The sequence below is a fragment of the Cupriavidus cauae genome (assembly GCF_008632125.1).
Classification (GTDB): Bacteria; Pseudomonadota; Gammaproteobacteria; order Burkholderiales; family Burkholderiaceae; genus Cupriavidus; species Cupriavidus cauae.
On the sequence record NZ_VWRN01000050.1, the window covers coordinates 1 to 52608 of the forward strand.

The 52608-nt window shown below is 64.9% G+C and carries 43 protein-coding genes and 1 pseudogene; 26 read left to right on the forward strand and 18 right to left on the reverse strand.

The features are described 5' to 3' along the window. A pseudogene (locus F1599_RS25955) lies at nucleotides 1–916 on the forward strand (hypothetical protein); the annotation flags it as partial. Nucleotides 917–1155: 239 nt separating this feature from the next. On the opposite strand, the gene F1599_RS18700 reads toward F1599_RS25955, so the two are convergent. Continuing rightward, nucleotides 1156–1407: a hypothetical protein gene (locus F1599_RS18700; RefSeq protein ID WP_150084112.1), complete on the reverse strand. Its 252-nt coding sequence runs from the start codon at nucleotides 1405–1407 to the stop codon at nucleotides 1156–1158. 639 nt (nucleotides 1408–2046) lie between these two features. Further along, nucleotides 2047–3624, reverse strand: a complete 1578-nt coding sequence (locus tag F1599_RS18710; RefSeq protein ID WP_223819759.1) for a sensor domain-containing diguanylate cyclase — start codon at nucleotides 3622–3624, stop codon at nucleotides 2047–2049. A gap of 346 nt (nucleotides 3625–3970) precedes the next feature. Between F1599_RS18710 and F1599_RS18715 the strand changes: the two genes are divergently transcribed. The 9 genes from F1599_RS18715 (at nucleotide 3971) to F1599_RS18755 (ending at nucleotide 13236) form a co-directional block, all read left to right on the forward strand. Then, a complete protein-coding gene (locus tag F1599_RS18715; RefSeq protein WP_149320281.1) occupies nucleotides 3971–4228 on the forward strand; it encodes a hypothetical protein in 258 nt (85 codons plus the stop codon). A 284-nt stretch (nucleotides 4229–4512) separates the two neighbouring features. Further along, complete coding sequence (locus F1599_RS18720; protein WP_149320280.1) at nucleotides 4513–4797, forward strand: hypothetical protein; 285 nt, start codon at nucleotides 4513–4515, stop codon at nucleotides 4795–4797. Nucleotides 4798–4957: 160 nt separating this feature from the next. Continuing rightward, the gene (locus F1599_RS18725) at nucleotides 4958–5197 is read left to right on the forward strand and encodes an AbrB/MazE/SpoVT family DNA-binding domain-containing protein (RefSeq protein ID WP_149320289.1); all 240 of its coding nucleotides are present in this window, start codon (nucleotides 4958–4960) and stop codon (nucleotides 5195–5197) included. 872 nt (nucleotides 5198–6069) lie between these two features. Continuing rightward, nucleotides 6070–6345: a hypothetical protein gene (locus tag F1599_RS18730; RefSeq protein ID WP_149320271.1), complete on the forward strand. Its 276-nt coding sequence runs from the start codon at nucleotides 6070–6072 to the stop codon at nucleotides 6343–6345. A gap of 93 nt (nucleotides 6346–6438) precedes the next feature. Beyond that, entirely contained in the window at nucleotides 6439–6951 is a 513-nt protein-coding gene (locus F1599_RS18735; RefSeq protein WP_149320270.1) for a Csu type fimbrial protein, read from the forward strand. A gap of 80 nt (nucleotides 6952–7031) precedes the next feature. Further along, the gene (locus F1599_RS18740; protein ID WP_149320269.1) at nucleotides 7032–7736 is read left to right on the forward strand and encodes a fimbrial biogenesis chaperone; all 705 of its coding nucleotides are present in this window, start codon (nucleotides 7032–7034) and stop codon (nucleotides 7734–7736) included. Between the two features lie 50 nt (nucleotides 7737–7786). After that, nucleotides 7787–10159 carry a fimbria/pilus outer membrane usher protein gene (locus F1599_RS18745; RefSeq protein WP_149320268.1) on the forward strand — a complete coding sequence of 791 codons (2373 nt, stop codon included), beginning with the start codon at nucleotides 7787–7789 and terminating at the stop codon, nucleotides 10157–10159. Continuing rightward, the gene (locus tag F1599_RS18750) at nucleotides 10156–11127 is read left to right on the forward strand and encodes a Csu type fimbrial protein (RefSeq protein ID WP_170265944.1); all 972 of its coding nucleotides are present in this window, start codon (nucleotides 10156–10158) and stop codon (nucleotides 11125–11127) included. Before F1599_RS18745 ends, F1599_RS18750 begins: the two co-directional genes overlap by 4 nt. Nucleotides 11128–11505: 378 nt before the next feature. Then, nucleotides 11506–13236: a phage integrase family protein gene (locus F1599_RS18755; RefSeq protein ID WP_149320008.1), complete on the forward strand. Its 1731-nt coding sequence runs from the start codon at nucleotides 11506–11508 to the stop codon at nucleotides 13234–13236. 580 nt (nucleotides 13237–13816) lie between these two features. On the opposite strand, the gene F1599_RS18760 is transcribed toward F1599_RS18755, so the two are convergent. From F1599_RS18760 to F1599_RS18770, 3 genes are all read right to left on the reverse strand, one after another. Continuing rightward, nucleotides 13817–14371, reverse strand: coding sequence for a hypothetical protein (locus F1599_RS18760; RefSeq protein WP_147309056.1), 555 nt, complete (start codon nucleotides 14369–14371; stop codon nucleotides 13817–13819). A gap of 489 nt (nucleotides 14372–14860) precedes the next feature. Continuing rightward, a complete protein-coding gene (locus F1599_RS18765; RefSeq protein ID WP_053821809.1) occupies nucleotides 14861–15343 on the reverse strand; it encodes a hypothetical protein in 483 nt (160 codons plus the stop codon). Between the two features lie 246 nt (nucleotides 15344–15589). Further along, nucleotides 15590–16648: a DMT family transporter gene (locus tag F1599_RS18770; protein ID WP_053821810.1), complete on the reverse strand. Its 1059-nt coding sequence runs from the start codon at nucleotides 16646–16648 to the stop codon at nucleotides 15590–15592. 134 nt (nucleotides 16649–16782) lie between these two features. On the opposite strand from F1599_RS18770, the gene F1599_RS18775 reads away from it, so the two are divergent. The 7 genes from F1599_RS18775 (at nucleotide 16783) to F1599_RS18805 (ending at nucleotide 23933) form a co-directional block, all read left to right on the forward strand. Next, on the forward strand, nucleotides 16783–17136 hold the full coding sequence (locus tag F1599_RS18775) for a hypothetical protein (RefSeq protein WP_053821811.1): 354 nt from the start codon (nucleotides 16783–16785) through the stop codon (nucleotides 17134–17136). 98 nt (nucleotides 17137–17234) lie between these two features. Continuing rightward, entirely contained in the window at nucleotides 17235–18455 is a 1221-nt protein-coding gene (locus F1599_RS18780) for a TolC family protein (RefSeq protein ID WP_061959896.1), read from the forward strand. Then, on the forward strand, nucleotides 18452–19006 hold the full coding sequence (locus tag F1599_RS18785; RefSeq protein ID WP_053821813.1) for a hypothetical protein: 555 nt from the start codon (nucleotides 18452–18454) through the stop codon (nucleotides 19004–19006). Before F1599_RS18780 ends, F1599_RS18785 begins: the two co-directional genes overlap by 4 nt. 11 nt (nucleotides 19007–19017) lie before the next feature. Next, a complete protein-coding gene (locus F1599_RS18790) occupies nucleotides 19018–20151 on the forward strand; it encodes an efflux RND transporter periplasmic adaptor subunit (RefSeq protein ID WP_053821814.1) in 1134 nt (377 codons plus the stop codon). 8 nt (nucleotides 20152–20159) lie between these two features. Further along, nucleotides 20160–23264, forward strand: coding sequence for an efflux RND transporter permease subunit (locus tag F1599_RS18795; protein WP_053821815.1), 3105 nt, complete (start codon nucleotides 20160–20162; stop codon nucleotides 23262–23264). A 51-nt stretch (nucleotides 23265–23315) separates the two neighbouring features. Further along, nucleotides 23316–23693, forward strand: a complete 378-nt coding sequence (locus F1599_RS18800) for a hypothetical protein (RefSeq protein WP_053821816.1) — start codon at nucleotides 23316–23318, stop codon at nucleotides 23691–23693. A gap of 105 nt (nucleotides 23694–23798) precedes the next feature. Then, a complete protein-coding gene (locus F1599_RS18805; protein WP_099047658.1) occupies nucleotides 23799–23933 on the forward strand; it encodes a YHYH domain-containing protein in 135 nt (44 codons plus the stop codon). Between the two features lie 28 nt (nucleotides 23934–23961). Here the strand turns inward: F1599_RS18805 and F1599_RS18810 are convergent, their stop codons facing one another. Genes F1599_RS18810 through F1599_RS18820 form a run of 3 tightly spaced genes read right to left on the reverse strand, consistent with a single transcriptional unit; the run spans nucleotide 23962 to nucleotide 26640 of the window. Next, nucleotides 23962–24420, reverse strand: coding sequence for a chromate resistance protein ChrB domain-containing protein (locus F1599_RS18810; RefSeq protein ID WP_053821817.1), 459 nt, complete (start codon nucleotides 24418–24420; stop codon nucleotides 23962–23964). Between the two features lie 47 nt (nucleotides 24421–24467). Beyond that, the gene (locus F1599_RS18815) at nucleotides 24468–25658 is read right to left on the reverse strand and encodes a chromate transporter (RefSeq protein ID WP_053821818.1); all 1191 of its coding nucleotides are present in this window, start codon (nucleotides 25656–25658) and stop codon (nucleotides 24468–24470) included. A gap of 22 nt (nucleotides 25659–25680) precedes the next feature. Beyond that, nucleotides 25681–26640 (reverse strand): chromate resistance protein ChrB domain-containing protein, encoded by a 960-nt coding sequence (locus tag F1599_RS18820; RefSeq protein WP_053821819.1) that lies wholly within the window; start codon nucleotides 26638–26640, stop codon nucleotides 25681–25683. A gap of 239 nt (nucleotides 26641–26879) precedes the next feature. Here F1599_RS18820 and F1599_RS18825 point away from each other — a divergent pair, with 239 nt between their 5' ends. The 3 genes from F1599_RS18825 (at nucleotide 26880) to F1599_RS18835 (ending at nucleotide 33369) form a co-directional block, all read left to right on the forward strand. Further along, the gene (locus F1599_RS18825; RefSeq protein ID WP_081311600.1) at nucleotides 26880–28613 is read left to right on the forward strand and encodes a phage integrase family protein; all 1734 of its coding nucleotides are present in this window, start codon (nucleotides 26880–26882) and stop codon (nucleotides 28611–28613) included. Nucleotides 28614–29591: 978 nt separating this feature from the next. Beyond that, entirely contained in the window at nucleotides 29592–32309 is a 2718-nt protein-coding gene (locus F1599_RS18830; protein ID WP_150084113.1) for a DUF6351 family protein, read from the forward strand. 277 nt (nucleotides 32310–32586) lie between these two features. Continuing rightward, nucleotides 32587–33369 carry a transporter substrate-binding domain-containing protein gene (locus tag F1599_RS18835; protein WP_150084124.1) on the forward strand — a complete coding sequence of 261 codons (783 nt, stop codon included), beginning with the start codon at nucleotides 32587–32589 and terminating at the stop codon, nucleotides 33367–33369. Between the two features lie 339 nt (nucleotides 33370–33708). On the opposite strand, the gene F1599_RS18845 is transcribed toward F1599_RS18835, so the two are convergent. Together F1599_RS18845 and F1599_RS18850 are read right to left on the reverse strand one after the other, a co-directional pair. Further along, complete coding sequence (locus F1599_RS18845) at nucleotides 33709–34002, reverse strand: YciI family protein (protein ID WP_150084115.1); 294 nt, start codon at nucleotides 34000–34002, stop codon at nucleotides 33709–33711. A gap of 75 nt (nucleotides 34003–34077) precedes the next feature. Further along, complete coding sequence (locus F1599_RS18850) at nucleotides 34078–34476, reverse strand: DUF1801 domain-containing protein (protein WP_150084116.1); 399 nt, start codon at nucleotides 34474–34476, stop codon at nucleotides 34078–34080. A gap of 81 nt (nucleotides 34477–34557) precedes the next feature. Here F1599_RS18850 and F1599_RS18855 point away from each other — a divergent pair, with 81 nt between their 5' ends. Then, nucleotides 34558–34935, forward strand: coding sequence for a YnfA family protein (locus F1599_RS18855; RefSeq protein ID WP_149318719.1), 378 nt, complete (start codon nucleotides 34558–34560; stop codon nucleotides 34933–34935). 41 nt (nucleotides 34936–34976) lie between these two features. Here the strand turns inward: F1599_RS18855 and F1599_RS18860 are convergent, their stop codons facing one another. Further along, entirely contained in the window at nucleotides 34977–36413 is a 1437-nt protein-coding gene (locus tag F1599_RS18860; RefSeq protein WP_150084117.1) for a PepSY-associated TM helix domain-containing protein, read from the reverse strand. 304 nt (nucleotides 36414–36717) lie between these two features. Here F1599_RS18860 and F1599_RS18865 point away from each other — a divergent pair, with 304 nt between their 5' ends. Both F1599_RS18865 and F1599_RS18870 read left to right on the forward strand, forming a co-directional pair. Then, a complete protein-coding gene (locus F1599_RS18865) occupies nucleotides 36718–38835 on the forward strand; it encodes a TonB-dependent receptor (protein ID WP_223819760.1) in 2118 nt (705 codons plus the stop codon). Between the two features lie 139 nt (nucleotides 38836–38974). After that, complete coding sequence (locus F1599_RS18870) at nucleotides 38975–40573, forward strand: phospholipase D family protein (RefSeq protein ID WP_190286407.1); 1599 nt, start codon at nucleotides 38975–38977, stop codon at nucleotides 40571–40573. Nucleotides 40574–40674: 101 nt separating this feature from the next. Here the strand turns inward: F1599_RS18870 and F1599_RS18875 are convergent, their stop codons facing one another. From F1599_RS18875 to F1599_RS18885, 3 genes are all read right to left on the reverse strand, one after another. Beyond that, the gene (locus F1599_RS18875; RefSeq protein ID WP_150084118.1) at nucleotides 40675–41097 is read right to left on the reverse strand and encodes a VOC family protein; all 423 of its coding nucleotides are present in this window, start codon (nucleotides 41095–41097) and stop codon (nucleotides 40675–40677) included. Between the two features lie 20 nt (nucleotides 41098–41117). Further along, the gene (locus tag F1599_RS18880; RefSeq protein WP_150084119.1) at nucleotides 41118–42311 is read right to left on the reverse strand and encodes a DJ-1/PfpI family protein; all 1194 of its coding nucleotides are present in this window, start codon (nucleotides 42309–42311) and stop codon (nucleotides 41118–41120) included. 176 nt (nucleotides 42312–42487) lie between these two features. Continuing rightward, on the reverse strand, nucleotides 42488–43396 hold the full coding sequence (locus tag F1599_RS18885) for a MurR/RpiR family transcriptional regulator (RefSeq protein WP_150084120.1): 909 nt from the start codon (nucleotides 43394–43396) through the stop codon (nucleotides 42488–42490). Between the two features lie 149 nt (nucleotides 43397–43545). Between F1599_RS18885 and F1599_RS18890 the strand changes: the two genes are divergently transcribed. Both F1599_RS18890 and F1599_RS18895 read left to right on the forward strand, forming a co-directional pair. Continuing rightward, the gene (locus tag F1599_RS18890; protein WP_150084121.1) at nucleotides 43546–44706 is read left to right on the forward strand and encodes a M20 family metallopeptidase; all 1161 of its coding nucleotides are present in this window, start codon (nucleotides 43546–43548) and stop codon (nucleotides 44704–44706) included. 52 nt (nucleotides 44707–44758) lie between these two features. After that, nucleotides 44759–45760: a Bug family tripartite tricarboxylate transporter substrate binding protein gene (locus F1599_RS18895; RefSeq protein WP_006578080.1), complete on the forward strand. Its 1002-nt coding sequence runs from the start codon at nucleotides 44759–44761 to the stop codon at nucleotides 45758–45760. A 104-nt stretch (nucleotides 45761–45864) separates the two neighbouring features. Here F1599_RS18895 and F1599_RS18900 read toward each other — a convergent pair whose 3' ends face one another. Then, entirely contained in the window at nucleotides 45865–46326 is a 462-nt protein-coding gene (locus F1599_RS18900) for an RES family NAD+ phosphorylase (protein ID WP_149318922.1), read from the reverse strand. Continuing rightward, the gene (locus F1599_RS18905; RefSeq protein WP_149318727.1) at nucleotides 46326–46754 is read right to left on the reverse strand and encodes an antitoxin Xre/MbcA/ParS toxin-binding domain-containing protein; all 429 of its coding nucleotides are present in this window, start codon (nucleotides 46752–46754) and stop codon (nucleotides 46326–46328) included. Before F1599_RS18905 ends, F1599_RS18900 begins: the two co-directional genes overlap by 1 nt. A gap of 212 nt (nucleotides 46755–46966) precedes the next feature. On the opposite strand from F1599_RS18905, the gene F1599_RS18910 reads away from it, so the two are divergent. After that, nucleotides 46967–49330, forward strand: coding sequence for a glycosyl hydrolase family 28-related protein (locus tag F1599_RS18910; protein ID WP_190286408.1), 2364 nt, complete (start codon nucleotides 46967–46969; stop codon nucleotides 49328–49330). Between the two features lie 38 nt (nucleotides 49331–49368). On the opposite strand, the gene F1599_RS18915 is transcribed toward F1599_RS18910, so the two are convergent. After that, nucleotides 49369–50130 (reverse strand): hypothetical protein, encoded by a 762-nt coding sequence (locus tag F1599_RS18915; RefSeq protein ID WP_150084123.1) that lies wholly within the window; start codon nucleotides 50128–50130, stop codon nucleotides 49369–49371. Nucleotides 50131–50220: 90 nt separating this feature from the next. Continuing rightward, nucleotides 50221–52608: TonB-dependent receptor (locus F1599_RS18920; protein ID WP_317845756.1), on the reverse strand; the 2388-nt coding region annotated here is incomplete at its 5' end.

The window sequence follows — 52608 nt, forward strand, 5'->3', positions numbered from 1 at the left end:
GCGCGAGCCCGGGGCGCTGCTGACCTTGGCAGCGTGGGTGCGCGACGCGTGCGACGCTTCCAAGCGGATGCAGGCAGGCGAGCTGTGGCGGTCCGAGGCAGGGACGCATCGTGGCGCAGTCACGATGGCGCAGGCCCTTGGCCAGCTGCACACGCTTGCCCCCCTGCCCACCGAGCTCGAGCCACTGCTTGCCGACCGCGGTGACGCTTGGGTCGTCCATCAGGCGCGTTTTCCGCGCGCAGTCAGTCGCGAGCTGGCGCGCCTTGGCGAGCGTGGCTTGCGGTTTGACGCCCTGTTTGCGTTCTACAAGGACAGCGGCGATACGTCCGAAGGCTCGCCAGCGTGGTACTGCCAGTCCGTCCAGCAGCAGATCCGGCAGCGCCATGGCACCTGCGCGTGCCGGTGGGAACGCGTCAACGCCGGGTTCGGCGCGTTCTGTTGGATCCAGACCCAGCCTGATGAGTTGGGGCAAGAGCCGTTGCAATGCCCGTTTGAAGTGGCGGTGCAGGACCTGGAGCTGGACTGGGGAAGCCAGGGCAGGGCGCTGCCGTCGCGGCTCGCGCAGCAAGAGATGTATCGCTTTCTGAAGGAATCGCACGCGATGCGCGATGCTGGAGTGCTCTCCTATAAGGAGGGAGCGCAGGTGTCCCCGGACGGTTATCTTTACCTCATGCAACGGGTATGGCCCTGCTGCGAATGGAATCGGGACTCCCCTTTGCTTGACCTGTTCCGGACTGCCGCGCGCTGGGAGATCGATAGCGAGCATCGCGCCATCACGCGCTGGTTGGACGATATTGAAGCCGGCAGCCACCCTTCCCACCGCCAGGATCCCCTCTACTGTGTGCGCTTGCGCAGCGATGAACAGGGAGCGTCGCTTCTGCATTGGCGATCGGCCGACCACCAGTCTCGAGGGTGAGGGGCGGCGCTGGCGGGCCGGGCGCACGAGGGACCGCCGGCGGCCGTCAACCGTCTACGGTCCCGAAATCAGGGCACCGACCGGGCCGGCAGCTATCCGTTGGGCATCGTGGTCGCGTTTTGCGGATGTTCTGGGACAGTCGGCCGTAGCCAGTAGGCTGGTGCGACCAGGGATGAAGCGCACCGATCGGCTGCCGATACGGTGAGGCGACAAAAAGCCCGCCTGTGACGGCAGGCGGGCTAAAACGGTCGACGCGGGGGTGCCTTGCCGCGCCGTTCCAGCTGCAGGGCACTGGCGGCAGCGCGGTCGCGGCGCGCGATCTGCACCGCTACAAGTGACGCCGGGCTGGCGAGGCGGCGCCCTGTTTCAATCAGCCCACCATACAAACCACAAGCGCGCGTCGCCTCAGCCATCGAATAGTGATGGCCATCAATCAACGCAAGGCGCACTTGGTCGCCATAGCGTATGCGCGAGCCATCCACGGGTTTCATGCATCGATTGTATCGTAGCCTGGAAGCGGAGCCGCTGTGCCCGCGGTGGCCGGCAGCCATCATGGCCGGCGTCTGCTCGGTGAACGGGGCTGGGCAGACGCCGTTTGATGGCCAGAGGTCTGCCGTTCCTGGCCCACGGCCGGGCCGAAATCCACTTCACCGTGGCGGTTTTCAGGTGTGATGCCAGCGATCAGAGCCTCTACGTCATACGCATCCTTGGCCGCTTCCGCGATCTCGGCCGGGCGCCGGAGCGAGGTGCCCTTACCCGACTTTCGTATTTTTGTTCGCATCCGATGCGCTCCCGACATTGCCAGCCCGTCGATACTATACCGTGGCCACCGTTGCGAAACCGGGCCAGGCGCTGAGGCCGTCAGCGGCGATCCCGGCCTCGCGCTATAGCGCACGAGCCATGAAGTGGACTCGGCAAGGGGGTACGCCACTGTGCCTGGCGTCGGTCTCCGTGCCCGTCTGCAGAAGCGGTCAGCGCCTCTCGGGGCGCCGCAATGCGGCATGCGGGGTTCGTGTTGAAGACCTACCCAGTTGCCATCTGGGCGAAACCAGGCGCCGGCTCAGCGCCAAAATTTGTCGCTCGGCTGCAGGCGCCGTTGAAATGGTGCGAATCCTTGGGTGCGGCCGCCATCATGCTGGTGAATCGACCGCGCGCAGGCTCAGTACGCGGTTGCGGCCGGCGCGCTTGGCCCGGTACAACGCCTCGTCCGCTGCACGAAAGAACGCCCGCAGGTCGGGATACACGGGCGATGCGCCACCATTGCCTTCGGTCACCACGCCGACGCTGACGCTGATTCGGCCAAAGGGGCTTCCTGCGTTCTCTACGCCGAGCGCAAGGACGGACGCCCGCACAGCTTCGGCGATGGCCGCAGCGCGCGCCGCGTCGGTGCCGGGCAGCAACACGGCAAACTCCTCCCCGCCATAGCGTCCCGCGTAGTCGCCCGCACGGCGCAACTGCTGGCGAACGCATTTGCCCACGGCGGCGAGCGCATCATCGCCAGCCACATGGCCGTAGCGGTCGTTGAACTGCTTGAAATAGTCCACGTCGATCATCAACAGCGACAGCGGCTGCAGCTCGCGCCGGCTGCGACGCCATTCACGGTCGGCAATTTCATCCAGGGCGCGGCGGCTGCCCAAGCCGGTCAAGCCGTCGGTGTCCGCCAGCCAGCGCAGGTGCGCTTCGACCGCGAGGCGTCGCCGCCATTGCCGGGCCAGCGAGACGGCCAATGTCACGATGGCCAGGTTCATCGCCATCACCAGCCCAGCAAACCACCAGGCTCGCGTGCGCCAGACCGCCAGCACGTCGTCCATGGCGCGCCCCACCACAACTGTCAGCGGAAAGCCATCGACCCGGCGGAAACTGTACAGGCGCCGTATGCCGTCGACGGTGCCCGCCGCAATCAGTTCGCCATGCGGTTCACGAAGTATGGGCGCAAACGCGGGCGTGGTCGGCACCGTGCGGCCGATCAGACTGGCATCCATGGGGCGGCGCATGAGGATGGTGCCGTCGTGGCGCATCAACGCCAGTGCGCCGCCCTCGCCCAGGGCCACGCCGGCGAACAGCTTGCGGAAGTACTCCAGCCGCAGCGTGCTGGCCACGATGCCAGCGAATTGGCCGTCGGGGCCGGGCACGCGCAGACTCAGTGCGATCGAGGTCGGGTTGTCGGGTACCAAGCGAGGCTGGAACGGGCGGCTCAAGTAGACCGCGGACTGCCCCAGGTCTCGTTGCGCGATGAAGTAGTCGCGATCGGCCAGGTTCACCGGGCGCGGCGGCCAGTGCCGGGAATCGAGGATCAGGCGCCCCTGCGCGTCGGCCACCAGTAATGCACCAGTGTCCTCCGTTTCGTTGAACGCTCCGAACAGCACACGCTGGCGCAGCGGTGGCGACAACGCCATGACGGCGGGATTGCGCATGGCATCGAGGGCATGACGCATCGACGCCTCGTGCAGCTGGAGGTTGCGCGCGATGCCGCGCTCCAGAGTCAGCGCGAGGTTGGCCGATGCCTCCCGGGCGCTGGCCAGCGCGTCCCGGCGCATCTGCAGCAGGGCGGTGGCTGTCAGCGCCGTGATCGCGGCCACCAGCATCAAGGCAAGCGGGACCATCAACGCGGCCGGCGAAAAGCGGGCAGCCGTCATCGGCTGCGGCGGCAAGGGAGCAATGGCGGTGTCTGGAGCTGAGGTCATCGTTGTCGTGCGCGGGTCGCCCATTCGCTACACCTTAGCCATGGGCGGCAAATCCACGCTCGCTCGTCGGATTGGCGTTGTGCCTTCGCGCTCGTCAGGTAGCGCTCGAGCAGGGCGATACGGGCATGCAAGCACCACAGCACGCTGTTCGCATGCGCCACACAAATGCGGCCAGGGCGCCAGCGTTGCCTGAATAGGCGACGGCGTTGTGCGGCCGCCTGCGTGTGCAGCAGGAGCAGAGTTGCCTCAAGTCGGGCCAGATTCATCGCGCGGGACAGTGTGGTTTTTCCAACGCGGATTATGTACCGTCTCTGGCACTTTATGGCGACTGGACTCTACAATCGCTGCCGTGCCCACTTTCAGGTGTGCGATGACCGACCGAGCCGACGACCCGTTGATTGCCGCCCTCTACCGTGTACCAGAAGGCTGGATGGTGGCGGAAGTACAAGGCAGCCGGGTCATGCAACTGGGACCGTTGCCGACCGAACCGATGCCGACCGATCTGATCGCGGCGATGTTTCCCGACGCCCCGGTGTTGCACCTGGAGCCAGCGCCGGCGCCGTTGGAGGACGCCGTGCTGCTGCAGCACCTGACAGCACACTCAGGCCCCTTTTCGGACCGCCGCTAGCGCGCCGTGTTCACCGGACGATCGATTTCGCCGGATTCCCAACCCGGCGTAGCGCCCGCTTCGGCGGGCGTCTTTTTTCAGGCATTTTTTGCCGCGGCCACCAACCGTGATTGTTAGATACAAATAAGTCACAGTTTCTCGGCGACTTGCCTCCAGGCTGCCGGCCTCGTCAACTGTCGGCGGGCATAATGGCGTGCACCGCCGGGTTCCTGCTTTATGCTTAGTGCCGGATCAGCGCACGACGTGACGTTACGGCGTTTCCCTAAAATCAAACAAGACATCAAGTGGCCGAAAATAACAATGACGCGAGCGCACAGCAGCCAGCCGACGACGCCGCGGTGCAAAACCGCTCGTTCACCATTCCCGTTGACGGGCCGTTGAGCGTGACGCTGAAGGGCAACCGCGTCGAGATCAATGTCGTCATGGGCATCTCCGGCCAGGTGGAAGGGATGCGCACCGTGTTGAGCTTGACGCCGGAGGCCTCCGGCCAATTGATTGGCTGTATCAAAAAGGCGCTCGATGAGGGGCTGATGACGTTCACCTTGGGCCGGGCTACCCCACTGCAGTGAACCGGGCGCGGCCGTGCACGGCTTGGCTGGATCGCTGAGACTCGGTTACCTTCTTCGCCTTAGGTGCGTCGCGGGCCGCCGTCACCGGCGAAGCAGCTGCCGGTTATTGTGCGCAGCGCTAAGCCCGGTCGCTTGCAACGTGACGACCGTCGGAGGAAAAATGGCCATCACGAGAGCCTTCCAGTATGGCGACGCGTTCGCGGTTTGTATTCCGGCCGCGCTTGCATACGAGGATACGGATATCGAACTGGAGATCGAGCGCATCGGCGACGAATTGCGGATCCGACCTGCACGGCGCTCGCTTGCCGGTGTCGTGCAGAAGTTCGCCAGTTTTTCCCCTGACGGATTGCCATACGAACGCGACGACCAGGAGCAGGCCGATCGCCAAGCCCCGTCATGACGGCCTTGAGCTGGCGCAAAAAAAAAGCGCGAGCTTTCTGGGAGCGTCGCGCCAATGTCCGCATTGGGGTGCGGGCGGGGGAATTCTGCCATCGAATGGAGCCGTCAGCAATCCTGGTGGGCACCACTGTCCGTCAGCTCACTGGCTTGTCGGATGACCCAGTCGACCATTGCGCCAAGGGACCAGTTGGCATTCTTACCGTGCCTTCGGTCGAGTCGCACGCGGGACACGCAACGCGACCATGTGGCTCCAGCGGCAAGACTTGCCTGCACGCGTGGCAGTCAAACACGAAATCGGTCATTTGCACGCTCCCCGGTGGCGTCCACTGCTTGAACCGAACTGCATGAGGTCGCTAACCCATGTTCCATGGGCGATCGCTCGGCAACGCCCGCCGGTATGCACCCACATCGAGCCTGGCCAGCTGGCGAGCGACCTTGTCCGCCGACACGCCGTTGCACCGAGCGGTTTCAATGAGCCGCTGGTGCCGCGCGCAGGACACGCTGGCTTCCGTCATCGAATAACCGTGGGCATCCAGCAGACACAGACGGAGCTGATCCTGATAGCGGGCTCGTTGCATCAAGCGGGACGGGAAGGTCGACATAGAAAATTCTAGTAACAGTGCTGCGCGAACGCATCGTCCATAAGGGGGCGTGGGAGGGACTGCAAGCGCTCGGCGGCATGCCGCGATTCAAGTCCGAGCCTCACTCGTCTTGCTCCTCCAGCGCAGCGCCAGGCTCGCTGGCTCCTATGCCATCGAGGGGAACGTCCCCATAGGCACGCAGCACGTGCGTCGGCAAGCCCGGCGCACGCCAATTACCCCTGAACGTTGCAAGAAATCTGCCGTTTACAGGCGGGTACTTCCTCTATGCATCATGAAGACCCGTTCTATTGCTTTAGCCGTCGCCATGATCGTGCCAGGCATGCCATGGCGCGACGCGCATGCCGCCACATGGGCCCGGCTCGGGGTGCGGCTCGCCATCCCGGATGTCTGCGTCATTTCCAGCACGGAGGGAACCTTACCACAAGTGTCGTGTGCGCTTAACACCGCTTTTAGGATCGACTCCATCTCGCAGACGCCGCCATCGCGCAGACATGACGAACCGATGGCCGAGGCTCAGGATTTTTCCCTGCTCGAAATTGAGTTTTAAGCCCGTTTTACCATGGTAACAAAACGTTGCAGCAGGAAACTTCCTTATCGGTGTGCGTTAGCCTTTGCTTAACACCAATAGGAGAGGGGTTCCATGCGATTCTCCCTGTTGCGTCCGCAGCAAAAACTCGGACGCGTGGCTACGCTGGTCTTGGCCGCACTGTTTCCGAGTTGGCTGGGGGCGGCCACCAAGACCACCACCTTTCAGGTGCGGTTGACGCTGGCAAACGACTGCGCCATTTCCGCCTCCGATCTGGATTTCGGCTCTCAGGGCGTACTGGGCGCCAATATCGACCAGACCACGACAGTTAGCGTCACCTGCACCACCGGAGCGCCGTATAACGTCGGCCTCGATGCCGGTACCGCGGCCGGGTCCACCATTGCGAACCGGCTGCTGGCCGGGCCTGCTGCGGCAACCGTGCGCTACCAGCTGTATCGCGACGCGGCTCGTACCCAGATCTGGGGCAACACGCCCGGCACGGATACGGTCGCCGGCACTGGCAACGGCGCCGCCCAAACCTTGACGGTGTACGGCCGCGTACCGCCGCAGACCACGCCCGCGGCCGGTGCCTATACGTCGAACATCACGGCAACCATTAATTTCTGATGGTGGCCCCGCCCGCGACACGGGTGCGGCGATCGAAGGCGCCGGCGGCGCGATGTCGCGCTGCGCTGCTGACGTATGCCATGCTCGCCAGCGCCGCACATGGCGCCGCGCTGCAGATTTCGCCGATCCGTATCGACATGCCGACAGCGCCTGGCGCTGGCGCGCTGATACTGCGCAACCAGGGAGATACGCCCATCCATGCGCAGGTGCGCGTCTTCCGCTGGACGCAATCGGGCTTGGACGACGTGCTGGAACCGACGGACACCGTCGTGGCAAGCCCACCAATCGTGCGCATTGCGCCGGGCGAGGAGCAGCTGGTGCGGGTGGTGCATCCCCATACCGCCGCCAGCGCCGCAGAAACAAGCTACCGTTTGCTGATTGACGAGCTGCCGCAAAGCGGGCCTCCCGCCGCCGGCGTGCGGGTGCAATTGCGCTATTCCGTGCCGGTCTTCGTTGGCACGCCTCAGGGAATACCGCCTGCCTTGCAGTTCACGCTGCGGCAAGACAGTGCGCAATGGCGGCTCGAGGCACGCAATGGCGGTAACCGCCATGCGCAAATCAGCGATGTCACACTGGTCGCACAGAGCGGCGCCAAGCTCGCCGTCACGCGAGGGCTGCTTGGCTATGCGCTGGCCGGCTCCGGTCGCCAGTGGGCGCTGCCCGCCGACTATCGGATCTCCCCCTCTACGAGCTGGCGGCTGGAGGCCTCGGTCAATGGCGTTCGCATCACCGCTGCAGTCCGCGTAGCAGCCCCCGGCGAGGCTGGCAGCGCCGATGCCAGGTAAGGACGGACCGGGCTGTGGCGGGCGCCGTTCGGGCTGCCGAGCGCCGGCACATGCGGCAACGTTGGGCCGACCCGCAGTGGATGCTCATGGTGGCGTGGACGCTATCGCTGGGCTTCCCGCCCGCCCTGGCCGCCCAGGCAGCGGCGCCGACATCGCTGACAGCGGCGGTGCAGTCCGGCAATGCGTTGGCAGAAGAGGCCCCGCTCGAGGTAGTGCTCGACGTGATTCTCAATGGCGATGCCCTCGGTCTGGTTGCGCGATTCCGGTTGAGCGGTGGCCGGCTGTATGCCACACCGGAGGAGTTGCATGAGATGGGCATTCGCACCGATGACCTGACGGCCGGGCCGGACGGCACTATCGCGCTCGACAGGATTGGTGGCCTGTCCTACGAATACATGGCTTCACGCCAGCAGGTACGGCTGACCGCAGACAACGCCCGCCGGCGGCCGCACCTCGTGGAGACGATGCCGCGTCGCTCCGTCACCGTCACGCCGGGTACTGGATTGCTGCTGAACTACGACGCCTATGCGCAGCCAGGCACAGCCGCTACGGTGGGCCTGTACAGCGAGCAGCGCTTCTTTTTCTCGCAGGGCGTAATTTCCAATACCGGCTTTGCGACCTTCTATCGCGATCAGAACCGGTTCATCCGACTCGACACCAGCTACACCCGTCCCGACCCTTCCGGCCTGACGACACTGCAGGTGGGCGACACGATTTCCGGCGCGCTGTCATGGAGCCGATCTGTCAGGCTCGGGGGCGTGCAGTATCGCCGCAACTTTGCGCTGCGCCCCGACATGGTGACCTATCCGGTGCCGCAGTTGGGCGCGACTGCCGCGGTGCCGAGCGCCGTCGACCTGTATGTCAATAACGTGCGCCAATACAGCGGCCAGGTGCCCAGCGGCCCGTTCGTGCTGAGCGGCGCGCCGGCGTTGACCGGTGCGGGTCAGGCCACCATTGTCATGCGCGATGTGCTCGGTCGCGACGTGGCCACGTCGGTGCCCTTGTATGTCGATACGCGCATGATGGCTGCGGGCCTGGTGGATTACGCCATCGAGGCCGGCTTCCTGCGCGAGCAGTACGGCGTCAGCTCCTTCCAGTATGGCAGCCAGCTTGCGGCGAGCGGCTCGCTGCGCTATGGCTGGAGCTCGGCGGTGACGCTCGAAGGCCATGTCGAGGCGATGCCGGGCACTTACGTCAGCGGCGCGGGCCTGCTCTGGCGGCTTGGCGGCGCCGGCGTGATCAACGCCGCGGCCGCGGGCAGCAGCGGCCGCGGCAACGGGGCGCTGTTCTCGCTGGGCTATCAGTTGCGCACGCCTGCACTGACCCTGGACTTGCAGGGTAGCCGCACCGCGGGCAAGTTCACCGACCTCGCTGCACGCGCCGGTGCACCGTTTCCGGCGGCGTTGTACCGCGCGACCTTCGCCATGCCGGTGGCACGCAACGGCAATGTGGCGCTCAATTACGTCCATCTGGACGATGGACTGTTGGGCCGCTCGCGCATCGGCTCCATTGCCTTCACGACGCAGCTTGCCCGCGACTATTCGCTGAGCCTGAGCGCCTACCGTGATTTCGCCGAACCCCGCTTGCAAGGGGTGCTGTTGACCCTCACCGCCGTCATCGGCCCATCAGGGTCTGCCTCGGTGTCGGCGGGCAGCGACGCAGGCAGGGCAACGCTCTACGCCAACGCCGGCCGCACGCCCGATTTTGACGGCGGCTGGGGCTGGCAGGTGCAGGGGAGCCGAAACGCCGGACTGTCCCGTGGGCTGGCCCAACTGACCTATCGTGGCCCGTATGGCGAGCTGCTTGGCGGCGTGCAATCGTTCGATGGGCAAGTCCGCACGGCCCTGAATGCGACCGGCTCTGTGGTCGCGATGGACGGGGCCGTATTGCCCGCGCGCCGGGTCACCGATGGCTTTGCCTTGGTTTCCACGGGCGGCCATGCGGGCGTACCGGTGTTGGTCGAGAACCGTCGGATTGGCGTCACCGATCGCAATGGGCATTTCCTCGTACCGAACCTGATGCCGTATCAGGCCAATCGCGTGGGCATCGATGCGCTCGCGCTGCCGGCCAATACCCGGCTGAGCCAGCCGACACTGAACGTCGCCCCGGCCTGGCAGGCGGGGGCGCTGGCGCACTTCGACATCACGCCAATTCGCGGTGGCCAGGTGGTGCTGGCCGATGACGCCGGCCGGCCGCTGCCTGCCGGCACCGTGGCGCGATTGTTGGCGGCCGACGATGCCGGCACCGTACTGGCCACCACGATGGTCGGCTACGACGGCCTGGTCTACTTCGACAGCTGGTCGGACCGCAACGTCATCGAAGCCGAGCCGCCGGCGGGCAGATGCCGCGCCACGTTTGGCTATCAGGCCTCCGCGTCGCCGCTGCCGATGATGGGCCGCGTCACTTGCCAGCCGGTGCCATGATGAAGCGCGCCGGCATCTTGACCATCCTCGCCACAGTGCTTCTGTGGGGGCTTGCGCTGCCGCTGACGGCGCACGGCCAGACCTGTACGGCGACCGCGTCCAATGTCGTCTTCAATAGCGTGAGCCCGGTGTCGGGCGCTGCCGCAACGGCGAACGGCACGATCTCGATCCAGTGCACCGGCTTCGCGCTTGGGCGCGCGCGCGTCTGCCTGGGTATCGGCACGGGCTCTGGTGGCACCACCATGCTTCCTCGCACCCTGACCAGTGGCAGCGGGACGCTGAACTACAACCTCTATGCGAACAGTGGCTACACCACGGTGTGGGGCACGCGCGGGGCGTCGGGCACCAGCTACGTCCAGCTCGACATCCCGATGACGCTCGGTACCGGGCAAGCGACCGTGACGGTGTATGGCCAAGTTCCGGCCAACCAGAGTGCAGTCCGAGCCGGCGCCTATCAATCATCGTTCACGTCGGCGTTTACCGAAATGAACTATGCCGAGTACGTCTTGATCGGCCCCAACTGCGCCACGCTGACCAGCCCCGTCGCGCGCTTTCCTTTCACCGTGACGGCAAACGTCGTCAGCGACTGCGTCATCACAGCTACCGACGTGGACTTCGGCACGCGCGGCGTGCTGGCTGCCGCGTCGACTGCGACTGGCACCATTACCGCCCGCTGCACCAATGGCAGCCCCTACACCCTGTCGATCAATGCTGGCACGTCAGCCGGCGCTTCCATCGGCAACAGGCGCATGCAACGCAGCGGCGGCACAGAACAGGTCAGCTACCAGCTGTATCAGAACGCGGGCTATTCGATCCCCTGGGGGGATGGCACCGCCGGCACGAGTGTTTTGTCGGGCACTGGAACCGGTACCGCGCAGACCTATACCGTCTACGGCCGTGTGCCGGCGCAAATCACGCCGATCGCGGGAACCTACGTCGATACGGTCACCGTCACGGTCACCTACTGAGGAGTGTCCCGCCTCGCGGTCTGTGACTGTGGCCGGCACATAGCAGGCCGGAGTCTGTAGGACGAATCCTTGCCGAAATGGGGCAGCGGCCTACGGCGGCGCATGTCCTTGCTGCGGAATACTGCCGGAAACGCCTCTGTGTGGTGCCGTGCTCTCGCTCCTGTTGCTGACCTTCGCCGCGATCGGACTGATCGCCATTGTGATTTACCTGTCCCGATAATCCATCGGAATAAGTCCTTCTTGCACAAGCGGCTGCGTAAGGCGTTTCTCGGGACAATGCTTGAACGGCGCGCTTGGATACGAGCCGCGCGACGAACACCGCTATTACGATAAGTGTTCTTATCGTAATAGCCATTTGGGTGCGCTAAACTGGCCCCCATGAAATCGCGCCTGACCCTAACTAACTCCGCATCTGCCGCCAGCGCCGGTATGGATGCGGCCTCGGCCGATGCCTCCACGGCATTCCCCGATGCCGCCTCCCTGGCCGCGCTGCGCGCCTGGCATGCCGGCCTGAGCTCCCGACAAGCCGTGGCGCAATACCTGGGGCAGGAGAGGGCGCGCGGCCAATCCTCGCGCGCCGTGCTCGGTCGCATTCGCCGCCGGCTTGCCGCGCTGGCACGCGAGCGCGGCCGCGACGATCTGACCGCGTTGTTCGAGATGCCGGCGTCGGAGCGGGTGGCGCAGGGCAGGGCGGCCGACCGTGCTATCGAGGTCCTGCGCACGCTGCCGACGCCACGGCCTGCGATCACCGACGACATCGGCCGCTGGCTACCGGCCCGCGCCGTCGCCGCCTTGCGCGCCCACGGCATCGAGACGCTGGCGGCGTTGACCGTGCGCGTGCCCAGGCGCCGCCGCTGGTGGGCGGCCATCCCGAGGCTGGGCGCTGCCAGCGCCAGGCAGATCGAGGCGTTCTTCGCCGCGCATCCCGAGCTGACCGAACGGGCGCGCGCGTTGATCGTGCAGGAGCGACGCAGCGTCGTCGTGCCATGGGAGCAGTTGCGCCTGCCTCATGAAGTCGACGGCTCGCAAGGGCGGTTTCGCGCACCGCGCGAGAGCTGCACCTTGACCGCGGACAACGACTACGAGGCGGTGCAGGCCTGGCTGGCCCTGCACGAGTCGCCCGCCACTCATCGCACCTACCGCAAGGAAGCGGAACGGCTGATTCTGTGGGCCATCGTCGAGCGTCAGCGGCCGCTGTCGTCGTTGACTACCGAGGACGCCGTCGCCTACCGCGCCTTCCTGCGCCGGCCCACGCCACGAGAGCGGTGGGTCGGGCCGCCACGCCCGCGCTCGTCGCCGGACTGGCGGCCGTTCACCGGTGCGCTGGCCGCACGCTCGGTCGCCCATGCCCTGACCATCGTGGGGGCGATGTTCCGCTGGCTGGTCGAGCAACGCTACGTGCTGGCCAATCCCTTCGCCGGCATCAAGGTGCGCGGCGGCGGCCGCACCGCGGCGCTGGACAATTCGCGCGCCTTTACCGACGGTGAATGGAAGTTGGTGCGGACCATTGCCGACGGGCTTGAATGGTCCCACGGCTGGGAGGCCGCCGCGGCGCAGCGCCTGCGCTTCGTGCTGGATTTTGCCTATGCGACGGGGCTCCGGCCCAGCGAGCTGGTAGGCGTCACGCTCGGGGATGTTCGGATCGACCCGGAAGGCGATGAATGGCTCGAGCTGACCGGGAAGGGCGGGCGCAGCGGCAAGGTGGCCTTGCCGCCGTTGGCCCGGCGGGCCTTGGAGCGCTACCTGACGGAACGCGGGCTGCCCATCAGTCGGCGTTTGTGGCGTCCCGAGGTTCGCCTGGTCGGTGATCTGGGCGGCGAGCCCGAGATCGGCATCTCCAGCACGCGGCTATGGCATGTGGTGAAGCGGTTCTTCAAGCTGGCTGCGGATGTCATTGGTGCGGACCATCCCGCGGCCGCGGACAAGCTGCGCCGCGCCAGTCCACACTGGATGCGCCATACGCACGCCACACACGCGCTAGGAAGCGGCGCGGAACTGACCATCGTTCGAGACAACCTGCGGCATGCGTCCGTCTCGACGACGTCGGTCTATCTGCATAGCGATGAAGTCAAACGGGCCCGGCAGATCGGAGAGGCATTTGGGGCCTAAATGACACCCGCAAGGGCGTCCATAGCGGGCTGTACGGACGAACAAGGGGTTGCAATCTTGCCCCTTCGTTGCCGAGCGGTGCCGGCTCAAAACACGGAATCCTTCAAGCCGAATCCCCTTGTTGGCATCACGGCGACCGTCATGCTGTCGGCGTGTGGCCCCGCCGCGCACAGGGCGATCGCCCGCCGTGCATGGTGCACGGACAGGGGTATCTCGCAGGCGGGCGCGCGAGCACGTGCAAACGGTAGAGAGCACAACGCGCCAGCATGGTTCCGGCTGTCCCGTCATCGGAACTGCCAGCATCCGTGAGCGCCTAGGGGGCGGGTAACAAATTTATGCAAAAACGGGTAACAAACTTCTGCAAATTAACGTGCGTTGTTTTGCGTAATTTTGTTACTCACACACTGACGGCGTGACGCTGCTTGTCGCTTGCCTAGTAACAAATTTAGTTGAACAAACTTTGCAGAAAATTGTTACTCCGTTGAACGGTTCAACTTAAAGTGTTCTTTGGATGTACGGCGGCCATGTTACATCTTCAGTCTGTCAGGTAGCGTGCGAAGGGGCGTGTCTCCCCGGCAGGTTATTCGTCTGCCAGTTTAAACGTGCCGTCGCCGCTCGCAATAATGCGTTCTGACCTGATCAGCGACGCCAGTCCTTCCAGGACATCGGCTACTTCCATCTCGAGCAGCTTGGCGATTTGGACCGCGTGCAACTTCTTGACGCTTGCACTGACGAGGTCGAGAATCTGGCCTTCGGGCCCCGACTCATAAGGTAGCCAGCTCAGCCGGCGGTGCTTGTCTGCGGTCCTGTCAATCTCAGGTTCCCGCTCTCTTTGCCGTGCAAGAAGTCGGTTCCGCATTTGCTCGTCTTCTTCGGCACTGGCGCGCTGTCTCTCGCGCTCTGCCGCAAGCCGCTGCGGACCTTGAGCAATAAAGGCGTCCATCACCTCGATCGGTCCCTTTCGGAAAGGCACTCCTCGAAATGCGCCGTGCTCATATAGCAGCTGTCGCAACCGTTCACATCGATACGATTCGCTCTCGCAGACGTCGGGTAGGTATTGCGCCTGTTGTTCCGCCGGTATGTCACGGTAGTAACGGCCACCAATCATGACGTAGCGCTCGATGAGGCGGAGCAACAGGTCTTCTCTGCTTAGTTCGTCGGGGTTTCCCATTGCCGCTCACAATGAAAAGAGGGCTGGCTCATCGAGTTAAAAATTGTAACAAATCTGTGCAGAAATCGAGCGGGCGGTGCCGGTGAGCCGGCGGCTATCTGCGGCGCTGCACGCTCACTGGCGCGATCGCGATGACCCGCTCTGCTATGCGTTGGGTTATCTGCGGGGCGTTCGCGCGCCACGAACCAACATGGTCGCGACTGCTACGCAACCATCACACTATAGCGCGCGTGGCCTTCGGCAACTGGTGTGGCGGGCCATGTCCGCGTTTAACGCGTCTCTCACCCTCAATGAGCGTGACCTGGGTCAGTGGTCTGCGCACATACGGCCTGGCGATTTGTCGCATGGTGTCGTGGCACGGGCGCTACCCGAACGATTGCGCGGCAAAGATGGTCCGCTGCAAATTACCGTGCGACAGCGACTTCGGCGCTGACTGGACGAGGCCGTCAGCGATCAGGTGTCATGCTCGGCGAACAGTTCCAGCCAGCCCGCGAGCCGATGGGACTGACACGCCTGCGCTAGTTGCCCGAGATTCCGCCAGAGCGTTGTGAAGGGGAGGTGTTGCTGGTTAGCGAGCTGCTCGATGGCGAGAATCAGCAGTGAAAGCGGCGTCTCATCCAGCAGGTGCCCGAGATGAGGGAACCACTCGGACACCACGCGGCCTTCGGCCAGCATGGAGGCCAGCACGTCCGACGGCAAAGAACCGCGGTAGCTGACGCTAGCTGTGCGGGCAGCCATGTCGAGCCAGGGGCGCGGTGCCAAGGGTTGCAGCGTCGAGATGTCGAGTCCTAACACGCGCACAATGCCGAGCGGGTCATCGGGGTCAGCAGCCACGGCCAAGAACCTCGCTTGGCGTGCGGACAGCTGCAGCGCCATCCGGCGCGCCGTCACCGCAGCCTGTTGCGCCGGCGTCAGCGCGAAAACGAAGTTAGTCATGCCAGTTAAGCGGTGAGGGTAGCCATAGTATTACAGGTCCGTCACGCTGCACCCACCGTTCCCCGTGGGCTGGTACCTTGGTTCCGAATCCGCCCATACAGTGGGGCTGTGCGGGTTGGGCGAGGCGGCCCAGGCGCGATGTAGCCGCGCCGGTTCGCTTCTGTGGGGTGGCGCACACACGTGCGCCAATATGGCGTTGATCCACGCAGCGCCGCATAGCGACTTTTCGGCGGGTTCGAACGTGTCCTAATGGCTGTGCCTATGGTGCGTGTCCGGATAATGCGGATGCCGATGGATCAGCACCTCATGCCGATGCCAATGGCGGTGCGGTTCGGCCCCTTCCCACGGAAAGTCATGCTCATGTTGATGGTGCGCGTCGTGCCGGTGGGCATGGCTGTGCTCGAGCGGGTCATGGGTATGCTCATGCTCGTGCCGTTCCCGGAGGTGCAACCAGATGCCGAGTGCCATCAAAGCTGCGGCAAGCCAGAACGTGACGCCTGGCACGTCGGGCCATATCGCCAGCGATATGACGACGCCAAATACCGGCGCAATCGAAAAATAGGCGCCGGTCCGCGCAGTGCCCAGCCAGCGCAAGGCTATGACGAACAGGGCGAGACTGACGCCGTATCCCGCGAAGCCCACGACCATGGCAGCCAGTGTGCTCGCAAACGGCGGCAGATCCGCGCCGGTGGCAAATGCCAAGCTTGTATTGCAGACGCCGGCTACCAGTCCCTTCAGGCAGGCAATGACCAGCGCGTCGTTGTTGGAAACCTTGCGTGTGAGGTTGTTGTCGACGGCCCAGCAAAGGCACGCTGCCACGACCAGAATCGCCCCCGATGCGAATCTGACTTCGCCCGGCTGCCACGAGAGCAGGAGCCCGCCCGCCACGATCGCGACCATCCCTAGAACGATCTGACGATCGGCGTTTTCCTTGAAGACCACCCAGGCAATCACGGCGGTCAACACTCCTTCAACGTTCAGCAGCAGCGACGCGGTCGCGGCGCTTGTCTCGTTCAGGCCCGTCATCAATAGGGCCGGGCCGGCGACGCCCCCGGCAATAATCGCGGCAAGCAGCCACGGCCACTCTGCGGGGGGAATGGCAAGCGTGCCGCCTTCGGCGCTTTGACGCGCACCAAAGAGTCGGCGGGCACCAATTGCGATGAGCAGGCCGATTCCGCTGCCCAAGTAAAGCAGTCCCGCCAACATCAGCGGCGATATTCCCCCGGTCAAAGCCTTGGCCAGCGGAGTGCTGGCTCCAAAAAGTATCGCGGCAGCGAGCGCCGGGGATGCTAAGCGTAGTGACATGGCGTATTGCGGTTGGCATAGCGGAATGGCATTGTCGCGCGCATCCGACAATTGAGGCGACCAGGTGATTGGGCGGCCCTTTACGCGGCAGGGGTGCGCCAATGACGCCGGCATATTCCTGTAGAATCCGGCGCATGTCGCGAATTGTTGCCATCCTTTTGATGCTGATGCTCCCGCTGCAGGCTCTCGCTGCAGTGGAGCGGCAATTCGCGCATGCGTCCGGCCCGGTGCTGGACCATATGGTTGTCCACGCCGAGCACGTGCCGCATCATCATGACGACGATGGCGATATCCACGAGGACGACTCCAGCGCCTCGGCGTCACACCAGTTGGACTTCGAGCTCGCCTCGAACCTCTTGGGAACGGTAAGCCTGGCTTACTCGCTTCCCGTCCTGCCGCCGCGTTACCAGACGCCCCTGTTTGACGGCGCTGTGATACCGGATCCTACCGGCACACCACCATTACGCCCACCTCACGCTCCTGTCTGACGACGGGGTAGCGTTCGTTTGTTCGTCTGCTGCGACGCCTTTTTACGGGTCGCGCCCCGTCGCATTGCTTCTTCAAGCCATTCGCGTTGGGGTTTTTCATGCAGAGATCATTTCTACTTCTGGTGGCAGCGCTCGTGCTGTCGCCCCTTACATACGCCCAAGCGCCCGCTGAGCGATCCGCGCCAGCGGACCTGCAGTCCCTGTTCGAGGTCGCATGGGAGCGTTCGGTCGCGCTCCAGACGGCCGAGGGGCGGCGACAGGAGGCCGCTGCAAGTCGTATTCAGGCGGATTCGCTGATCGCCGGACCTCCCGTCGCCGACCTGCGTCATCGTGGGGACCGGTTCACGGACGGGCGGGGCGTTCGAGAAAGCGAAGTCGCGCTTGGCGTGCCTATCTGGCTGCCGGGTCAGCGAGCGGCGAGGGGCGAGCTCGCTGACGCCCAGCTGGCGGAGGCGGATGCCAGAGCGAGACTTGCCAGGCTGGCCGTTGCCGGCGAATTGCGGGATCGGGTCTGGCAGCTTGCGGCGGCTGCGGCCGAGCAGGAAGTGTTGCGCCGACGCGTGCTAAACGCCACATCTTTGCGCGACGATGTGGCACGACGGGTTTCCGCCGGCGATCTTGCCCGGACCGATCTGCTGCTAGCGGATCAGGATCTTCTCGCCACGCGCGCGTTGTTGACCGACAGCCAGGCACGGATGACCGAACTGTCAACACGGCTGTTCCAATTGACCGGTGCCTCCGCGCTGCCGCTGCGCTACGAGGAGCGACCTGCCATGCCCGAGGCCGTCTCGGCCCACCCATCGCTGGAAGCCGCCGCCGGAGGCCTGCTCCGCGCGCAACGACAACTCGGGTATCTGCAGAAGTCCCGCCGGGACGCTCCGGAGGTAGGGGTCTCCTATCGCCGTGATGCGGCCGGTGGCGGCGCGCCGTCCGACCAGACCGTGGGCGTGTTCATTCGGATTCCGTTTGCGACGGACGCCCGCAATCTGCCAAGGGAAACTGCCGCTCAGACCGAAGTCATGACCGCACGCGCGGAGCGGGAGCGCATGGAGCGCGTGGTGCAGTCCGAAGCGGAGGCATCGCGACAGGCTCTCACGCTGGTGGAGCAGCAGCTCAAGCTCAGTGAGCAGCGCAGCGCGATGCTCGCCGAGCGCGCGGTCCTCCTGCGCAAGACCTTCGATGCAGGCGAAATCGGCCTGACCGAGGTATTGCGCGCACAAAACCAGGCGCTGGAAGCCGAAGCCGACGCAGCGCGACAGCGCGCGCGGCGCGGCGCTGCCATCGCCAATCTCAATCAGGCTCTGGGAGTATTGCCATGAATCGTTGCCTCATCGCGCTTGTGCTGCTGTTCGGATGCGGCCTTGGATACGCAGCCCCCGGCGCGCACGGCCCAAGTGGCGAACATCTTGACGCCCCGGCCGCAACTTCGGCCGGGACCACAAGGCCGACCATCGAAGCAAACACCGAAGCGTTCGAGCTAGTCGGGACGCTCTACGACGATGAGTTATCCATACTCGTCGATCGCTATGCGACCAACGAGCCAGTGACAGCAGGCACGCTAGAGGTCGAGCTAGGGGAAATCAAGGCGCAGGCCAAGCTGCATGCCGATTTGGGGGACTTTTCCTTCACCGATGCGGCACTGCTGAAGGCGCTGCAGGCACCGGGGCAGCATGCGCTCGTCTTTACGCTGGTTGCCGGCGCCGAATCCGATCTGATCGAGGGGCGTATCACCGTTGGTGGCGACGAACACGGCCACGACCACGTTGCCTGGAAGCCCTGGGCCGGCGCTGCGATCGCAGTGGTCCTCGCACTGGGGCTGTTCGTCATGATCCGCCGGTATCGCCGTCGGACTGGCGCGATGAACCGATAGGCCGACATCACATGAAAAACACGACATTCTGCCGGGCGCTGCTGGTGGCCGCCGCCGCGGCCCAATTCAGCGCCATCGTTCCCGCCTGGGCCGCTCCGGGCGCCCATGGTCCCGACGGCGAGCATCTTGACGGACCCGCGCCAACTGCAGCGGCCGGGCTCGCGCGGCTTCCTGATGGCAGCGTGCAGGTGCCCAAGCTGGCGCAGCGCCGGATGGCCATTCGTACCATCATGCCGCAAGCTGGCGAGCATCCTGTGTCGCTGGAGCTCAATGCGACTGTGGTGATGGACCCGAACGCGGGTGGCCGCTTGCAGGCCGGACACCCCGGCTGGCTTGAGGCGCCGCCGGGCGGATTCCCTGTGCTGGGCCAGCGTGTGCGAAAGGGCGACGTCATGGCGGTGTTGCGGCACAAGAACGAACCTTTCGACATCGGCAATCAGCAAGCTCAACTGGCAAACCTGAGCGCGAATTTGAAGCTCGCGCAACAGCGCCTGCAGCGGCTGGAGTCGCTGCAGGACAGCATCCCCCGCAAGGACATCGAAGCTGCACGCGCCGAAGTCCAGAGCCTGTCCGGTCAGCGCGCCGCCGTGGGAACCAGCCTGCATCAGACCGATGCGCTGCGCGCGCCGGCGAGCGGCATTGTCGCCTCGGCCAACGTCGTCGCAGGTCAAGTCGCCGCAAGTGATGACGTCTTGTATGAAATCGTCGACCCGACCCGCTTGATGGTGGAGGCCCAGAGCGCCGACGCCTCGCTCGCTGGCCGGATCCGGGATGGAGCCCTGGCAAACGTGCAGGGCGGGGCGTTGCAGTTTGTCGGCGCGGGCCGCAGCTTGCGCAACGGCGCGGTACCGCTGACGTTCCGGCTTGCCGGCCAGACGTCGCTCCCTCTTGCGGTCGGGCAACCCGTGACCGTCGTTGCGCACCTGACCGACACGGTGAAGGGAATTGTGCTGCCAAGCGAAGCGGTGGTCCGCGGGCAGAACAATGAGACCAGTGTCTGGATCAAGTCCGGGACCCAGCGCTTTATCGCACAGCCCGTCCAGGTACGTGTCCTGGATGCGCGCAATGTCGTCGTGGTTGACGGTCTGTCCCCCGAGAACCGCGTGGTGGTCAGCGGTGCCTCGTTGATCAACCAGATTCGGTAGGGGCGGGCATGTTCAACTGGATAGTTCGTGCCAGCCTCGGCAACCGGCTGGTGGTGCTGGCCCTGGCTACGATTTTGATGGCGTTCGGGGCCATGACGGCCTGGCGTACGCCCGTGGATGTGTTTCCGGACCTCAACAAGCCCCTGGTGACGGTGATCACGGAGGCAGGCGGCATGGCGCCCCAGGAGGTCGAGTTGCTGGTGTCCTTTCCCATCGAAACCGCGCTCAATGGCATGCCTGGCGTGACGCGAGTGCGTTCGGTCTCCGGCGTGGGACTGTCGATTGTCTATGCCGAATTCGATTGGGGGAGCGACGTCTATCGCAACCGGCAATTGGTGTCGGAGCGCCTGGCGCTGGTGCGGGAGCAATTGCCCGGTGGACTGACGCCCATCATGGGGCCGGTTTCGTCCATCATGGGCGAGATCATGCTCATCGCCTTGCCGATCGACGCTCAGAGCGTCAGCCCGATGGTGGCACGCGAGTACGCCGATTTCGTTCTGCGCCCGCGGCTGCTGTCGGTGCCGGGCGTATCACAGGTGATTCCCATTGGCGGCGAAGTCCGTCAGCTTCGGGTTGAACCGGACACTGCACGGATGGCGCAGTTCGGTATCTCGCTCGGCCAGTTGTCCGACGCGCTGCGGGACTTCGCCAGCAACAGCAGTGGCGGCTTCATCGACCTGAACGGCCGGGAATATCTGATTCGCAACCTGGGCCGTACGACGCGCCTGGATGATCTCGGCGGGCTGGCCGTCGCATATCGCGATGGTGCCCCGGTGCTGCTCCAGCAGGTCGCCAGTGTGCGCCATGCCCCCGCGGTCAAACGCGGCGACGCCGGGTTCAACGGCAAGCCGGCCGTTATTGTCAGTGTGCAAAAGCAACCGGACGCCGATACCGTCAAGCTGACACGCGAACTGGAAGCGGCGCTGGCCGAGCTCAAGCAGGGCATGCCCAAGGGCCTGGAAGCGCCGCGCGTGCTGTTCCGGCAAGCGGATTTCATCGAGGCTTCCATCGGTAATGTGGTTGAGGCACTGCGCGACGGCGCCATCATGGTCGCGATCATCCTCTTTGCCTTCCTGCTCAGTGCTCGCACGACCGCCATTTCTCTGATCGCCATTCCGCTGTCCCTGGCCGTGACGGCGCTGGCCTTTCACGTGTTGGGCCAGTCGATCAACGTGATGACGCTGGGGGGCTTGGCCATCGCCATTGGCGAATTGGTCGACGATGCGGTGGTCGATGTGGAGAACATCCTGCGCCGGCTCAAGCAGCGCAAGACCATGACGGAGGCGCCTGCGGTACTGGAGACGATCTGGCGCGCGTCCGTGGAGGTGCGCTCGGGCATCGTCTATGCCACGTTGATCGTCGTCCTGGTGTTCGTGCCGCTGTTTGCGCTACCAGGCATCGAGGGCCGGTTGTTCGCGCCATTGGGCGTGGCCTATATCGTGTCCATCCTTGCGTCGATGCTGGTGTCGATGACCGTCACACCGGTGCTGTCCTACTACCTGCTTCCCGGCATGAAGCGCCTGGACCATCCCGATAGTCCCTTGGTGCGATGGCTCAAGCGGGTCGATACGCGCGTGCTGAACTGGTCGTTTCCGCGTGCCCGGGTCATTCTCGCTGGCGCCGGGATCGCCGCGCTTATCGCGGCGGCATCGATACCGTGGCTTCCGCGGGCCTTCCTGCCGGCTTTCAACGAGGGCTCGCTGGTCATGTCCCTGATGTTCAATCCGGGCACATCGCTGACGGAGGCGAACCGCATGGGCGCCTTGGCCGAATCGCTGATTCGCCAGGTACCGGAAGTCACGCAGGTGGGCCGCCGTACTGGCCGCGCGGAGCTCGACGAGCATGCCGAAGGGGTGCATTCGTCCGAGATCGATGTCGACCTGAAGCGTTCCGATCGCAGCCGCGAGGAAGTCATGGCCGCCATCCGCGCACAACTCTCCTCGCTGCCTGCATCCGTCGCCATCGGGCAGCCGATCTCTCATCGCCTGGACCATCTGCTGTCGGGCGTGCGGGCGCAGATCGCCCTGAAGATCTACGGCGACGACCTCGATACCCTGCGGGGCTTGGCGGAATCCGTCCGCGGTCGCCTGGCGCAGGTGCCCGGCCTGGTCGACATCACGGTCGAGAGACAGGTATTGATTCCACAGGTGAACGTGCGCCTGGATTATCGAAAGGCCGCGCAGTATGGCATCACGCCCGGCGATGCGCTGGGCGCCATGCAGACGCTCTCCGAAGGCGCACGGGCATCCCAGGTTATCGAGGGCGTGAGACGTCATGATCTCGTTGTGCGGCTGGCCGAAACGCAGCGCACGCCACAGGATCTGGCGCGCATCATGATCCAGTCGCCACGCGGGCCCGTGCCGCTGGCCGCCATCGCATCGGTGGAAGAGGGCGATGGCCCCAATCAGATCGGCCGGGAAAATGGCCGGCGACGAATCGTCGTCTACGCCAATACCGACGGCTCCGACATGGGCCGCATCATCGCCGGAGTACGGGGCGCGGTCGCGCAGTCCAGTCTGCCGGGCGGGTACTTCGTCAGCATCGAGGGGCAATTCCAGGCGCAGGAGCTGGCTACGCAGCTGATTGCTCTCCTGGCCGTCATGTCATTGGCGTTGATCTACCTGGTGTTGTATTCCCGATATCGCGCGCATCGGCTGACGCTGATCATCATGGCCAACATACCTTTCGCGCTGATTGGCAGCGTCATTGCGATGTGGGCCGCGGGCCTGACGTTGTCCGTCGCATCGATGGTCGGTTTCATCACGCTGACCGGCATCGCGACGCGCAATGGCATTCTCAAGGTCAGCCATTACATCAATCTTTGCCGGCTCGAAGGGGAGTCGTTCGGCATGCCGATGATCGTCAGAGGCTCGCTGGAGCGTCTGACCCCGGTGCTCATGACCGCTCTCGTGGCGGCATTCGCTCTGACGCCGCTATTGGTGGCGGCCGATGCGCCCGGCAAGGAGATCTTGCATCCGGTGGCCGTCGTGATCTTCGGGGGGCTGGTCAGCTCGACCTTGCTGGACACCGTGCTGACGCCGCTGGCGGTATGGCTGTTCGGGCGTGAATCCATCGAAGAACTCGCCGGCCAAGCCGGCACGCACGCCTATTGAAATGGGTCAGGGCGGCGCCCTCGAGCCGCCCACTGTTTTTTGGAGTGGACTATGAACCAACGCATTGCCGCGGCGCTGGCCGCAATCTGCATCTCGATCTCGGGCACGGCGATGGCGCACGGCGCTAAGCCGGCGCAGTACGGCGGCGTCGTGCAGACGGCGAGCGATATGCAGTTCGAACTGGTGGCAAAGGACGGCAACGTCAGCCTGTACGTGGACGACCATGACCAGAAGAAGTCGGTCGCGGGCGCGAGCGGCAAGCTGACGGTGCTCAATGGCAGCAAGAAGAGCGAGACGGCGCTCAAGCCCGCGGAAGGAAATGTGCTGGTGGGCGCCGAACAAATCGCCGTGGCTCCCGGTGCGAAGGTGGTGGCAAATGTCGCCTTTGCCGATGGCAAAACCGTAACCGTCAGGTTCGCGGTGAAGTAAGCCTCCGCGCTTGAGGAGGTGGCCATCCCTCCTTGCGAAGGGATGGCCAAATGCGTCTTCGGTGCTACCTTACCGTCAAATCAACACTAGACGGACGGAGACATCATGCTGCGCAGCGCCATTGTTCTTATCTTTGCGGTCCTCGGTTTCGCGTCTACTGCGGCGTGGTCGCATAGCGGCGGCACCGATCGAAATGGCTGCCATATGGACCACAAGACTGGCATTCGACATTGCCATTGATCTCGCAGCAGGCTGCCAGCTGCTGCGTTCAGATGCGTTGCGCTGGTGGCCAGTTGTGCGTCTCCGATTGGCAATCCCTGCACCAGGCGTACAGCGCATCGTAGAGAACCATGCCATGGCGAAGCATCTCGTGATCGTCGGCAAAGCGCCGCGATAAACCGAGCGAGATGGCATAAAGTCCCGCCGACTGTGGCGTGAGGTCCAGCCTCGATGTGTCCGCGCCACGCACGATGGCGGCAAGCTGCTGCAGGGCCGGCTCGGCTAATCCGTACTTATCGAGAAAGGCATCGAAGCTGCAATGGTCGCCGACATGCGACAACTCCACATCGGGCACATCATATGGAACGGCGCCAGTGCTTTGTGCAACAGCCAATACGTCGGCCGGCGGCACATACAAAAACTCAGGCGTCTCATCGATATAGCGGGCGATCAGCCAAGGACAGGCAATGCGGTCGATCTTTGGCCTTTCGCGGGTGACCCATTTCATGGTCGTCTCCTCATGGGTACGGGTGCCTGGCCGCCCGCATCAGGGTTTCAGGACCGCAGCAGCGGATACACCAGGAGACCCACTGCCGCGGCGCCAGCGACAATCGCCGGTTCCGGCAACTTCTTGAATCGCCAAAGCAGCAGCACGGTCACGATCGCCAACACCAGTGTGGGTGCATCGATAATGGAACGTTTAGCCAGCACAACGACGGCGCCCGTGATGGCCCCGACTGCGGCGGCTGTCACGCCGTCCACGAAGGCGACAATGGCAGGCAGCTTCCCGTACTTCTTGAAGTAGGGCGCCGGAATCACGGTGAACAGATAGCACGGCAGGAAGGTGGCCAACGAAGCGACGATGGCCCCGGGAAGCCCAGCCACCAGATAGCCGATAAAGCCCACCGTGATGACGACGGGACCCGGCGTAATCATCGCCACCGCTACCGCATCGACGAACTGCTTTTCGTTGAGCCATTGATGCTCGGTCACGACGCCGCCGTACAGGAACGGAACGATGGCAAGGCCCGAGCCGAAGACGAAGGCGCCAGCCTTGGCAAAGAACAACCCAATCTGCGTCAGCAACGGCAAATCGAAGTTGGTCAAAATTCCCGAGCCCGGCGCAATTTGCCACGCAGCAGCGATCGGCATGCCACCTTGTTTGAACCACTTCGGCGGCGCGCGCCAGAACCACACGAGGACGCCGGCGGCAATGAACAGCCACGCGATCTCTGATTCCGTGATGATGGTGACCGCGACCAGGACGGCATAGATGGTCCAGAGCAAGGGGTCACCGCCAACACTCTTGCGCGTCAGCTTGTACGCACTGATCGCGATAATTCCGATCACCGCGGCACCCACGCCGTAGAAGACCGACTGCATCCACGTCAGGCCGCCAAAGCGCACGTATGCCCAACCCAGCGCCAACACCATGAGGAAGGACGGAAGCACAAAGGCGATGCCGACCAGGGTCGCGCCGGCAATACGGTAGTGGACAAAACCGAGATAGATGGCAAGCTGTGCTGCCAGCGGGCCGGGCGCCAATTGGGCCAGGGCCAGTCCTTCCTTGTAGTCGGCCTCGGTGAACCAGTTGCGCGACTCGACAAGGTCGCGATGCATATAGCCAGCCAACGCCACGGGGCCGCCAAAGCCCAGGGTGCCCAGGCGCAGCATGTACGCCACCAGTTGCCACAGGGTGTAAGACCCCCCTGAGGGGGACGGAACGGTAGTGCGATCGGCTTTCATTGGTGCATAGGTAAGTGAGAGATCAGCGCTTGGGCCGGGTGCTGAAATGACGATGCAACGCGCTCAGAACCGGTATGCCTTCGGCGAGCAATTGGTCGTCGTCCCGAGCGGTCTGCCGCAGCCCTGACAGCATCGCTTCGAGACCGGCGGCCTCCGCGGGCGGGTCCCCGCCGACATCCAGGGCATGGACGATCGCGGCGATGCGGGCAAGGGCGCGGTCTTCCTCCAGCCCAAAGCTGGCCAACAACACCTCGAAACTGACGCGCTGGCCCACGTGCGTGAAAGCGGCACCGTCGAAATCGAATCCAAGCGCGTCATCGGGACACGCCTGCGGATCAGCAAGCCAGAGGAATGTCGCGTGCGGATCAATGAAGCGCTGAATCAGCCAGGCGCAGGCGATGCGGTCAATCCAAATATGTCGCCGTGTTGCCCAGCGGCGTCCCTGGTACTGGGCGGGATCCCTGGGAACGATGCCCATGTCCGCCGCGTGCGGCTCACCTGGCGAGAGAACCCGACCGGCCCCGCGCTGAAATGCGTCCCAGCTCGCGGACACTCGGTTGGACGCGTCGTTGGGAAAAAAGTCGACGGCACGAATGGCGTTGATGGCGCGTTGGTAACGGTCAAGCAAGCGCCGGACTTCGGCGGCATTGCTTTGCGCAAGAGCGGCGCCGCTTTGATCGATGTCCGCCTGCAACTGGGCGTAGTCCGGCGAGCGGTCGAACAACAGTGCAAAGGCGCGCTCCTGCTCCCCATCGGCGCTGACAGCCAAGAGCCAAGCCTCTCCCTGGTGACGACGCACATCCGTGGCCAACAGGTTCAGCCGCTCGGCGCGTTCGGGGGACGCAGGAAGCAAGTAGGCGCCATCGCGCAGCGTGGCGCAGCCAAGCGCATTCACGGCGCGCCATAACCGCATGCGAGCGGTGGTGCTGCCAGCGGGCAGCGTAACGAGAAGGAGGAGCCAGGGAGCAGCGAGGTATGTCATCGCTGCAAGCGTAGGCCTTCGTAGCGTGTTCTACAACTGTGTAGAGATCATTACAGGCGTTACCAATGCCGCATTGCGATGGCCGAGTTCGATAGACGTTCCCCGGTGGGCGTCATCAATGTTCTACAAGACGGTCAAGGTTTGTAGAGCCTAGCGGGGCTCCGAGCCATTCTCGCCAAAATACGAACGGCACAGTATGCTTATCATAATAGCCATTTCGGTGCGCTAAACTGGCGCCCATGAAATCGCGCCTGACCCTACCGAACTCCGCATCTGCCGCCAGCACGGGTATGGATACGGCCTCCGCCGATGCTTCCACGGCATTCCCCGATGCCGCCTCCCTGGCCGCGCTGCGTGCCTGGCATGCCGGCCTCAGCTCCCGGCAAGCCGTGGCGCAATACCTGGGAGAGGAGAGGGCGCGCGGCCAATCCTCGCGCGCCGTGCTGGGCCGCATTCGCCGCCGGCTCGCCTCGCTGGCACGCGAGCGCGGCCGCGACGATCTGGCCGCGTTGTTCGAGATACCGGCGTCGGCGCGGGTGGCGCAGGGCAGGGCGGCCGACCGTGCTATTGAGGTCTTGCGCACGCTGCCCACGCCACAGCCAGCGATCACCGACGACATCAGTCGCTGGCTGCCGGCTCGCGCCGTCGCTGCCTTGCGCGCCCACGGCATCGAGACGCTGGCGGCGCTGACGGTGCGCGTGCCCAGGCGTCGACGCTGGTGGGCAACCATCCCCGGGCTGGGCGCTACCGGTGCCAGACAGATCGAGGCGTTCTTCGCCGCGCATCCTGAGCTGACCGAGCGGGCCCGCGCGCTGATCGTGCAGGAGCGGCGCAGCAGCGTCGTGCCGTGGGAGCAACTACGCTTGCCCCATCAGGTCGACGGCTCCGAAGGGCGCTTTCGCGCCCCGCGCGCGACGTGCACCTTGACCGCGGACAACGACTACGAGGCGGTGCAGGCCTGGCTGGCACTGCACGAGTCGCCGGCCACTCATCGCACCTACCGCAAGGAAGCGGAACGGCTGATGCTGTGGGCCATCGTCGAGCGTCAGCGGCCGCTGTCGTCGTTGACCACCGAAGACGCCGTGGCCTACCGCACCTTCCTGCGGCGGCCCATGCCGCGAGAGCGGTGGGTCGGGCCGCCACGCCCGCGCTCGTCGCCGGACTGGCGGCCGTTCACCGGTGCGCTGGCCGCACGCTCGGTCGCCCATGCGCTGTCGATCCTTGGGGCGATGTTCCGCTGGCTGGTCGAGCAACGCTACGTGCTGGCCAATCCCTTCGCCGGCATCAAGGTGCGCGGCGGCGGCCGCACCGCGGCGCTGGACAATTCGCGCGCCTTTACCGACGGTGAATGGAAGTTAGTGCGGACCATTGCTGACGGGCTCGAATGGTCCCACGGCTGGGAGGCCGCCGCGGCGCAGCGCCTGCGCTTCGTGCTGGATTTTGCCTATGCGACCGGGCTACGCCCCAGCGAGCTGGTAGGAGCCACGCTCGGGGATGTCTGGACCGACGCGCAAGGCGACGAATGGCTCAAGCTGACCGGCAAGGGCGGCCGCAGCGGCAACGTGGCAATGCCCCCGTTGGCGCGACGGGCGGTGGAGCGCTACCTGACGGAACGCGGACTGCCCATCAGTCGGCGTTTGTGGCGTCCCGAGGTTCGCCTGGTCGGTGATCTGGGCGGCGAGCCCGAGATCGGCATCTCGAGCACGCGGCTATGGCATGTGGTGAAGCGGTTCTTCAAGCTGGCTGCGGATGTCATTGGTGCGGACCATCCCGCGGCCGCGGACAAGCTGCGCCGCGCCAGTCCACACTGGATGCGCCATACGCACGCCACACACGCGCTAGGAAGCGGCGCGGAACTGACCATCGTTCGAGACAACCTGCGGCATGCGTCCGTGTCGACGACGTCGGTCTATCTGCATAGCGATGAAGTCAAACGGGCCCGGCAGATCGGAGAGGCATTTGGGGCCAAATGACACCCGCAAGGGCGTCCACAGCGGGCTGTACGGACGAACAAGGCGTCATCGGAACTGCCAGCATCCGAAAGGTGAGCGCCTAGGGGGCGGGTAACAAATTTATGCAAAAACGGGTAACAAACTTCTGCAAATTAACGTGAGCCGGCCAGGAGCGCGCGGCGCAGGGATATCTGCCATTTAACATAACAAACATTATCGGCGGCACGAGTGTTAGGCGTGAATAGAAATGTCACCTTCTGGATAAATAGAAATGTCCGTGCTGGGAGTCGCCCCGACGTTGCAGTCGCCGGCGGGTCGAGGTCCGAGCCACTCTGGTTCGACTGGGAAAGGATTCTGCCGAGCCAATCCTCGCGCAAGACGCTTGGCCGGTCGAGCTTGGCCGGTCGAAACTGCAGCATGTCCGATTGGACTGCTTTCCATCTCAAAGCGAATGGCTGGAATTTTCCCATTTAGCCAAAAAAGACGCCGAGATGCCTTCGGCGTACGAATTGAGGAATGCAAGTCATCGGCCTTTGCTGGAGTGGAAATATTCTCGGGCGTCGCATTTATCGGCATGCACGGGTTGGAAGTCGCGATAAATGAATATATCCGCCGTTTGTCACGCTGCCCGCCGGGAATGAGGTCAATTCAAATCCATGGCCGGCGAGATATCTCCCTCTGCAGTGGTTCGTTCTCGGTGGCGCCACCCCTTGGCCGACCGGTCCGCGCCGCCTTCAAAGCCGCGCCGACGCAATATGTAGCACACATTACCGTCGCTGGCGGTCGAGCTCATCGACCGAAACCGGGATGGCATTACTCCGGTGCATGGAACATATGCCGGTTCACAATAAATGCTTCGGCGGGGATGTTTTCGCATTGAGAACTTCCCTGCGCGCTATAGACTGCTTATTTCCCAGCGCGATATTTATGAATTATTCCGCACAGCGGAATATATAAGGCCATCAGTGCCGATTTCCACTGAAACATCAGGAGACAATCATGGTTTGGCAAAGCGCCCCACAAAGAGCGGGCAATCGATCCGTCGCACGGGAAGGCCGACGGGGAACTCGGACCGCCCTGCCCTTTGCAGTCGTCGGGCTGACGGCTTTGGTGCTTTCTGTTTCCGGATGTGGAGGCGACCGCGACGAACCCGCGAAACCGGCGGTGACGGTCAAGAGCCTGTCTTCGCCGGAGGGATTGGTCAGTGGCGATGACACGTTGATCGAACTGACGCAGGCCGATGGCGGCAACATTGCCGGCGCGAAGGTCAAGCTGAACGGCGTCGATGTCACGGGCAGCTTCAAGCCGAATCCGTCGAGAAAATCGATGCTTGGCCTGGTGTCAGGGCTGAAGCAAGGCGAGAACAGGATCGACGTCGTCGACGCGGCCGCCGACGCGAAGGTGCGCGGATCGTTGACGCTGACCGCCTATCCCATCCAGGGACCGATTCTGTACGCGCCCCAGGAAGGCAGCTTCCACTGCCAGACCGATACGTTCACGGTCTATCCGGGCGGCCCGACGCTCACCGCGGGGCCGAACACCGATCCCAATTGCGCCGCCCCAACCCGGGTCGATTGGGTCTATCACGATGCGACGAAGTCAGGAACCGCGGTCTGGCAGCCGTACGATCCGGCGAATCCGCCGGCCAATGTAGAGACAACCACGCTGCTCGATGGCCGAACCGTGCCGTATATCGTTCGACTGGAGACCGGCGTCATCAATCGAGGCATTTACCAGATCGCCGTGCTGGGAGATCCAAAGAAGAACCCGAATCCCAGCGCGGTGAATCCGCCCAGTGAATTCAACGGGCGGCTGGTCTACCCGTTCGGGCAGAGTTGCGGAGGCGGCTGGTATGTCCAGGGCCGATCGATGGGCCCCGTGGGCGGCTCGAACAATTCCGCGAACGGCGCGGCCGGCGATTTCAATGCCTTGAATGATCTTCCGCTCAGCAAGGGGTTCGCGGTAGCCAATTCCACGCTGAATTATTTCGGCCAGAACTGCAATCACATCATCTCCGCCGAAACCATGATGATGGTCAAGGAGCGGTTCATCGAAGCGAACGGGCCGGTGCTTTACACGATGGGTTGGGGTTCCTCCGGATCGGCCATGCAGCAGAGCATGATTGCCGATACCTATCCGGGACTGCTGGATGGCATCGTCATGCTGGCGGGCTTTCCGGATAACGGCGGCCCGCAAAGCATGGAAGGCCGTCTGTTCTACAACTTCCAGCTCAATCATACGAAGGGCGGGACGACGCAGAACGGGACCTACTCGCCTGTCCCCAACAGTCCTTACGATCCGACTTACGACAATGCCACCGCCGCCAGGCGCGCCGCGGACCCGACGCTGTTGAACTGGACCAACGCGGAGATTGCCGCTGCCTCGGGTTATGGCACCTATCACAGCGTTCGCCAGCAAGCCAGCTTCTGGGCCGCGCGAACGGATTCGGTTCTGCGGCCGGCGAACCAGGGCGATCGGGACAACGTGATGGGAGGCGCCGGAAACAGCTCCGTGTTCAATGCGGTCATCGGCAATGCCGAGAAGTACAGCCCGGCCAACGTGGTGACCAGCGCGCCCATGGGCGTCCTGCCGGCGCCGCCGGTCAGCCTGCTGCCCGCCAATCCGACCGGTCTTCGTCCCAACGTGAACGACCACAACAAGAACATTCTTGGCGTGGATCCGTCGACGGGATTCGCTCGTTCGTTCACCGGAAATGTCGGCATCCAGTACGGCCTCAACGCGTTGAACACCGGTTTGATTTCCATGGCGCAATTCATCGACCTCAATCGCAAAATTGGCGGCCAGGATATTGACGGCAATCTCCGCACGGATCGCATGCGCGCGGACGCCGAGGCGCTGAAGCGGGCCTATCAGACGGGCATGATCATGTATGGCGGGGCCGGCCTTCGTAGTACCGCCATCCTGAACCTCGATGGCTTGAACAACGAGTTCACGGGCGCCGGGGATATGCATCTGAAGTTCTTCCACTTCATTGTCCGCGCCCGTATCGCGGCGGCAACGGGCCAGTTCGCGAATCATGTCATGTGGACTGGAACGGCCAATGTGGGCAGCTTCGTGCACGATCCGAATGCCCACCATACGATGCCCGTTCAGGCTCCGCGCCCCGCTCACACCGGGCGATCGTTGCCGGCCATGCAAGAGGCGTTCTTTGGCATGGACCGATGGCTGACCGCGGTGGTCAGCGACCGCACCGCCGATTCGCGCGCGGCAAAAGTCGTGAAGAACAAACCGGCTGACATCGTCGATGGCTGTTTCGGTGCCACCACGGCTGGCGCGGCCGACGACTTTATCGCGGAGCCGCAGCGATTCGGCGGATTCAGCACCGTGTTCCGCAAGGGCAATGGCAGCAATTCGCCGGCCGACGTCGTCGAGGTCAGCGAAACGCCGTCGCGATGCAATTCGATGTTCCCTGCCTCGTCGTATCCCCGCTTCGAGGCGGGCGAGCCGCTCCATGCCCGGACGATGCAATGCCAGCTCAAGCCCGTGACGGTCAGCGACTACGCGGGCTACGCGGAACGCAATCCGTCGTGGACCGGTTCGCAGCAAGAGGCCGATCTCGCGGCGTTACGCGCGGTGTTCCCGGGTGGAGTCTGCGACTACAGCAAGCCCGGTGAGCAGGAGCAGCCGCTGGCGGGCACATGGATCCGGATTACGCCGGACAACGGGATGGTGATCGGACATCCGCTCGCACCGTAATGTCGCGAGGCGCGGCGGTGCTCGACGGGCACCGCCGCGTTCGCGATGTTGTTGGCAAAGACGCTGCCTCGGCAGGCAGTCGGCCTCGAAAGCAGTCGAACCTGAGCCCGCATTCGCTCCCGCTGCATTCCGCATGGGCAAATTGCGCATGGGCAAATTGCGCGTAGGCAAATTGGGCAGGCAATTGCCCAGCTCGATAGGCCGCCCGGACATTTCGTGCACAATCCCGCTTCGACATCCGAACTACATGTCACAAGTCGATGAGGAGATTTGCGAAATGATCAGCGCAACCAAAGCCCTTGCCGTCGTGGCCGCAGCCACCCTGCCCTGCTTCGCGCTGGCCCAGCCGGCCAGTTCGACGCTGAACCGCGTCCAGCAAAGCGGCACGCTGCGGGTCTGCACGCCGGGCGATTACAAGCCTTTCAGCTTCGAGAAGGCGCCGGGCGTATTCGAGGGGCTGGACGTCGACCTGATGCAGACGCTCGCTGCCGCGCTGCAGGCCAAGCCGCAATACGTCAAGACGAGCTGGTCGAACCTGATGCCGGACTTCGTGGCCGGCAAATGCGACATCGCCGTGGGCGGTATTTCCGTGACGCTGGAACGCCAGCGGCAGGCTTATTTCAGTGCGCCCTACATGATCAACGGCAAGACGCCGCTGACCCGCTGCGAGAACGTCGCCAGGTACCAGACCATCGAGGCGATCAATCAGCCGGCGGTGCGTGTGATCGCCAATCCCGGCGGCAGCAACGAGCGTTTTGCACGGACGCATCTCGGCCGCGCGCAATTGCGGATCCATACGGACAACGTGACCATCTTCGACGAGGTCATCAAGAAGAATGCCGACGTCTTCGTCACGGAAGCCGCCGAAGCCATCGTGCAAAGCAAGGCCCATCCGGAACTATGCGCCGTCAATCCGCAGAAGCCGCTGCAGTATGCGGAGATGGCCTATCTGCTGCCGCAGGGCGATGACGTGTTCAAGCACTTCGTGGACCAGTGGCTGCATCTGAGCACCGCTACTGGCGACTTCGGGCGCGTGCGGGCCAGGTGGCTGCAGGAGTAAGCATGATGATGCCGGCCATGTCCAAGGCGAGACTGGCCATGAACTAGCCGGATGCGCCTTCGCGCTCGTGGAGACGCCCTATTTCATCCCCCACAACCTTCACCAAGCTGGACAGTCGCAACGGGTGTATTGCGAAAACGCTGTTGTTGTTGTCGGATGAAACGCAAAGTCTGATATGACGTACCGTTTCATCCGAGCTTTCTACGCGAAGAACTCTCGTCGTAGATCCTGGCCTCCAATCGACCCGTTTTAAGAAGTAGGTCCTGCCATTGCCACGCTCTACCGGGTCAACGACAAGGTCGAAGGTCGACGTCAAAAACTCGTGCAATTCGGACTTGATCATATCGTGACGGGGTCAGGGAAGGCGCGGTGCCACGAGTGAATCTCGACTTTTTCTCGCAGACCATGCACCCAGAACGGGTCCGACTGCAACAGCGCTTCGACCTCAAGCTTGTTGGCCGCACTGACGATCCATAGCCCTCCGACTGGAGCTTCACAGTCCGCTTCTCTTAAGGAGCCGGCGATGAGGATCCGGTCGCGATGCCCGTCAAGCCAGTCGATGTGGGCTTTGAAGTGGCTAGTCCGTACGTGTGTTTGCCCAGGAATATCATGAAAGCGAACGGCGAATAGCACTCTTTCCCCTCTTCCTCGTATGTATCCGGGAATACGTCGGCAGCGTCGTGGATGCTCTGCGATTCTGATGGCAACCTACTTCTTTGCCTTTGTGCCATTCAGCAAAGCCGCCGCACGCACCAACTCCTTCAACGCCTTCTCGTCGATTTGCGCGCCTTCCGCGAAATCGATGGCCCGTCTCGTATTGCCTTCAAGACTCGAATTGAACAACCCTGCCGGATCCGGCAATGAAGCGCCCTTTGCGAACGTCATCTTGACGACGCTCTTGTAGGTCTCGCCGGTGCAAATGATGCCGTTGTGCGACCACACCGGAACGCCGCGCCATTTCCATTCCTCGATGACGTTCGGGTCGGCTTCCTTGATCAGGGCGCGGAGTCTGGCGAGCATTTCGCCTCGCCAGTCGCCCAGTTCCTCGATGCGGGCGTCGATCAATGCGGAGGCGGATTGGTCTTGCGGCAATTCGTTGTTCTTCATATCGATGTCTCCCGGCGCAGGCAGCTCGTACCTTAGCACCGTTCCGTCAGCCTGACGGAAACTCCGCAGCGCCATGGGACAATGCGGTCCACCGCCACCCTGCCCGCTTCGATCGTGACCTTCCTTGCCTATACGGCGCTGTTCGTGCTGACGGCGCTGGCCGAGATCGTCGGCTGCTATTTGCCTTACCTGGTATTAAAGCAGGAAAAGACCCCGCTGCTGCTGGTTCCCGCGGCCCTGGCGTTGGCGGCCTTCGCCTGGCTGCTGACCCTGCATCCCACCGCCGCCGGTCGAACGTATGCGGCGTATGGCGGCGTCTATATTGCCGTCGCGCTGGTGTGGCTTCGCATCGTGGACGGGCTGCCGCTGACGCGCTGGGACGTCCTCGGCGCCGCGGTGGCGCTGGCCGGCATGGCCATTATCGTGCTGCAGCCGACCACGGGTGCCGGGACGGGCTGATCCGCCGATCCGCCGATCCCGGTCGGGACATCCCGTCCCGATCATTGCCGTACCGGTCTCGACGGCACGCCGGCGGCTCTGTCCACGAGCCGATCGATCAGCCAGACCAGCAGCATCGTGACTCCCATCAGCGGGAATATCGCCCCCAGTACCGCCAGTCCGGCAATCCATGCGCGCATCGGCGGCGGGCTCGACGGACGCGACGGCGCGCCCAATGCGTTGGCCGGCTTGCGCTTGATCCACATGACGAAGCCGGTGATGGCCAGCGCCATCAGGCCGAGCGAGATCGCGGCGCATGCGATCTGATTGGCAAGGCCGAAATACCGGCCCATATGGAGCGAGGTGCCGTACGACACGGCCTTGGCGACGGGGCCGTAGTCGTCGTAGCGGATATCCCGGACGATATTGCCGCTGTGCGGATCGATATGCAGCGTTCTTTCGGCCTTGGGGTCGCTGGGGAAGCACGACACCGAATAGACCGCATCGGGCGTTCCCGGTAGTGCCACCTGGCATCCCGCGCCGGCTCCGCGCGAGCCGGCGATGGCAACGACCCGATCCAGACCGATCGGCGCATGGCCGGCGGATGCGCTGGTTCCGACCGGCACGGCGGTCAATCCCGTCGCCCACGGGACTTCGCTCAGCGGCAGCGATTCCATCGTCCCGCCGTGTCGCCGGTGATCGCCATGAGCGGCATGATTGCCCTCACGGACCGGGGCGTGCGTGTGCCCTGCTCCAGCATCGCCCGGGCGCCCCAGGTTCGCGGCGGTCGTGATGGCCTTGAATTGCTTGCCCCAGAATGCGGTCCACGGCAGGCCGGACAGCACGAACGCCAGCGCACCGATGGCGAGCGATGCGCCGAGCATCAGATGGATCTCCTTCCATCGCCCTCGCCTGCCGCTTGCTGGCCGCATTGCAAACGCCCTCACACCCGATTCGCGCAAGCGCGGCCACCACATGGCCAGGCCGGTGGCGATCATCACCAGCGTCCAGCATCCGGCCAGTTCCATCAGCAATTCGCCGGGCTTTCCGACCAGCAGGGCGCGATGCAGCAACCGGACCTGCTTCATGAAGCGGTCTTCCACGCTGAGGCTGCCCAGCACCGCGCCTGAATAGGGATCCAGATAGAGGCTTTCGCTGTTGCCAGAGGGCAGGCGGAAGATGAACTCCGCACTGGCGCGCGGATCGTTGCGCATGGTGTAGGTCGTGGCCACGGCGCCGGCCGGCGCGGCCGCCCTCGCCCGCTCCAGCAGCGTTTGCGGGGACAGCGGCTCGCCCTGCGGTGTCACGCGCAATAGCCCCGGATACAGCAAGGGTTCGATTTGCGGCTGGAAGCAGTAAATGGTGCCGGTGATCGCCAGCACGATCAGAAAGGGCATTACGAACAGGCCGGCGTAGAAATGCCAGCGCCAAAGCGTGCGGTGGGCGGCGGACGTTGGGGCAGGCGCTGCGGCGGGCGATCGGGGTGTCGGTACGGACATCTGCGGGAGCGGTGAATGCGTGATGGCGCTATCGAAGCTATTGGGTTATTGGGTTATTGGGTTATTGGGTTATTGGGTTATTGGGTTATTGGGGTTATTGGGGTTATTGGCCTATTGGCGTCATTTTTTTGACAAGCGAGGCGGATCGCCGCGCCGATCCGTACTGTGCGACGAAATCCCGCGCGGGTCCTGCGGCATGGTGTCGCATGTACCGTGTACGGCGTGGCCAATAGAATCGGGCACCAAAAACAACGGTGTCTCGCGGCATTCCTGCCGTCTCACCTGGGACACGCCCGCTTTCCCAATGGCCCGACTCCTTCCCCGCGAGGTGGCGCTAGCCGCTGCCGCAGTATGCCTTTCCGCCCAGGCGGCCGACCCTTCTCCTGAGGTCCACGAACTGGCACCGGTCACCGTCCATGCCGCCGGGCAGACCGCGCTGGATGAGCCGGCCTCGACCGGATCGAACCTCGGCTTGACGCCGATGCAGACGCCGGCCAGCGTAGACGTCATTGCCCGCGATCAGCTCGAAGTCCGCGGCGATGTATCGCTGGTCGATGCCATCATCCGTGCACCGGGGCTGTCGGGCCTCGGCCATCCCGGCAATGGCGGCGCTTCGTTGTCCGCCCGCGGCTTTACCGATGCGGCGTCGGTGATGCGGCTCTACGATGGCGTGCGCCAATACGGCGGGATCGGCGTGACGTATCCCTTCGACACCTGGTCGGTGGAACGCATCGAGGTACTGCGCGGACCCGCCTCGGTGATCTATGGCGAAGGCGCGATCGGCGGCGTCGTCAATGTCGTGCCGAAAAAGCCGACGCGCGGACCGGTGGAAAACGAAGTCCAGGCGACGATCGGTACGGAGAATACCCAGCGGCTCGCCTTCGGCAGCGGCGGCGCGATCGACGAGCGCTGGTCATACCGCTTCGATATCAGCGGCAATCGCACGGACGGGTCGGTCGATTTCGGCGATTCGCGCAATCTGTCCGTCTCGGGCGCGCTGCAATGGGATCCAACGCCGGAGCTCGGCATCAAGCTGAGCTACGCCAAGGGCTGGCAGCAGCCGGCACGGTATTTCGGCGTGCCGCTCGTCAATGGCCGCCAGGATCCGTCCTTGCGGACCCGAAACTACAACGTCAGCGACAGCCGCATCCAGTTCGACGACCAGTGGACCGAATTATCGGCGCGGTGGATGCCGAACGCCGATCTGACGGTTCGCTCGCGGGCGTATTACATCGACAGCAAGCGTCATTGGCGCAATGCCGAGTACTACGACTATCTGCCGGCGAGCGGCCTGATCCAGCGTTCGTCCTATGTCGAGATCCTTCACGATCAATGGCAGGTCGGCAATACCACCGATGCGGTCTATCGCCATGCGTTGTTCGGCATGAACAACAGCGTGTCGGTCGGCTTCGATGTCAATCGGGCATCGTTTCGCCATACCAATAATTCGCCCTACTCGGGCAGCACGGTGGTCGATCCTTACACGTTCGATCGCGGCAATTTCATCAACGTCGCCGGCACCACGCCGCGCTACAGCAACGAGGCGGTGCAGTACGCCCTGTTCGCCGAGAATCGGCTGGAAATCACGCCGCGGTGGTCCGTGCTGGGGGGCTTGCGCTATGACCATGCCAGGATCGAGCGCCACGATCTGGTGGCCAATCGGGAGCCATTCGACAGGACGTTTTCGCACATCGGCTGGCGTGCCGGCACGGTGTACAACCTGACGCCGAATCTGGCTGTCTACGCGCAGTATTCGGAAGCGGCCGATCCCGTCAGCGCATTGCTGATGCTTTCCTCGTCGAACAGCAATTTCGAGCTGTCCACCGGTCGCCAGGTCGAGGCCGGCGTCAAGCAGGACTTCTGGAATGGCAAAGGGGAATGGACCGTTGCGGCCTACCACATCGTCAAGAAGAACCTGGTCACGCGCGACGCGGTCAATCCCACGCAAAGCGTACAGGTTGGCGAGCAGTTCTCGCGCGGCATCGAGGCCAGCATCGGCGTCGAATTCCTGCCGGGATGGCGGCTCGATGCCAATGCCGCGCTGCTGCAGGCGCGCTACGACCGGTTCACCGAATCGGTCAACGGCACGGCGGTCTCGCGCAATGGCAACGTGCCGACCGACGTGCCGGAGCGCCTGGCCAATGCCTGGCTGACCTGGCGCTTCCTGCCGGAATGGACGGCCGGCGCCGGCATCCGCCATGTCGGCCGCCGCTTCGCCGACCGCGCCAATACGCTCAAGATGCCGGCGTACACCACCACCGACCTGCTGCTGCAATGGCGGCCGCGCAAGCACACCACGCTGTCACTGCGCGGCTTCAATGTGTTCGATTGGCACTATGTCGCAACGGCCTACTACAATCCGACCCAATGGTTGCAAGGGGCCGGACGGCGGGTGGAATTGACGGTCAATCACCGGTTTTGAGTGCAGGCACGCGTCGACACGGGTTTGCGCCACCATGACGCGAACCGGCCGTGCCGCGGCGAAGCAATGGCGTGGCGCTGCTTTATAGTTCGTATCTTCTTCAGTCCGTTGACCGGGCCGTCGATCGTCTCGAACGTCCATGCACACTGCCTCCCATCGCCTGTTCGCCCGCTTGCGTCCGCTGGTCCCCGCCGTTTTCGCGATGTTCGTGCTCGCCGGATGCGCCCTGCCACCGCTGGAACCCCGAACCGAATCGCATGCGTTGACGCCGGAAGAGTCCCGCGACACGGCGCTGGGCCGCGCGCTGGCGCCGGCATTGGCCGAGCGTCCCGGCCTGTCGGGCATCCACCCGCTGGCCGATCCGCGCGAGGCCTTCGCCGCGCGGGTCCATGGCGCCCGCATGGCCGAGCGCACGCTGGACGTGCAGTACTACATCTGGCGCCGCGACACCACCGGCACGCTGCTGCTCGATGCCTTGCATGAAGCCGCCGAGCGCGGCGTGCGCGTGCGCCTGCTGCTGGACGACAACGGCATCTCGGGCCTCGACGAAATCCTGTCCGCGCTGGACGCCCATCCCAATATCGAGGTCCGCCTGTTCAATCCTTTCGTCGTGCGGTCGCCGAAATTCATCGGCTATCTGACGGACTTCCGCCGCCTGAACCGGCGCATGCACAATAAATCGTTCACGGTGGATGCGCAGGCGACCATCGTGGGCGGACGCAATGTCGGCGACGAATATTTTGGCGCCACCGATGGCGTGCTGTTTTCCGATCTGGACGTGCTGGCCGTCGGCCCGATTGCTGCCGAGGTCGAACGGGACTTCGATCGCTACTGGGCGAGCGCCAGTGCGTATCCGGTGAACCGGATCGCGTTGCCCGTGTCCCCGGACAGGCTGGAACAACTGGCCCGGGAGGCCGCCACCGCGGAGCGCGACCCCGCCGCCACGGCTTACATGAACGCCCTGAAGGCACTGCCGGCCTACCGTCGCATCATCGATGGCACCCTGGCGTTCGAGTGGGCGAAGACACGGATCGTCAGCGACGATCCCGCCAAGGTCCTGGGCAAGGCGCCGAGCAATGGACTGATCGGGCATCAGCTGATGGAGACCATCGGCGTGCCGACGCGCGAGCTGGACCTGGTGTCGCCCTACTTCGTTCCGACCGAGGCCGGTGCGAAGACCTTTGCCGACCTCGCCGCCAAGGGGGTCAAGGTGCGCGTGCTGACCAATGCGGCCGAGGCCACGGACGTCAAGGTGGTGCACTCCGGCTATGTCAAATGGCGCCGCGCGCTGCTCGAATCCGGCGTGCAATTGTTCGAGCTGCGGCGCGAAGTCGCGCCGCCCGCGGACAAGGCCGATACCACTCCCCGCTCCAGGCCCGAGGAGCGCACCGGGCCGTTCGGCAGCTCCGGCGCAAGCCTGCATGCCAAGACGTTCGCCGTCGATGCGCAGCGGGCCTTTGTCGGTTCGCTCAATTTCGATCCGCGCTCGGCCCATCTGAATACCGAATTGGGTTTCGTGATCGACAGTCCCGCGCTGGCCGGCAGGATCGAATCGGCATTCGATACCAGCGTTCCGCAGAACGCCTATGAGGTCCGGCTGGCCGACGACGGCAGCCTGTACTGGCTCGAAAGGCGCGGCAGCGACACGATTCGCCACGATACCGAGCCCAATACCAGCTGGCTGGAGCGCTTGTGGATCCGGGGCTTGTCGTTGCTGCCGATCGACTGGATGTTGTGACGTGCTGCGGGGTATTGCGACGTGCGGCGATGTGTCGTGGGGATGCGCTGCGGGACCGCTACGCGCGGAGAAAAACCTGCCGAGCGGTCCCCGGCGTTCCGCTATTGCGCGTCCTGCTCGCCCATCATCGCCGCCGGGTTCATCCACACCGGCTCGAACAGGTGACCGTCCGGATCTTCGAAGGTGCGCAGGTACATGAAGCCCATGTCCTGTGGCTCGCGAATGTCGGCGCGTCCGCCGGCCGATTTCGCGGCTTCGACGATGGCGTCCACCTCCTCGCGGCTGTCGATCGACAGCGCGATCAGCATGGCGCTGGTCTGGTGCCCGTCGGCGATCGGCTTGCTGGTGAAGGTCCCGTAATAGGCGTGCGTCATCAGATGAAAGTTGATGGTGTCGGACCACACCATCGACGAGGTCTGATGGTCGCTGAACTGCTCGTTCCTGACGCAGCCGATCGCCTCGTAGAAGCGCGTCGCGGCCGCGAGATCGCGGACCGGCAGGTTCAGGAAAATCATCTTTGCCATCGTGTCTCCTCCGTTGGGTTCTACTGCATTGAGGTGGTTCGCGTCTCGGTTCGCCCATGTTCGCCGGGATATTCCAGCTGCATGGCGACGAGTGCTTCCGTACGCGTGCCGTAGCGTTGGCCGATGCCGTTCAGGGCCGCATCAAGCGCCTTCGCCGGGTGCGGTTCCGCGGTGAGTGCAATGGTGCGTTCTCCATCCCAGTCCTTGCCCACCTGCTCGGGCAGCAGCCGGATGCCGTTCCGGGTCTGGATCGGCCCCGGCTGCGCGGCGAAGGAGATGGCCTGCGAACGGTAGGTGCGCGACCACGCGTCGGCGACCAGCGCCAGCGATACCTCGTCGACGCCGGGCCGCAGCGCGATGCCGAGCCGTTCGCGGTTCCAGAACGCCATGGTGTTGCCCATCGCCGTCAAGGCGAAGGGACGCGTGAAGGTGAAGGCGTCGCTGTCGTGGCGCGCATCCCAATGCGGCAGGCCCAGGTCGCGGGCGACCGCCTCTGCCCTGTCGCGGCCGGCCACGGCTTCGATCAGCGTCAGCGTCATCGGCATCGAGGCGGAAATGCCGGTGGTGGTGGCGACGCGGCCGTCGACCACGATGCGCCGATCGGGGACGTGGCGTACCGTGGGATGCTTCTCCAGCAGGTCGTTCAGGTAGTACCAATGAGTGGTGGCGCGCTTGCCGTCGAGCAGGCCGGCTGCGGCCACCACCTTCGCTCCGGCGCAGATGCCGATCACGGTGGCGCCCTTGGCGGCCTGGCCGCGGATCCATTGCAGCACGGTCGGATCGTCGTCTCGGCTCATCGCCGGGACCAGCACGTAGTCGGCGCCCTGGGGATGCTGCGCGTCGAACTGCGCGATCGTTGCATCCGGCTCGACCCGCAGCGCGGGGTAGAGCTTCACCGGTCCGGGCTGCGTCGCCAATGCCGCCACCTCGCCGATGTCGGCGCGGCGCAGGATGCCATAGGGCATCAGATAGTCGGTGGTTTCGGTGGCGTCGTTGATGCCGACGATGGCGATTACCGGGCGCGGGCGCTTGGGTGGCTTCAGCGCCGACAGCGTGGCGGCCCGCTCGGATTCGGCGATCGCCGGCGGCGCGGCGGGAGTTGTGGCCGGCGGCAAGGACAGCAGCCACGCCGCGCCGGCGGCCAGCGCGATGACCACCATACCGGCAATGCCGAGCCCGATCCATGTCGCACGACGTCGATTCGGCCGGTTCATCGTCCTCGTCTCCCCGTGGTTTTTTTAGCCAGACCACTAGCTTAGGCGGACGGAATCGGGACGCCAAGCCATGCCAAGGTGTCCACATTTGGCGGGGATCGGTCGATGCCGAACACCATGCCGGTGCCCGCGCCGACAGCGGGGCCGGCGCCGGGCAAGTACCGGACCTTCGCGCCCTACCCCTTTCGCAGTCCCTCCACCGGATCGGTCTCGAACGCCTGCCACAGCGCATCGCGCCGCTGCAGCGCCTCGATCACCGCCGGCTGGCGCAATTGAGCGACGGCGGACACCAGTGCATTGCACAGGAAGAATGCCGCCGTGTAGGAGTCGAAGGGGGATGCGTTGGCGGTGCGCACCAGCAGATGGTGGTCGGCCAGCGGCACCAGCGGCGCGGCGGGGCTGTCGCAGATGGCGACGACGCGGGCGCCCCGCTCGCGGAAGGCACGGGCGATGCTGACCGGCGCGCTGGAATAGCGGCGGACGCTGAAGGTCAGCAGCACGTCTTCCGGCTGCACCCACAGCATCGCGTCGGTGGCCGTCACCGCGCCGGCCCCCAGCTCCTGCACATTGGGGCGGCACATGTTCAGATGCAGCGCCAGCCAGGCACTGACCGGCGCGCTGTTCTTCTGCGCGAGGATGAACAGACGCCCTTTTCCTCCGGCCAGCAGCCGCGCGATCGCTTCGAACGCGGCGATGTCCAGCGATTCGTGCGTGGCGGTCAGGTTGTGCTGGTCGTGCATCAACGCATCTTCGAGGCAGGCCCGCAGGGTTCGCTTGCCGCCGATCAGCGCCGGCGCGCGCTGTCCCGCGGTCGGCAGCGCCGCCGTTACGCTGGCCCGCGCTTCGCGCTGGGCGTCGGCATAGCTGGCATAGCCGAGCTTGGCGAACAGCCTGACCACGGTCGACGCGCTGGTGCCGTGCTGTGCCGCCAGCGCGGTCGCCGATTCCAGCAGCACATGCGGATAGCCGCGCGTCAGCGCGTCGGCCAGCTCGCGCTCGCGCGCGGTCAACGTGGCGGCTTCGCGCGCCAACCGGTCGAGCAGCGTGGCGCCATGATCGGCGCTTTCCTTGCGGGAGTTCGTCATATTGACACTCTGCAATACGTATTGCATGATGATATCACCGTTGCAATACATGTTTCATGGTGCATGTTGTTGCGCCTCCCATCACGTCTTTCATCGCGAACCGGGCACCGGTCTTCGGTATTCGGTCATCCGTCGCGAACAGGAACCCCATGCAGGATAAGGAAGTTGCCCAGGGCGCGCAGGCGCTGCTGGACTGGCTGCAAGGCCAGCATCAGGCGATGCAGGATTTGCTGCAGAAGATCGTCGACATCGACAGCGGCAGCCGCCACGAAGCCGGCGTCCAGGCCGTGGCCGAGGTCCTGCGCGCGCATCTGGAAGCCGCCGGCATCGCCGTGCGCTTTCATGCGGTGCCGGGATACGGCGTTTGCCTCGATGCGAAGGTGCCGGGCTCCGGCGAGGGCCTGCCGGTCCTGCTGATGGGGCATATGGATACGGTCTATCCCGAAGGCACGGCGGCCAGGCGGCCCTTCCGCGTCGAGGATGGACGCGCCTACGGTCCCGGTGTCGCCGACATGAAGTCCGGCCTGGTGCTCAATGTGTTCGTTGCCGAGGCGCTGGCGCGGCTGGGCCGGCAGGCGCCGCCGGTGCGGCTGTTCTTCTCGTGCGACGAGGAGATCGGCTCGCCCGCCACGCGCGATCGGATCATGGCCGTCGCCCGTGAGGTACGCGCGGTGTTCAATGCCGAGCCGGGGCGCGTCAGCGGCAACCTGGTGACGGGCCGCAAGGGCTCGATGGTGGTCGAGTTCGAGGTCGAGGGCGTGGCCGCGCACTCGGGCATCAACCACGCCCATGGCGCCAGCGCGATCGATGCGTTGGCGCGCAAGATCCTGGCGCTGCATGCGCTGACCGACCCGGCATTGGGCATCACCACCAATGTCGGCTGCGTGCAGGGCGGCATCGTGCCGAACATGGTCGCGCCGCATGCCAGGGCGCAGCTCGATGTGCGCTTCACCGCCGATACCGACATGGACGCGCTGTACGGCCGCATCCGGGAGATCGTCGAGGCCGAATCGATTCCCCGCACGCGCGGGCGCATCACCGACATGCGCCGCACGATGCCGATGGCGACGACGCCCGCGGCCCTGCTGTCGCTCTATCAGCGCAGCGCCGAACGCGTCGGCTTTACCGTCGACGGTGAATTCACCGGCGGCGCGGCCGACAGCGGCCTGACCAGCTCGGCCGGCACGCCGACGCTGTGCGGCACCGGCCCGGTCGGCGGCCATCCGCACACCGAGCGCGAGTACTGCGAGTTGTCCACCTTCGTGCCACGGGCGCAGGCCCTGGCGCTGGCCATCCTCGGGCTGCAATGAGCGGCATGTCCCGCCATCGAACGAATCCCTTTTCCATCCTGCCTTTCTGATCATGCAGAACCTGCCCTTCTCCCGCCGCCGCTTCGTTGGTCTTGGCCTGAGCGCCGCCGCCATTGCCGCCGCCGCGCCGCTTGGCGCCGTGGCGCAGGAAAACTGGCCGTCGCGTCCCATCACGCTGGTGGTCCCCTTCCCGCCCGGCGGATCGGTCGACATCATGGCGCGCCAGTATTCCGAGCCGCTGTCGCGCATTCTTGGCGTGCCGGTGGTCGTCGACAACCGTCCCGGCGCGGGCGGTTCGGTCGCGACGCAGGTCGTCGCGCGCAGCAAGCCGGACGGCTACACGCTGGTGGTGTCGTCGCAGAGCAGCCACCTGGCCAATCCGCTGACGCAGCCGCGCATCGGCTATGACCCGATCAAGGACTTCGAGAACATCGCGATCCTGGGCCGGCAGCCCAATGCGCTGGTCGTGCATTCCAGCCTGCCGGTGCGCACCTTCGCGGAGTTCATCGCCTATTCGAAGAAGAACCCGGGCAAGCTGGATTACGGCAGCGGCGGCGTCGGCAGCATGGGCCAGCTGAACGTCGAGATGTTCAAGGCCAGCACCGGCGCGGTGGCGACCCATATCCCGTACCGCGGCGGCTCGCAACTGATCACGGCGGTGCTGAGCAACGAGGTGCAGTTCATCCTGGACAACCTCGTCATCATGCTGCCGCACGTCAAGGACGGCAAAGTCCGCGCACTGGCGGTCGCCTCCGAACAGCGCCTCGAGCAGCTGCCGGACGTGCCGACGCTGGCCGAACTGGGCTATCCCGAACTGAACCTGAGCTCGTGGACCGGCATCGCCGCACCGGCCGGCACGCCGCAGCCGGTGGTGCAGAAGATCTACCAGGCCGTGCGCAAGGCGGCCAGCGATCCCGCCATGCAGGCCGCCCTGCGCTCCCGCGGCGTGGTCCCGCCGGAAGACATGGCCCCCGCCGCCTTCGAACGCATGATGGCCGATCGCCTGCAGCGCTATGGCGAGGTGGTGAAGCGGGCGAAGATTTCGGCGGAGTAACGCTCGTACGGCCGTACAGCGCGTACAGTCCCGGGGGACCGCCCCCGGGGCTTCCATCCCTCATCGGCAATCGGCGGATGAGCTTGCCCGGCGGCGGACACGGACTACGGCGCCCGGAACAGCCTCTCGTCCCAACGCACCGGCTCCGGCGCCGAGACGACCAGCCTGGCTGCATCCGGGTGCATTGGATTGACCAGAACGTTCCACTCGAGCCGGGCAACGACCGATGGCACGATCAGCACGGCCGATCGGAGGTCGGCCAGCCAGCGATCGCCGAAGCCGCGAGCCGTGCGGGGATCGTTCACGGCGTCCCATCCCGCCGGCAAGTCGTCCGGCCCTGCACGTTCGAGCGCGATGTCGTCAGGTACGTCGGCAACCACCACGACATGCTGGCGAGGCACCTTGCCGATGCGTGAGTGAACGAGAATCTCGAGCATTGCGCCCGCGAAACTCAGGGAGCCGTAGATGACGGGGCCGCCCGGGCTGTTGAAACGCCCGCCCACGAGCATGGCGCCGTTGCCGTTCCACACTTCATGGCGCCGATCTGCGATCCGGTAGATCCGCATCACGCGGCCATGCCGTAGAAGAGCCTCCAGAGAACTTCCTCGACCCGCTTGGCGCCCAGCTCCGTCATCGATACGTCGAGCGGTGTGTGACCGTCCAACAGCGGATGGGGCGCATGCAGGAATTCCCTGGCGTCCTCTTCGTCATCCCATACGAAACGGGCCGTCGCGAAGATTCGAGCCAGACGCTCTGTCTTTTCCGACTCGTCCGGCGTCAGGCGGTCCTTGCGGCGTTTGAAGGTCGCTTCCGGCACGATCCGCGACATCAACATCCGTCGTTCGTCCGAAGTTCGGACCACGTGTTCGACGATTTCTCGGAGTGCGGACTTTGGCAATCCTTCCCGCACCGCGGCATCGAGTTCGGCGATGGATACGCGGGGAGGCGACAGCGCCATGGCCGCGCTGATGTGTTCGGGGGGAACGATCAGCATATCCGCACCTCTTGGATCAATTGATGCCAAATTGTAGGCCATTTGATCCCCCTCCGCTAAGCAGGAAAGACGGCAGGTCTTGCGATTCCTCCTTGTGTGCCGTCTCGTACTGTGACGGGCGTCGTTTTCAGACGTTAATGGCCCGTCCGATATAGGCGATGGGCGCAGTTCTGCCATGGCCGTCCGTTCGCCAGACACAACCGGGAGGAGCCATGAAACCAGCGTTTCGCTTTCGACAGCGCCTGTTGACGGCCGCATTGGCGCTGTTCGGCTGTTGGCAGGCGGTGGCGGGCGGCGCTGAGGCGCGCGGGGCTTCGGCGCCCGCGGTCGCGGCGGGCACGCCGGTCGCGCCCATTACCGAAGCCGGCACGCTGAGCGGGTGCGCCAACCCGATGATCGGCAGGAACGGCGACACCGGCAGCGGCAAGCGGGCGGTGTTCGTTGATGTCAACCGGATGCGGCCGGACATCGATCCGGTCTACGAGAAGAACGCCATTTTCTGGACCTCGCGCGAGAACCGGCCCGGCCAGAGCGTATTGATGAGCGGCGCCTTCACCGCCAACCGCAAGACCGTGCGGCTGGCGGCGCTGACGTCCGGGATGACCGACTGGCGCAGCGCGGTCCGGGCCAGCGCGATCACGGTGCCGGCCGTCAACCTGAGTTCCACGGGCTTGACCTTCACCATCCCGGCCAACCTGAAATACGGCCCCTACGCCTACCGCATCGAGGATCAGGATCGCGCGGTGCCGGCGCTGGAAGGCATCGTCAATCGGCCGGAAATCCAGTGGATTCTCGGCACGCCCGATACCGATTCCAGCCTGGAGGCGCCGGCGCATGAGCTGGTCAACTGCGGCGCCGAGGCCGGAGGCAAGCTGCGGTTGTTCGGCAAGAACTTCAACGGCAGCAAGGAAGCCTATCTGCAATCGGCCGACAACCGGCTTTATCCGCTGACGGTCGAGCACGCGGACGATACCGCGCTGGTGGCGGCCGTGCCCGCCGACATGGCGCCGGGCCCCTACCATGTGTGGATCGGCTCCCCGAAAAAGGACCTGACCGCGGCGCTGCCGGTGCCGATCCGCATTCAACCCGCGCCAAAAGCGCCCGCGGTAGTGGCATGCCCGGGACTGGCCGGCGATGGCGTCACCGACAACGCCCCGGCGCTGCAAGCGTGCCTCGACAAGAACCGCAGCAACGGCGTCCGCACCGTCTTCAAGCTGCCGGCCGGGCAATTCGCCATCTCGAGAACGATCGCCTTGCGCCGCCATCAGTATCTGGTTGGGGAATCGGAGGACGCGACCACCCTGCTCGGCAAGGCGAACAGCGCCGCGGCCACCCCCGCGTCATGGATCACCGGCGACAGTCATTTCGGCATCGCCTCGCTGACGCTGCGCGGGCCCCATCGCGAAACGATGCTGCGGGCCGCGGACCTGGGCAGCGATCCGCGCACGCACGGCCATATCCTGATCCAGCGCGTCAATTTCGTCGTGTCGGCCGATTACACCAACGGCGCGGAAAGCGCCCAGCTGATCAAGATTTCCGGGCCCGACCTGCGCATCGTCAATTCGACGTTGAGCTCGCGCAAGACGCTCTCCATCGACTACGGCGACGGCGTGCTGATCGCTGGCAATCGGGCGACCAAGGGCGATTACGGCATTGCCAACAGCCAGAACGTCGTCGTCACCAAGAATCTGTTCGGCGCGCAGGACGAGATCAACGAAGGCGTGGTGATCGGCGCCAGCCGGCCGATGATCAGCGGCACCACGGCCAACGCCACGCGCAACTTCTATCTCGGCTACAACCTGTTCCGCAACATGACCTACACGCCGACCAACCAGTTCTTTACGACGGACGGCGGCGGCGGCGCGTATCTGGGCAGGCTCGCCGCGAGCTCGGCCAGTACGGTGACGCTGGCGCGCGATCCGAACTGGGACATGGTCGGCACCAGCAATCCGGAGAACGTGCTGATGTCGATCGTCGCCGGCACGGGCGTCGGCCAGTACCGGCATCTGAAATCGATCAAGGGCCGCGTGATGGAATTGGCGACGCCATGGGACGTGGTGCCCGATTCGTCCTCGGTGATCAACATCACCACCGGCTATCTGCGCATCACCGTCAGCCATAACGAGTTCCGCAACATGCATGGCCGCGCGCTCAATTCGATCCTGTTCTTTGGCGGCGTGTTCGACAGCGTGATCGACCACAACTACAACATGAACGCCGGCGACGGCATCGCGATCGCGGCCTATGGTCCCTATGGCGACAACACCTATCTGCCGACCTTCAATATCGACTGCCTGGATAACACCGTCGCCGAGGATGGCGACCCGGTCTTCGTGATGCGCACGGCGGCGCGCAACGTCACGCGCGGGCTGGCGGTGCAAGGCATGCCGGGCGCGACGCTGTCCGGCATCCTGGTACGAGGAAACCGGGTGGCGAGCCCCGGCATGATCTTTTTCCCGAACAGCTTCAAGGACAACTATTCGGTACTGGTCGAACAGAACCAGGCGCGGGTCGAGCCCTGGTTCGGCGGATCGAGCGGGCCGCCGGGTGCGATGATCCGGAACAATCGCCCGTAGGCGCCAGAGGCCACCGCTTTACCGCGATGGCCTTCCGCCTACGGCAGCGCGGGCCGGGCGCTCGCCGCATCTCCCCGCATCGCGGCCAGCGCCCGCAGCGACAGGTGCGCGAACCAGTAAACGAGAAACAGCATCCCGAGCACGCGCCCGATGGTCACGCCGGCAAACGCTGCCGGCCCGGGCAGCAGCAGCGCGATTGCTCCCGAGATGGCCGCGGCGATCAGGCCGCTGAGCACGACACCAGCGATCGCCACGCCGGCAAACGGCAGGCGCCAAGCTTTGGTCAGCGCCGCGAATTCGCCGGCCGATGCGCGCTTGCGCAGGGCCAGATACGGCATCAGCCGCATCGCCAGCCAGCCCTGGGCCGCGAGGTTGGCCACGCCGTACAGCAGCGGCACCGTGCCAAGGAACTGGATCACCGCGCACAGCACGATATAGGTGCCGATGTAGTGCGCCAGTGCGCCGCGCTGGCCCGCCATGGCGTCGGGAGACGGGCCGGCTGCGGAGTAAGCCGGTCCGATCTGTGCGACCGCGCCCGGCATCGACCACAGCGCCACCAGCAGGATCAGCGCGAGCTGGTACAGCACCACCAGCAGCGTCTGCGCGACCCCACCCGCGCCCCCGTACAGCGCCTGTACCCAAGGCGGCACGACGCCGGTCATCAGCATGACGAGCGGCAGGCCCAGAAAGATCGCACCGGCGATCAGCAGCACCACGATCGGACCGACGGCGAGCTTGAGGGCGCGTGAACTGACGAAACTGGCAAGCGCGGCACGAAAGGCGGCGAACGACGGCTGCATGGCGATGGCGTGAAGGGCAAAGTGCGGGAGCCTAGCACATCGGCCCCGCGACATCGGCCCCGCGCCGCCCTGCCGTCCCCCTGTCCCGCGCTACATCCGGTACCGCAGCCCGACGAACATGCTGCGCGGCGCCCCAGGGGCGATGAAGCGCGACGTCGCCGCATCCTGCGGCGCCACGTGCGGCTGCACCAGCCGTCCGTCCGGCAGGATGTTCTCGGCCAGCTGACCGTAGCTGGCATAGCGGCGGTCGAAGAGATTGTCGATGCGCGCATACAGCTCGAGCTGCTTGCTGACCCGATAGCTGGCGCGCAGATTGACGGTGGCATAGCCGGCGGTATCCCAGCGCCGCGCATCCGGCGCCCTGCCCGGCCGCGGGTCGCTGGCCAGGCCGTCCTCGTTGCCGCTGATCACGCTGGACGACACCGCCAGCACGTCGGCGCCCACCGCGAACGACGGCGTCACGCGCCAGTCGGCGCCGAACTTCAGCGTATGCCGTGGCAATCCGGCCAGCCGCATGCCGGGCCGGACGTCGATGGTGCGCTCGCCGGCCAGGATGCGGCCATTGGCCTGGTAGGTGGCCTGCAGATAGCTGTAGCCGAGCCGCAGCGTGACCGCGTCGAGGCGCCAGTTGGCCAGCAGGTCCAGGCCCTGGTGGCGGGTGCGATCGAAGTTCGAGAAATACCCCTGCTGGCTGTTCGGTGCGCGCAGGAACAGGATGTCGTCGCGATTGTCGGTGCGGTAGGCCGCGCCCGACAGCTCGAAGTCGCGCGACGGCCGCCAGCGCGCGCCGACCTCGTAGGTGCGGGACACGACCTGCTTCAGATACGGGTCGGCCTGCAGGCCGGCGGGCAAGCGGCATGGCTGGGCGGGGTCGGCGCAGCCCAGCTCGATCACGGTCGGCACGCGATTGCTCTGCGCGGCGCTGGCGAACAGCGTCAGCCCCGCCCCGACCTGCTGGGTCACGCCGATGGCGGGATTGAGCTTGCTGTAGGTGAAGCGCTCCGTCGGCTTGTCGCTGCCGTCGCTGTCGATCAGCGTGCTGGTGACCTTCAGCCGATTCCAGCGTGCCGACAGGTTCAGATGGGTGCTCGGCGTCAGCGCCCACAGGTCGGCCAGATAAAGCCCGATCGCGCGCGACTTGCCATGGGCGCCAGAGAACAGCTCGACGTCGGACCCCGGCGCGGCGGTCACGCCCCGGTCGGCACTGAGCAGCGCCTCCTGCTCGTACTGCGCGTAACGGACGCGGTTTGCGTCGAACGTCATTCCCATGTTGATGCGGTGCGCGCCCAGCTCCCTGGCCAGGCTCAGCGCAATGCCTTCCCCTCGCTGGCGGGTGTGGGTGGTGTTCAGCACGGCCGGATGCAACGCGGCGCCCTGCTCTCGTGTCAGGCCGCAGTCGTCGTCGACCGGCGAGCCGTCGGGATGGAAACCATCCTCGCAGGCCTCGGCGTACTCGGCATAGTCCTCGCTGACGTCGCCGTTGACGGTATCGCGCCGGCTGTGGCGGACATAGGCCATCGCGGAGATGCGGGTCTTGTCGTCGAGCCAGTGGCTGCCGTTGAGCATGACCTGCGTGACGCGGTTGCGGGTCTGGTCCGGATAGGTGAACACCGCGCGCCGGTTGGCCGCGTACAGGTCGGGCACCGCTGCGTCGCCATCGAGCCGATAGTCCGGTACCAGGCCGTTGCCGACCAGCCTGCTGCTGCCGTGCAGCAGCGACACGTCCCACTCGGTCGACCCGCTGCTGCGGCCCGCCTTCAGGAACAGGTTGCCGAGCCGCCCATCGGAATGGTCGCGCCAGCCGTTCTCCTTGAACAGCGTGCCGGCGATGAAGCCGTGCCAGCCGTCCTCGCTGCGCGCGCCGAAGGACAGATCGGCCCGCTTGCGCGCGCCGCTGCCGTAGGACAGGTCGGCGCCGAAGCCCTGCGAGGTGAGACCGGATTTGGTGGTCAGCGCGAGCGCGCCGCCGAGCGTGTTCAGGCCGTAGGCGGGGTTTGAGCCCGACACCAGCGCGACATTGTCGAGCGCGGCTTCGGGAATCATGTCCCAGTTCACCACGTCGCCGAACGGTTCGTTGACGCGAACGCCGTCCAGATAGACAGACAGGCCCTGCGGCACGCCGAGGATCGACGAAGCGCGAAAGCCGCGATAGGTCACGTCGGCCTGGAACGGGCTGCCCTGGATCTCGTTGACGTTGACGCCGGGCAGATTGCGGCTCAGGTATTCGACCAGATTGCCCGCGCGCGGGCCCGTCACCGCCTCGCCGTCGGCGCTCTGCACCGAATAGGGCAAGGCATCGCGTTCCACGCCGATGCCGGGCAGCGGCGCGGCGGCGACGATGGTGACGGTGGGCAGCGAACTGTCCTGTTGTGACACAGTGCTGCCCTGTTGTGCAACAGCGGGGCCGGCGCCGAACAGCGCGATCGCGCAGGCCACGGCGATGGCGCTGGGCACGGGGGACCCCGCGTGGCGCGGCGC

Coding starts and splice junctions, on each gene's coding strand:
- F1599_RS18700 (WP_150084112.1), bottom strand. CDS start 1,407: ATGAAACCCGTGGATGGCTCGCGCATACGCTATGGCGACCAAGTGCGC.
- F1599_RS18710 (WP_223819759.1), bottom strand. CDS start 3,624: ATGGGCGACCCGCGCACGACAACGATGACCTCAGCTCCAGACACCGCC.
- F1599_RS18715 (WP_149320281.1), top strand. CDS start 3,971: ATGACCGACCGAGCCGACGACCCGTTGATTGCCGCCCTCTACCGTGTA.
- F1599_RS18725 (WP_149320289.1), top strand. CDS start 4,958: ATGGCCATCACGAGAGCCTTCCAGTATGGCGACGCGTTCGCGGTTTGT.
- F1599_RS18730 (WP_149320271.1), top strand. CDS start 6,070: ATGAAGACCCGTTCTATTGCTTTAGCCGTCGCCATGATCGTGCCAGGC.
- F1599_RS18735 (WP_149320270.1), top strand. CDS start 6,439: ATGCGATTCTCCCTGTTGCGTCCGCAGCAAAAACTCGGACGCGTGGCT.
- F1599_RS18740 (WP_149320269.1), top strand. CDS start 7,032: ATGCTCGCCAGCGCCGCACATGGCGCCGCGCTGCAGATTTCGCCGATC.
- F1599_RS18745 (WP_149320268.1), top strand. CDS start 7,787: ATGCGGCAACGTTGGGCCGACCCGCAGTGGATGCTCATGGTGGCGTGG.
- F1599_RS18750 (WP_170265944.1), top strand. CDS start 10,156: ATGATGAAGCGCGCCGGCATCTTGACCATCCTCGCCACAGTGCTTCTG.
- F1599_RS18755 (WP_149320008.1), top strand. CDS start 11,506: ATGAAATCGCGCCTGACCCTAACTAACTCCGCATCTGCCGCCAGCGCC.
- F1599_RS18765 (WP_053821809.1), bottom strand. CDS start 15,343: ATGACTAACTTCGTTTTCGCGCTGACGCCGGCGCAACAGGCTGCGGTG.
- F1599_RS18770 (WP_053821810.1), bottom strand. CDS start 16,648: ATGTCACTACGCTTAGCATCCCCGGCGCTCGCTGCCGCGATACTTTTT.
- F1599_RS18775 (WP_053821811.1), top strand. CDS start 16,783: ATGTCGCGAATTGTTGCCATCCTTTTGATGCTGATGCTCCCGCTGCAG.
- F1599_RS18780 (WP_061959896.1), top strand. CDS start 17,235: ATGCAGAGATCATTTCTACTTCTGGTGGCAGCGCTCGTGCTGTCGCCC.
- F1599_RS18785 (WP_053821813.1), top strand. CDS start 18,452: ATGAATCGTTGCCTCATCGCGCTTGTGCTGCTGTTCGGATGCGGCCTT.
- F1599_RS18790 (WP_053821814.1), top strand. CDS start 19,018: ATGAAAAACACGACATTCTGCCGGGCGCTGCTGGTGGCCGCCGCCGCG.
- F1599_RS18795 (WP_053821815.1), top strand. CDS start 20,160: ATGTTCAACTGGATAGTTCGTGCCAGCCTCGGCAACCGGCTGGTGGTG.
- F1599_RS18800 (WP_053821816.1), top strand. CDS start 23,316: ATGAACCAACGCATTGCCGCGGCGCTGGCCGCAATCTGCATCTCGATC.
- F1599_RS18805 (WP_099047658.1), top strand. CDS start 23,799: ATGCTGCGCAGCGCCATTGTTCTTATCTTTGCGGTCCTCGGTTTCGCG.
- F1599_RS18810 (WP_053821817.1), bottom strand. CDS start 24,420: ATGAAATGGGTCACCCGCGAAAGGCCAAAGATCGACCGCATTGCCTGT.
- F1599_RS18815 (WP_053821818.1), bottom strand. CDS start 25,658: ATGAAAGCCGATCGCACTACCGTTCCGTCCCCCTCAGGGGGGTCTTAC.
- F1599_RS18820 (WP_053821819.1), bottom strand. CDS start 26,640: ATGACATACCTCGCTGCTCCCTGGCTCCTCCTTCTCGTTACGCTGCCC.
- F1599_RS18825 (WP_081311600.1), top strand. CDS start 26,880: ATGAAATCGCGCCTGACCCTACCGAACTCCGCATCTGCCGCCAGCACG.
- F1599_RS18830 (WP_150084113.1), top strand. CDS start 29,592: ATGGTTTGGCAAAGCGCCCCACAAAGAGCGGGCAATCGATCCGTCGCA.
- F1599_RS18835 (WP_150084124.1), top strand. CDS start 32,587: ATGATCAGCGCAACCAAAGCCCTTGCCGTCGTGGCCGCAGCCACCCTG.
- F1599_RS18850 (WP_150084116.1), bottom strand. CDS start 34,476: ATGAAGAACAACGAATTGCCGCAAGACCAATCCGCCTCCGCATTGATC.
- F1599_RS18855 (WP_149318719.1), top strand. CDS start 34,558: ATGCGGTCCACCGCCACCCTGCCCGCTTCGATCGTGACCTTCCTTGCC.
- F1599_RS18860 (WP_150084117.1), bottom strand. CDS start 36,413: ATGTCCGTACCGACACCCCGATCGCCCGCCGCAGCGCCTGCCCCAACG.
- F1599_RS18865 (WP_223819760.1), top strand. CDS start 36,718: ATGGCCCGACTCCTTCCCCGCGAGGTGGCGCTAGCCGCTGCCGCAGTA.
- F1599_RS18870 (WP_190286407.1), top strand. CDS start 38,975: ATGCACACTGCCTCCCATCGCCTGTTCGCCCGCTTGCGTCCGCTGGTC.
- F1599_RS18875 (WP_150084118.1), bottom strand. CDS start 41,097: ATGGCAAAGATGATTTTCCTGAACCTGCCGGTCCGCGATCTCGCGGCC.
- F1599_RS18880 (WP_150084119.1), bottom strand. CDS start 42,311: ATGAACCGGCCGAATCGACGTCGTGCGACATGGATCGGGCTCGGCATT.
- F1599_RS18885 (WP_150084120.1), bottom strand. CDS start 43,396: ATGACGAACTCCCGCAAGGAAAGCGCCGATCATGGCGCCACGCTGCTC.
- F1599_RS18890 (WP_150084121.1), top strand. CDS start 43,546: ATGCAGGATAAGGAAGTTGCCCAGGGCGCGCAGGCGCTGCTGGACTGG.
- F1599_RS18895 (WP_006578080.1), top strand. CDS start 44,759: ATGCAGAACCTGCCCTTCTCCCGCCGCCGCTTCGTTGGTCTTGGCCTG.
- F1599_RS18900 (WP_149318922.1), bottom strand. CDS start 46,326: ATGCGGATCTACCGGATCGCAGATCGGCGCCATGAAGTGTGGAACGGC.
- F1599_RS18905 (WP_149318727.1), bottom strand. CDS start 46,754: ATGCTGATCGTTCCCCCCGAACACATCAGCGCGGCCATGGCGCTGTCG.
- F1599_RS18910 (WP_190286408.1), top strand. CDS start 46,967: ATGAAACCAGCGTTTCGCTTTCGACAGCGCCTGTTGACGGCCGCATTG.
- F1599_RS18915 (WP_150084123.1), bottom strand. CDS start 50,130: ATGCAGCCGTCGTTCGCCGCCTTTCGTGCCGCGCTTGCCAGTTTCGTC.